The sequence below is a fragment of the Desulfosoma sp. genome (assembly GCA_037481875.1).
GTDB lineage: Bacteria > Desulfobacterota > Syntrophobacteria > Syntrophobacterales > DSM-9756 > Desulfosoma.
In genome coordinates this window covers 115344-172235 of sequence record JBBFKY010000007.1, presented here as the reverse complement: position 1 = coordinate 172235, position 56892 = coordinate 115344, and the positions used below count along the sequence as shown (strand labels likewise).

Here is a 56892-nt window from a genome sequence, read left to right as displayed (position 1 = left end):
CAATGACCCAATGACCCAATGACCCAATGACCCAATGACCCAATGACTCAATGACTCAATGACTCAATGACTCAATGACTTCTTTTTTACTTACTTTTGACATAGAAGATTGGTTCCAAGTAGAAAACCTCCGCCCTCTTTTCCCTTCCTCCTCCTGGAATCGTCAATGCTGGCGGGTGGATCGAAGTACAGCCACGCTTTTGGATGTGCTGGAGGAAGGGGAACGTTGTTTGGGTCGACCCGTGAAAGCCACCTTTTTCGTGTTGGGTTCTGTGGCGGAAAGGTTTCCTCAGCTGGTGCATGAAATACACCGTCGCGGGCATGAAGTGGCTTCTCACGGATACTGGCATCGCCTCTGTGTGCACGAAAAACCGTGCGATTTACAAGAGGACTTAATGCGCAGCAAAGCTTTATTGGAAGACATTCTCGGGAGTCCCGTTTTGGGCTATCGGGCTCCGGGCTTTTCCATTTCAGACAGAATCCTCGAACAGGTAGAAGAAGCTGGGTACCGATACGATTCCAGCTACAATTCTTTTGGATTGAACCCTCGCTACGGCACTCTGACCCTGAACGGAACGCGAAGGGGCATCGCCTACGAAGTGCAGCCCAAATTTTATGAGCTTCCGGTAAGCAATCTTAAAATTTTAGGGCGGACACTGCCGTGGGCTGGCGGCGGTTATTTTCGTCTGGTACCTTTTGATCTTTTTGCTGCGGGCGTTTCCAAAATCCTTCGATCTCAAGGGGCCTACGTTTTTTACATGCACCCGTGGGAATGCGACCCGATGCAGCCTCGAGTCTGCGGTGTCGATCCGGTGAGTCGTTTTCGTCACTACGTCAACCTGTCCCGCACCGCCGCACGCTTGCTTCGGCTCATCATGCGCTTTGGAAATTGCCGGTTCATGAGTTGCACCAGTTATTTGAACTTATGAAATCGGTGGTTCATGCGCCACAAAACGGGAGCTTAAACTTGTCCAGGCGTACATGGGGCATGGGATGCTGGAGGCTCTTTGTGAGATCCGGCAAGTGAACTTGTCCAGGCGTACATGGGGCATTGTTTTGATTGTTTACTTAGGGGTGCTCACTGTCCTTGCTTTGGCGCCGATGGATTCCCATGCCTGGACCCCAAGATTCCTGGTGAATATTTCGGCGAATGTCCAAAACCTCATGCATATTCCGTGTTTCGGCTTGTTGTCGTTGATCGCACTTCAGACCTTCATGGACGCCGGCAAGAGACGTCGCGTTTTGACATTTATCGCAGTGGGAATAAGCACCGTCCTTTACAGTGGTATTCTGGAAACAGCCCAAGCCTTTGTTCCAGGCCGTTACGGATCCCTGACGGACCTTCTTTTCAACGTGGTGGGTATTGTGGGGGGTCTTGCCCTCTGGCAGGGGCTTGAAGTCGTGAGGTCGTCAATTGAGAAATCGTCAATGGGGAAGTCGTGAATTGGGAAAAGGTATATGCGCAAGTTTTGAAAACGTGAAGTCGTGAAGCGAAAGGTCTTGAATCGGGAAATCGTGAATCGGGAGTTCGTGATCCGGAGATTGTCAATCCGGAAGGCGTGAGACGGGAAGTGGTGAATCGGGAGATGGTCAAAGGGGAAGCCTTGAACGGGGAGGGCGTAAAAGTGGGGAAGTTTAGTATGGAGGTTTTTGGGTCGTGAGGATCAGCATTATTGCCGGGGCCAGACCCAATTTCATGAAGGTGGCTCCCATCATGCACGCCATTCGGCGCTGGAACGAATCCGTATCCGGCAACGGGGTTTTGTCACCCATTCTGGTGCATACGGGCCAGCATTACGATGTGATGATGTCGGAAGTCTTTTTTCGTGAACTAGGAATTCCCGAACCCGACATCAACCTCGAAGTGGGGTCCGGATCGCATGCCAAGCAGACGGCGGCGATTATGGCCCGTTTTGAAGACGTGTGCCTGGAGCACAGGCCTGACTGGGTTGTGGTGGTGGGCGATGTGAATTCCACTATGGCCTGCACTCTGGTGGCCGCCAAGCTAGGGATTCGGGTGGCCCATGTGGAAGCCGGACTTCGAAGTTTCGATCGCACTATGCCGGAAGAAATCAATCGAGTTGTCACCGATGCCTTGGCGGATCTGCTGCTCACACCATCTCCGGATGCGGATAGCAATCTTCTTCGGGAAGGGGTGCCGGAAACACGAATTCATCGCGTAGGAAACATCATGATCGACACGCTGGTGGCCAACCTGGACAAGGCGCGTTCGTGTCGAACTTACGAACGCTTCGGTGTGGATCCCGGCCGTTATGTGTACGTGACGCTGCATCGGCCTTCCAACGTGGACCAGCCGGACATTTTACGGGGAATCCTGAACGATCTTATGGATCTCTCACGATCCTTTCCCGTGATCTTTCCCATGCATCCAAGAACGCGAAAGAACATGGAAGCCTTCGGCATCCGTTTGAATACCGGCCCGCACTTCCAAGTGGTGGATCCCGTCGGTTACCACGACAGCCTGTGTCTTGCGGAAAACGCTCGGTTCGTCCTGACGGATTCCGGAGGTCTTCAAGAAGAGACCACCTATTTCCGTACACCCTGCCTAACTTTGCGGCCCAACACGGAGCGGCCCGTTACGGTCACCGAAGGAAGCAATCGGCTCACGTCACCGGCGACCTTATGGGCGGACATCAAGGATCTTCTGGAAAAACCAAGCCGTTTCGGTCGGGTACCCGACTTGTGGGATGGCCGAACGGCTGAACGCGTCTTGAATGCTTTGACCCATTATGGCTCGGCAGAACCTTAAAACTTTCGGGTTGCCTTGAAAACCGCCTGACTTCGGTGCCGGGTATTTAACCGCAGAGGAAGAAAAGGGACTGGAATGGGCGCTGACACATCCTTCAGGGCTTTCAGGGGTTGCATCTTCTCTGAGTTTCCCCGGACCGTCCTTCATGTGCTGGACCACAGCCTACCGGTGCAGACGGGATACACATATCGCAGCCGTAATATCCTTCGATGTCTTCGGAATGTGGGATTTGAACCGATTGTGCTCACGTCTCCAAAGCATGAGGAGTCAGCGCCAAGTGCCTTAACATCCTCGGAAATTTACGATAGCGTCTGCTATTTTCGAAGCGGCAAGATCAAAAAGGTTTCACCCTTCCTATACGAATGGCGCATCATGGGCCGCATGAGACGTGAACTCGATCGGTTGGTGAAATCCAGGCGGCCCGCCATCCTTCACGTACACAGTCCTGTTCTGAACGCCTTTCCGGCTTTCGCAATCGGCCGTCGATACGGAATTCCGGTGGTTTACGAAATTCGTGCCTTTTGGGAAGATGCTGCAGTCGATCATGGCACACACCGAGAATGGGGCTTTCGATATCGATTAATTCGTGCTTTGGAAACGCTCGCGTGCCGAACGGCCGATGCCGTAGTCACCATCTGCGAGGGTCTTCGCTCTGATCTTTTGGCTCGAGGAATACCTTCCACGAAAATAACGGTGGTGCCCAACGCCATAGACCCCGCCGAGCTTCAGTCCCTTCCCCGAGATGAAGCTTTAAGAGCCCGTTGGGGATTCCGGCCGAACGACTTCGTCGTAGCTTTTATCGGTTCGTTTTATCACTACGAGGGTTTGGATTTGCTTTTTCGTGCCTTTACCCAATTCCCAATAAAAGGGAGTCAAATTCGTGCCTTACTCATTGGAGGCGGTCCGGAAGAAGATGCGCTTCGGTGCCTTGCTCGTGAATTGGATGTAGAAGGGGTCGTAAATTTTGCCGGAAGGATTCCGCACAATGAGGTTCCCGCTGCCTATGCCGCCTGTGATGCCTTGGTATTGCCGCGCAAATCCATGCGTCTGACTGAACTGGTGACGCCCCTAAAGCCCCTTGAAGCCATGGCCATGGGTGTTGCTGTCATTGCCAGTGATGTGGGAGGCCACAAAGAGCTGATTCGGGACGGTGAAACAGGCCTCCTTTTTAGAGCTGGAAGTTCTCAAGCCTTGGCGGAAAAAATCTTCACTCTTTTCTCAAAGCCGGATTTGTCAGCTTTCCTGACGCAAGAGGCCAAGCGCTGGGTTTATAGCAACAGAACCTGGCAACACAATGCTCATTTATATTTCAACTTATACCAAAAATTGCTCAGCGATGGAGCCTCGTTGAAAAGAAAGATGGCGGCGTTGTGACGGTTAACAACTCGCTTATGATCAAAAGCAGTCCTGCTTCACCAGATCCCATGAGCGTGGATATTCGCAATCTTTTGATTAACGGGGAGAATTTATTCTCAATTTAGTGCTTATGTTTTTTTCTCTCCGTTTGTCATTGCAACCTTGACGCAGCAAATTGCAGATTATCACCCCTGCTGATCGCCGTAACAGTTTGTATCTGAATGGTGAAATGGGGAAGGTGGAAAAGCGTCGATCTAGAGGGCAGTGGTTTTGCGTTTTAAGGTTTTTGCGTCGGACGATCTAAATTGTTGACGACGTTGGAGCCCTTTTATGAAGGCCGCCGTGATACCTGCCTTTGACTGCTAGAGAAAATCACGATTCCAAAATGGCATACTGCTATCCAAGTCAGGCCATAGGCTCCAGGGTTACGATCTGATAACGTTCGGAAGTCTTTTTTATGAACTTTTGAGACGAGAGAGAGAATTCAGGCATGATTCTCATTCGTCCTTACCAACCTTCAGATGCTGTTGCTTGGGACCTCTTTGTTCTCAACCATCCAGACGGCACCCTGTTTCATCTGACCGCATGGAAAAGAGTGGTCTCGGAATCCTTTGGACATAGGGACCACTATCTTGTCGCGGAAGAATCCAAAGGATCCGCAAGGCCGCGGCGTATTGTGGGGGTGCTTCCGCTGTTTTCCATTCGAAGCCCCCTCTTTGGAAACTACATGAGCTCCGTTCCTTTTGCAGAAAAAGGTGGTGCCTTGGCGGAAACTCCGGAAGTGGCCGAGCGGTTGATCTTCGAAGCCGCCCGTATGGTACGATTGCAAGGGCTGGATTATTTAGAGCTGCGTCATGAAAAACCTTTCGGGAACCTCCCGACAAAACATCGCTACGTGACCTTTCGAAAGCAAATGCATTCTGACCCAGAAAAAAATCTTCAGGCAATTCCTCGAAAATCGCGAAGGATGGTTCGAGTGGGTATCAAGGCGGGGCTGGTATCGCGCACCGGAAGGGATCTTCTCCCCACCTTCTACAGCCTTTTGGCGACCAACTTTCACCGCCTCGGCACGCCCATCTTTTCCTATCGCTACTTTCAAAAACTTGTGGATACTTTTAAAGACTCTTGCGAAATTCGAATTATTTACACCCCTGAAGGTCTGCCTATCGCAGGGGTTTTGAGCTTCTTTTACAAGGACGTGGTTATGCCTTACTATGCCGGATCCCTTGCCGAGTACAGGCACTTGGCTCCCAACGACTTCATGTACTTTGACCTCATGCGCTGGTCGTGCAGTCATGGATACCGTTGGTTCGATTTCGGTCGCAGCAAAATCGACACCGGTTCCTATGCATTCAAAATCCACTGGGGCTTTGAACCCAAACCTCTCGCGTACCAATATGTGCTCAGCCGTATCGAGGACATTCCCGATCTGAGTCCCGCCAACCCAAAGTACCAGCGAAAGATCGAGTTATGGCGGCGGCTTCCCCATTGGCTTACGCGGCTCGCCGGTCCGCCTATTGCTCGGTTTTTGGCGTGAAATCGTGGAATCGTAGAATATGAACTTGTAACGGGTGAAGGGGGAGGGCAAGGCCCTTTAAGGGAGTATGGCACAGGAGACCGGGAACTTTAGCTTGAGTCCAAAAGAATCGAGAGTAAAGGTCCATGATGACGACCTTACGCCTTCCCTTAGCCGGCAAGCCTGCGACTCAGCTTACAATTTCACGATTTCTCTTTATTCCCATTTACGATGCACGACTTCACCACTTGCCCTTTATACGATTCCACAACTTCACAACTTCATAACTTGACGATGAGAATCCTTTACCTTGCCCATCGCATCCCTTATCCACCCAATAAGGGCGATAAAATTCGATCGTACCATGAAGTGCGGTATCTGGCCCAATGCCATGAAGTGGACTTGGGCTGCCTCTGCGACGATCCACAGGACATGAAGCATGTGGAAACCTTGCGCACCTGGTGTCGTTCGGTACAGGCGGTCCCTCTCACGCCTTGGAAGGCGCGTTTAAAATGTCTTTTGCAGCTTCCAGGGTCTATGCCCTTGAGTGTTTCTTATTTTTATAGCCCGCGGCTTCAGAGGTGGGTAGATGAATGCCTAGAAAGTCGAACATATGACGCGGTGCTTTGTTTTTCGTCTCCCATGGCGGAATATGTTTTTTCCAGCCGCCACAAAAAAACGTTGTGGCAACCGGGCGGAAAAGTGCGAAAGATCATTGACTTTTGTGATCTAGACTCAGACAAATGGGCGCAGTACGCGAAGCGATCGCCCGTTCCGTTTCGTTGGGTTTACAAGGAGGAGTCCCGGCGCTTATGGGCCTATGAGCGAAAAGTCCATGAGTCTTTTGATGTTTCTATCTTTGTATCGGAAGCAGAACGGGAATTGTTCCTTCGAAAAAGCCCTGGTGCCCTTTGCCCTTGGGTTGTGGGAAACGGGGTGGATACGGATTTTTTTTGTCCCTTGGATGAAGGCGGACCGGAAACCACCTGGAAGAAAGGGGAGCCGACCATCGTTTTTGTGGGTGCCATGGATTACCATGCTAATGTGGATGGAGTGCTCTGGTTTGCGAAAACGGTTTGGCCCCGAATACGCCAACGCTTTCCCCGGGCGCGCTTTACTGTTGTGGGAAGCCGCCCGCACCCGAGAATTCGTCGGCTGAGCGGCTCCTACGGCATTCATGTGACGGGGTTTGTTCCTGATGTGAGGCCCTATTTGCGTAGCGCTGTGTGTGTGGTCGCTCCACTCCGGATGGCTCGGGGTGTCCAGAACAAGGTATTGGAAGCCATGGCAACGGGAAAGGCCGTGGTGGCCACATCGCAGGCTCTAGATGGCCTGAAAGCGGTTCCCGACCGAGACATCCTCTGCGCCGATGGAGCCGAAGCCTTTGCCCAAGCTGTGATCGACATTGTGGAAAATCCTGAAAAACGACGGCACCTTGAATACAATGCCAGAGACTACGTGCTGAAGCATCATTCGTGGAAACACGAAATGGCTAAACTGGAAGCTTTGGTTTCACGTGCGTCGCATCACACGATGTCTTCCAGGCCTAGTTGATCGTAAAGGCGTTTTCCACTTTAGAACTTTGGTTCAGGGCGTGAGTAGGGAAGTTTGAAATGGTTGATGCCGTTTTGCCTCTGATACGCTAACATGACGAAACTCAAAAGGAGCGTAAGACTGTGCCTGCACATGGTTGAGCAGCCTGTAGAGTGCACCAAAAACACCCACTTTCGTCGTAGGCGGGAATGACTTTTTTCTTGAAATCCTTTTGAGCCGGGAGCCTTCAAAATGAAGATTTTCTATCATCACCGGACTCAAGGTCGCTGGGCGGAGAGAAAACACATTCGAGGCATGGTTTCAGGTATGCCTAGGCTCGGCTGTGATGTTGATGTGTTAGACCCGCCTGGTGTCCATCTCGACACCCAACAAGGGCAGCATGCTTCAGCTCCGAGATCAAAGACTCTCGCTTTAATTGCGGAACGAGGTCCCCAGGCTTTCTTCGAAATCTTAGAATTAGCTTATAACATTTATGTTTTGTTAAGACTGGGTCTCAGACTGAAAAAGTCTGCACCCCACCTGATCTATGAGAGAGACGCATTGTTTTCCTTCGCTGGATCACTTGTGTCACGCATTTATGGTATCCCGTTGTTTTTGGAAGTCAATGACGCTACGGTCGCTAGGCGTTCACGACCCTTGGTAAACAAAGCCTTAGCAAATAAAATCGAACGATGAATAGTGCCTCGAGCCGCCATGATTTATACTGTTTCCGATCATTTTAAAAGGTTGTTGATGGAAGTTCATTCAATCCCGGCATCAAAGATTCGAGTCACACCGAACGCCATTGATCCTGAACGTTTCAAAATCAGGAACTGCGTCTTTTCGAGAAAAGCTCTTGGCATAAATCATGAGAAAGTAATCTGCACGACGGGTGCCTTCGTTCATTGGTATGGACTTGGTTTTCTCTTGGACAGCATTTCTGATTTGCTGAAAACGGAAGACCTCCACCTGCTGCTGGTCGGTGACGGTCCGGCCCGTTCGGAGATCGAATCGAAGGCAAAGGCTCAAGGTCTAATGCAACACATCACCTTCACGGGTTTTGTCACGTCTGAGATAGTTCCACATTACCTGTTTCTTGCCGACATTGTTGTGATTCCAGATTCCAATGCGCATGGCTCGCCCATGAAGCTTTTTGAATCCATGGCCATGGGCAAGCCCATCGTGGCCGTTGATGACGGTCCCATTCGGGCCGTACTGGAGCACGGCCGTGATGGGCTGCTGTTTCCACCCAAAAATCAAGAAGCGTTTCGCAAAGAGCTTCTCCGTGTCTTGAAGGACCGAGAATTAGGGCGAAGGTTGGGGGAAGCGGCGAGGTCTAAAGTCTTTGCGCGTTACACCTGGGTGGAGAATCCTCGTGCCGTTTTAAGCGACTTTCACCATGTACGTGCCTAAACGTAATGTTGCAATTCGGCTGGATAGTGCACATGCACAGGTTAAATCTTTTCATTTGGAGATCTTCGAGAGTGAGCTCTTTGAAGACGGGACTAAAACGACTGGCTTTTCGATGGCGTGGGTATCGCCTGGAGCACCTCCGGAACCGATGTCGTATTCTAGCCTACCATATGATCACTCCAAGCTTGAACGGGTTCTATCCTCAAACGCAAACGGATGTTTTTCGGCGCGAAATGGAACATCTTGCCGCCAATTACCGGGTTCTTCCATTGGAAGAACTTGGACGACGACTGCGGGAGGGGCGTTCGGTCAGGGGATGCATCGCCATCACCTTTGACGACGGTTTTCGGGATAACTACACCAATGCTTACCCGGTGTTAAAGGCATTGGGTCTTCCCGCAACGATTTTCCTCATTACGGAGTGCGTGGATACAGGCCGTCTCCCTTGGTTCATCGGCTTACGTCGGCTCTTTATGGAAACAACCCATGAGAGTCTGGATTTGGAGATGGAAGGGGGCCGAGTTTCACTGAACTTGAAGGATTCATTCCACAGGAAGCAAGCCTCGGATCGGGTCATGGCGTGGGTGCAACAAATGCCGGATGAGAAAAGGAAAAACATCTTAGAGGAGCTGCATGAAAGGCTGGGCGGGGCATTGATGGATCCGCTGGAAAATATCATGCTTACATGGGATCAAGTACGCGAAATGTCGAACAATGGAATAAGGTTCGGCGCCCATACCGTCAGCCACCCTGTGCTCCGAGCGACGGGAGCAGCGAAGCTACTGGAGGAAATCTCTCGTTCAAGAGATCGCATTTGGCAGGAAACGGGACTTCCCGTGAGTACCTTCGCTTATCCGTTTGGGAGAAGATCCCATTATCCACGGGAGACACCAGCGCTTCTTGAAAAACTTGGTTTTGTTTGTGCGGTGACCACGGAACCCGGAACAAACGATTTTCATACGCCCATCTATGAGCTCAAGCGTTCTCCACCATGGGAGTTCTCCTTGTTAAGCGATGGGACGTAAGGGGAGAGGCGGCGATGAAGCTTACAGTGCGACCGGCGGATGCGGTTTCTGATCGCGATGCTGTAATGTCGGTCTTCAATGAGACGCGGCAGGAACCCGCCGAGCCGGCACGTTTCGATTGGCTCTACAGCCGTAATCCAGCCGGACCGGCCTCTTTGTGGGTTCTGGTTGACGATGAGAGGGGGCAAATTGTAGGTGCGGCGGCATCCCTTCCTCGCTGGATGTGGGTTGAGGGCAAGCCAGAGCTGGCTCACGTTTTAGCCGATTTTTCAATCCTTGAAAGCTACCGAAGTTTGGGGCCGGCCATCAAACTCCATCGAGCGACCCTTGCACCCCTTTCCGACGGATCAGCGCTGTTTTCGTACGATTTTCCAAGTCGGTCCATGGCCGCCGTACATCGCTGGATGAAAGTGGCTCCGCTCGGCTGCCTCTTTCGGTTGGTGAGACCTCTAAGTCTTGCTCACATTGCCCGAGGCGCTCCTGACCGGATGCAAAGGCTTTTAGACCTCTGGAATACTCCTTTCAAAGCATTGCAAAAACTTTACCCGTTGAGGCTTCTCGGGCGCGATTTTGATTTCGAAACAGGCCCTGCCGTTCCCGAAGCCTTTGGCACCGATTTTACCGACTTGGACCGCCGGTTGGCTGGGCAGTACCGGATTCGAGGCGGTCGCGCCGCACCCTACCTTCAGTGGCGTTACGGGCGTAACCCTCTGCGGCGCTTTCACCTGATCAAACTATTCAAAAAAGCAAGATTATGCGGGTATGCAGTGGTTCACATCAAAACGGAATCTTCCGGGGTTTCAAGAATACAAATCTATGATCTTTTCTGCGAAAACGGACCTGGCATTCGGCGGAATATGCTGGCCGCCGTGCTGACTCACGCTGATCATGAAGGGGCGGCAGGCGTTGAGGCGACTCTGCTGGAATCGAATCCTTGGTGTGACTATTTAAAACGAGCGGGGTTTTTCCAAAGGCCGGATTTTTCTGAGGTCTTCGTGTTTACGAAACACGAGCCTTCGGGTCCCATAGTCCCGCTCTCCAAAGACGCCTGGTACTTCACGTTAGGTGATTCCGACACATGACGAAAGGAGCGCACCGTTTAACGGTGTGGTACCATGACCAAGTGGAAGAGAGGAGAAGCGATGAAAGAGGTGTTGATGCAAAATCTTTTGGATTTTATTGTGCGGCAGTTTCCTCAAGCCCGCCACAAGAAGATCACCGAAGAGGACTCGCTGCTTCGGACTGGAATCGTCGATTCGCTGGGCGTGCTGGAATTGGTCACCCATCTTGCGGAGACCTATGGCATCGAGATTACCGAAGAGGACTTGGTTCCTGAAAACTTTGATTCTGTGAAAGCCATTTGCCGGCTGGTGGAACGAAAACGAAACGGTCATTGATTGACGCTTAACCCAAGGGGATCCCATGGAATATTTGATTCACCATTGCCTGCGGCGAACTGCCGCTCAGTTTCCTGAGAAGACGGCGCTTAAGCAGCACAATATCAGCATGTGCTATAGAGATCTCGAGAGGAACAGTGACGCTTTAGCCTGGACCCTCGTGCACTCTGGGGCACAGCGAGGCGACCGTGTGGCGGTTTTCCTCGATCACAGTTTGGATCAGGTTCTGTCTTTTTGGAGCATTGTCAAGGCAGGGTGCGTTTTCGTACCCATCAATTCTCTATTGCTGGCACCACAAGCTGAGCACATTGCCAAAGACTGTGAGCCCTTCGCCCTGATCATCGACTCAAACCGCCTAGAAATGTTAAGGAATTCTTTGGGGGCTTGGCCGTTTCTGAAGCAGATCATCGTGGTGGGAGAAATTCCTCTGTGGGTCAAGAATCTTCCCATAAAGTGCGTTTCCTGGGATGCCGTTTTAGCAGAGTCCGGAAAAGCCGTCCCGTCGCCCGACCGCTGCATCGGTTTAGATCTTGCCGCGCTGCTTTACACTTCCGGATCCACGGGCCGTCCCAAGGGTGTGATGGTATCCCATGACAACCTTCTGGCCGGGGCCCGTATCGTCACATCCTACTTAAGAAATCGCCCGGATGACAGGCTCTTGGGAGTGCTTCCACTTAGTTTCGACTACGGCTTGAACCAGGTGACCTGCAGTGCCCTTTTGGGGATGACGTACGTTATGACCTCTTTTCGATTTCCTGGCGAATTGGTGGATGTGCTGATCCAAGAGCAAATAACCGGATTTGCGGGTATTCCCACCATTTGGCTTCTTCTTCTTCAGCGAGGATCGCCGGTTTTCAAGAAAAAGTTCCCGCATCTTCGCTATATCACCAATTCTGGCGGCTTTCTGCCGCCAAGCGCCATTGATCAACTTCGACACGTCTTTCCAGGAACGGAAATTTTTCTGATGTACGGGCTCACCGAAGCGTTTCGTTCCACATATCTGCCTCCTGAAGAAATCGATGCTCGGCCGACTTCCATCGGAAAAGCAATTCCAGGATGTGAGATCCTGGTGGTGAGCAAGGACGGCCGCCTGTGCGCCCCAGGCGAAGTGGGTGAATTGGTGCATCGAGGCCCTACCGTGTCTCTTGGCTATTGGGGGGATCGTGAGAAGACCGAAAAGGTGTTTCGCCCCCATCCTTTTCTGCCGGAGGGACTCGCGCAGATGGAACGAGTCGTCTATTCCGGGGACTTGGTGAAAAAAGATGACGAAGGTTATCTCTATTTTGTGGGACGAGACGACCACATGATCAAGTGTCATGGGCATCGTATCAGTCCGTCCGAGATTGAAGACGTGCTTTATGAAGGAGGACGGGTGAAACTGGCTGCAGCCATCGGGGTTCCCGACCCTATTCGTGGACAAAGCGTCAAGGTGTTCGTGGTGCCTCAGGACGGGGAATCCCTCAGCGAAGAAGAGGTTCGAGCCTATTGCGCCGAAAAGCTGCCTGTTTTCATGTTGCCGCGTTACGTGGAAATAAGACGGGAACTGCCGCGAACCCCGACAGGAAAGATCGATGTGGCGCGTCTTCGGGCTGAAGAATCCACCAAATCCTGAAAAGCCTACCGAAAGAATTCGCTGATGAAGCAAGAAAACGTATCATCCACTGTCGAGAGTATTCTGAATTATTTTGACGTAAGGGACGGCCGAATACTTATCGGCGGACGGCCTCTGGAATCATGGGCCACCGAATACGGGACACCGCTCTATGTCTATGACTTTCAGGTGGTTCGAAAGAAAATCAGTCGTTTCCGCAGTGCCTTTCCCAGCGATGTGAAGCTTTTCTATGCAGTGAAGGCCAATCCCAATCCTGCCCTCTTAAAGGCTATGGTGCCCATGGTGGACGGCTTTGACGTGGCTTCCTGCGGCGAACTAAAGGCCGTCATTCAAGCGGGGGCGAATCCGGGAGAGATCAGCTTCGCCGGACCGGGAAAACGCCGCGATGAACTGCTTCATGCCGTGGAACTCGGGATCGGTTCCATCAATGTGGAATCGTTAAGGGAACTGGAAATATTGGCCGAACTGTCATCACACGACCGTCCGCGTCCTCGAGTTTCTATACGAGTCAATCCGGACTTTGAACTCCATGGTTCGGGTATGAAAATGGGTGGAGGCCCAAAACCTTTCGGGATTGATGCAGAACTGATTCCCAAGGTTTTGGAGAAAATCAAGGGGCTGCCTTTGGATTTCCAAGGTTTTCATATCTACGCGGGCTCCCAAAATCTGCAACCCCACGTTCTAGCCGAAACAATTGAAAGATCTCTGGCTTTGTTAGCCAGGTTTTCACAACACGCACCCGAAATGGTGAAATGGTTGAATCTGGGTGGTGGGTTCGGAATTCCCTATTACGATGGAGATCGGGAGCTCGATTTAGAGTTATTGGGCAACCGAGTGAGTGAAATTATAAAAGCGTACCGGCATCGGTTTCCAGCGGCTCAGTTTATCTTCGAACTCGGCCGCTACCTGGTGGGCGAAAGCGGGATCTATCTCGTTCGCGTGCTTTACCGGAAGGTCTCCAGGGGCAAGACTTTCCTCGTCGTCGACGGGGGCATGAACCACCATTTGGCGGCTTCTGGAAATTTCGGACAAATCCTTCGAAAAAATTTTCCTATCGTGACACCCAAAGCTGCAGATCTACAACAACGGGAAAAGGTCGACGTTGTCGGTCCGCTTTGCACACCGTTGGATGTTCTAGGTTCCAATATAAGCCTCCCGCCGTTGTATGAAGGTGACCTTATCGGCATACTTTGTTCCGGTGCCTACGGCTATACAGCTAGTCCCCTTCAATTTCTAAGTCACCCGCTGCCGGCCGAAGTTGTCATAGAAAATTGAGACCTCATTCCATGATGCTATAAAGGGATGTCCCTCTTAAAGACAATTAAACAAAGTATCCATGATTATGGTTTTATCCCATACGTCCTGTATGGGTTAGACCGACTTCTGAAATATATATCTTCTCAGTGCGGCGTGGAATATTTTCACTTGTTTGTTCTGCCGGTCTCGGCCGTCGAACGACTTAAGATACCTCAGGCCTTAAGACATGGATTCCAGCTGGAAATCCTTCATGAACCGGCGCCGGATCTCTTGGTGTTCGAGACGCCCTTTACGACCATTCAATATCGTTTCTCTCAAAAGACCATGACTTTTATTTTGAAAAGGGACGGACTGCCCGTTGCAAAGCTCTGGCTGGCCTACGATCTCTATATTGAGGATGTTGTGTTCTGTGACATTCACCTCCCTTCGAATTCCGTGTGGGATTTCGACGTCGTGGTTTTACCCAAGCATCGGCTTACAATGGTCTTTGCTATTCTTTGGGAACAGGTGCTACGCCGGCTGGCGGATCGAAACGTCCAGTGGGTCTTCAGCCGAATCGCGGTGGTCAATCGGCGCTCGACTGAGGCCCACAAACGACTGGGAGGTAAGGTGATAGGGAACCTAGCTTTTATTAAATTGTGGAATAAACAGATTTGTGTGGATTTGATCCAAAAGAAAATGTCCCTTCACGACCAGAGCCGTCGCAAAAAGATTTATTTGGCCGATTTAATCGAGTTTTTTAACAAACCGGAGGGATGAAACAATGAACAGTAGGATGCGCTTGCTTGTCATTCTGGTTCTTATATTTGCGGTTTGCTCACCTGCTTTGGCGCGGGAAACCAACGAGAACAAGAAACGCCGAGTTCCCCATATCACGGCGCAGCAGGCTTATGCTCTTTTCCAGCAAGGGAAAATCATTCTTATCGACGTTCATCCAGGAGCGAGTAAAAAGCACGCTTCCATTCCTGGAGCTTTATATGTAAGTGCTGATCGAATTGACAAAGGACATGTCTCCCTGCCAAAAGACAAGCTGCTGGGACTTTATTGTGAGTGAGGGGAGATTGAAGGCTTCAGTGTGAATGCCGCGATCAAACTCATGGAAAGAGGCCATAGGAACATTGTCGTTATTAAAAATGGTTTTGAGGCAATGAAAGAGGTTGGGTTCACTTTTTATCATAAAGGGGAGCTTCGGCAAAAGGACCCGACGGGAAAGATAATTAGGTTTGGGGGTGGTTCATACCAAGACCCGTCGCACGAAATACGGCCGCGCTGATCCATGTGGGGATCTATATGGAATGAGCCCAATCAGGAAGTTGGATGGAGTCCTTAAAACATAGAGCTATTAATAGTATCATGTGGTTTGGCTCAAGCAGGTTGGTGAGCCTGATCATCACATGGGCGGTTTCCCTCCTTCTTGTACGGATTCTCTCTCCGCAGGATTTCGGCTTGGTGGCTATGGGAATGTCCTATGTAAGCATTATTGAAATTTTTTATGACTTCAATATTGGCTTTGCGATTCTTCAAAAAGCGGATCTTACGGAGGAAGAAACCCATTCGTGTTTTTGGTTCATGTTAGGAGGAATCACATTCTGGTATGCGATCTCGTGGTTTTTGGCGAAAGCGGTTGCAGCCTTTTATCAGAGTGAGCAGCTGACGTTTTTGGTGAGAATCATGATGTTAGGATTGGTTTTTCAAGGAGTTTCAGGCGTTCCCTTTTGGTTGCTGACAAAAAAGTTGGACTTCTCAAAAAGGGCGAAAGCAACCATGTGGGCGGCGATTCCTAGCACAATCATTACTCTTGTGCTTGCACTTAAAGGTTTAGGTGTTTTGGCTCTGGCTTTGCGATTCGTTTTTTTTAATTTCTTTTTCTGTGTTTTTCTTTATGGGTACTTTCCATGGCGCCCCAAGCTTATGTTTAGGCTGTCGGCACTGCGGTCCATTCTCACCTTTTCACTTTCGGTTACGGGTTTTCGATTCTTCCGGTATGCGGCAACGAAGTGTGACAACATCATTATTGGCAAATTCCTGGGTGCCGAATTGCTTGGATACTACAGGGTGGCTCTCGAGTTTTCGAGGATCCCTATTGATCGAGGTATCGTTTTACTGAACCAGGTTTCTTTTCCGGTGTATGCGGAGCTACAAAACGACTTGTTGCGCTTGAAAGATTACTTTCTAAAAATCAGCCGCTATATTTTATTTTTAGCTTTGCCTATTTTTCTTGGAGCTGCCGTCATGGCACACGAGGCTTTTCGAATGATTCTCGGGGAGAGATGGTTGGCGGTTGTTCCCATTTTCCAAATCATGTGTTTTGCTTCCATCCCGGAAGCACTTGTTGGGAACCTAGTATCACTTAACAATGCCGTGGGAAAACCGAACAGGAATCTAGCCTTCTCCTTGGTGGCCGCAGTGGCGCTGACAGGAGGATTTTTGGTCGCCGTGAGATTCGGTCTTGTGGGGGTTGCGGCTGTGTGGGTTACAATTTACCCACTGGTATTTGTCTTCTTCCTGCGGGGATCTTTGAACCTGATCCAATCAAGTCTACTGGAATTTTTCAAGACTGCTTCAATCTCGATTGTTGGATCTCTCGGCATGGCATTGGCTGTTCTCACCTTCCAAAATGTTGTTCCAATCCTTCGAAATAGCTTATCCGGCTCAAGTTTCCTCGTCTTGTTTGGTGGTTGTGTTTATGTCCTTTTTTTTCTGATTTTCGACCGGGAATTCATGAAAGATGTTCAAGGAATTTTCAGGGGATTTTTGTGGGCGAAGGTCTTAGGGCGTCAAAATACAAGAGAAAGTTGAACGCCTGAAATGGATCTTTGGGCTGACGCGTGGAGTCAAGGGCCTTTAAAAACGAGGGCAGAGCATGCGATCTAACGTGATGATTTTCACCTCAGGAGGCGGAGGAAGCTCGGTACTTGCGGGTCTTATTGCCAGAAAGGGCTTCTGGGTCGGCAATGCAACACGGAAACTTCATTTCGAAACATATGAAAATGAACGGTTGGTCGAATTAAACATGGAAATTTTAAGGTCAGCCGGGTTTCCCCTAAAGGATTGCATGGATTTACCTCCTCCTTCGATTACGCGCATCCGAGAACTGTCGTCAAAGATTGCCGTTGAACCGTACCGTCAGTTTGTGGAAACTTGCAATGCCCATCGTCCTTGGCTGTGGAAGGACCCTCGATTGTGTTACACGATTCATTTCTGGTCTCAGCTAGCCGATTTCAGTGACTGCAAATTTCTTTTTACAACCCGGGATCCGCTCCAGGAATTTGTCAGCATGATCAAACGTCGTGTTATTGTTTCTTTAAAAGAAATTATAGCGATCAATGAAAATTATAGGAAAAGTACCGAGGCGTTTTTGAAAGAGTGTGGCTTTAAATGTTTTTTTTGCACCTTTGAGGACCTCATGTTGGATCCTGACGGCTTTCTGGCGAGGTTGGGGGCATTTCTGGATCTCCATTTGAACAAAGATGATCTCAATGCAATCTATCGGGGTCCGTTGAGGAGAAAAAAGTACGGGACGAGCGAGATTCTCAAGAACCATATATTGTATTTGTACTTTCGATACGTTCGCAATGAATATGTGCGCTTTCCACAAGTCAAGCTATGAAGGGGCCGCCCCCTTGGGGTTGAAGGAGCTAGCATGTGGAAGAGAGCCTTCGTACAAAATAGCTCTATCTGTCAGAACAGGGAACGGCATGTTCTGAGAAATTCAGGATTGTGAAGGGCTGGACGGCAGGTGATCATATGATTGAGAGAATAGAGCATTTTTACTGATTAATATGCGTCGGCGGACTCACGTGTGTGGACAAGTTTTGTGTACGGCTGTCCTCTATGTGTGAATCGATAGCGTGATCGCATATGGAGATTGGACTAACCCCCTTATTCATTATGGCTGTTATTTTTAGCCTTTTGGTGATGGGTCTGGTGAAAGATCCCATTTGGAGTATTGCGGGGTATCTCATTGTTTACACACTTTATAACCCTGATGTCTGGTGGGCGCTTCGTATCGGCCAGTTTCTACCTCGGCCCTCTCTGATCGCCGCCGTTGTTGTGGCTGCCGCGACGTTTTCGCATCCTCATAAGCTTCAATGGAAAATTTCCTTAAGAGAGTTTGAATTGTACCTCTTTTTAGCTCTCTGTTGGTTCGTTTCATTCGTTTTCGGCGTTGGAGTCCACGATGAGGCGCGTCAATATTTGGAAAAGATGACTAAGGTATTTATTTTTGTTTTCTTTCTCCTTCGGGTTGTGAACACGCTGAGAAACTATCGAATCGTTCTGGCAACCCTTATTGCCTGCGGTATCTTACTGGCCTGGCAAAGCCGCTTTTATGGAGCGATGTTTGACGGCAGGTTGGACAATTTCGGAGGTGTTGATTTCAACGAGGCCAACGGATTTGCGGCCTTTCTTGCGCTCTGTATCTGCCACCTGGGATTTCGGTTCCTGAAAATGCCGTGGTGGGCGAAAGGGCTTGCCGCGATAGGTCTGGCTATACTGCTGAATGGTCTCATTCTTACACAGTCGAGGAGTATTTTTCTGGGAATGGTGTTGGCGGTGCCGGCGGTAGTGTACAGAACGGTTGGTTGGTCCAGAATTCGGATCATTGTCGCCGTTTTATTGGGAACCGTGCTTTTCTTCAGTTTGGCCCACAAGCAATTTTGGGAAAGGATGCAAACCATTCAATCCCAGGAAGATGCGGGACGAGTCGGTCGTCTCGCATTCTGGAGGGCCTCTGTTCTCATCTTCAAAGATCACCCGCTAGGGGTTGGAGTGAAAAATTTTCAGCATATGATCGGGATCTACGATCCGCAACATGCAGGAAGAGACGCTCATAATAGCTACGTTCTGTGCTATAGTGAACTGGGTGTTTTGGGAATCGGTCTGTTTCTCGTTATCATCACCAAGGCAGTGTTCCAAACGCAACGAATCATTCGACTCGTTAAAAAATGGGACACAAAAGGGGAGGATATTCTCTTTTGGGCTATTCCTTTGGAAGCAACATTTATTATCTACTTATTAGGATATATGATGACCCATAGCAATCTTTACACTGAAATGTTATGGATTCTTCTGGCTTTGCCAATATGCTTTGAAAACGCATGGAAACTTTACGGAAAAGAAGAAGGCCGTGACAGTATCGGACGGTAAGGATGGCCCATGAAATATCAAGACCTTTTCGGCGTCTTGCGAGGCATGATTCATTTTAGATGTCAAAGTGGTCTCAAAGAGACGGTATTGCTAGCTGGATTTCCTAGGGGCGGGACGACGTGGCTTTCAGAGATAATTAATTATTGGAACGATTATAGGTACATGTTCGAGCCCTTCTATTCGAGGTATGTGCCCTCTTTAAAAAAATTATCGTCAGAAACTTATTTAAGGCCTGGAGACAATGTGCCGTGGACGAATCTAGTAATGATCGATCGAATTATGACGGGTCGCATAAGAAACCCGTGGATTGACCGATTCAATAGGAAAATATGTTATGAAAACATACTGATTAAAGACATTCGCATACACCTGGCGTTAGGATGGCTCAAGGAAAGGTTTCCAGCATTGAAAGTCATTTTGCTGCTTCGACATCCGTTCGCGGTGGCTGTGTCGTTGCAGAAAATTGGTTGGAGGCCGGGCGTTAAGAAGTATTGCAGACATCAGAAACTGGTCGAGGATTACTTGAAACCCTATGTGGAACCGATGCTTGGGACGAGAAGCGATTTTGAAAGGTACGTTTTTTCATGGTGCGTGGAACACTACGTTCCTTTGAAACAGTTTGCCGGTCATCCGGATGTTTATGTGTGCTTCTATGAGTGGTTCTGTATGAATGTCCTGAAGGAGGCGGTTAAGCTTTTGAAGTGGTTGGGGAAACCGAGTCATGGCTTGATAGAATCGCGCCTTCGAAGACCTTCCAAAATGAGCAAGAAGCATAGCGCCGTCTACACGGGCGAAGACCTGGTGCGCAGCTGGACGAGAAGCCTTTCACAAGAGGAAGTCGGTCGTGGTGTGGAAATTCTTAGGCTTTTTAAGCTGGATTGCCTTTACGACGCAAATCCTTTCCCCCACATCCGGCCGGACACAACCCTTGCCGACTTGGCTTTAGGCTAAGAAGGGATACTGGAAATGTCTATGATGACCGGTGCTTGGGTCTATGGGCAGCCAGAGGCCTCGGCGGATATCTTTCGAAAGATGTTGGGGGGCGATGAAAGGGGCCTTGAAAATCACAAATGCTTGTCTTTTCAGGCGGGGCTGCACATGGGGTGCGTGCAACGATTCAAGGATTTGGCCTGCACCACATTGCAGACCCATAAGGCGACGTATATCCTCTTTGGCCATGTTTATTCAATCTCTGGAGTTGACACCTCCGCATCCAGCCAGAATGATGATCTGTGTCATATTTCCGATCTGTACGAAAAAGAGGGTGTAAACTTTATCCACAGATTGGATGGATCTTTCATTCTGGTCATTTTTGATCACCAAAGTCAAACTCTTTTTATTTTCAAAGATCGTCTTGGGACCAGGCCGTTGTATTATTGTGCGAAAAAAAGAGTATTTCTCTTTTCGACGAATATTCGATCTATATTAGAAACCAAAGTGTGCGCAAGGGATGTCAGTCTGCAGGGAGTGGACTTATTTCTCTCCTATGGATACCTCCCAGCGCCTGAGACTTGTTTTTTAGAGATTCGACAACTCCTTCCAGGGCGGGTTCTTATCGTCAAAGACCAGCGGGTAGAGGAGCGACGCTACTGGAGGTTTACGTATGCTCAACCTCACCAGCGGATGGTTAACAATCAAGAGACGGTGAAACTTTTCAGCGATCTGACCCGGCGTGCCGTGATGAGACGACTGAAAAAACATCCGCACGCGGGTGCCTTCTTAAGTGGTGGTTTGGACACCAGCGTTTTGACGGCGATCATGAAGGATTGTGTTGGGTCGTCGTTCCCGGTCTTTACGGCAGGATTTAAAGAGAAAGCCTACGACGAAACTGAAGATGCTCGCCTTGTGGCAGAGCACCTTCAGTTGTCAATGCATACCGTGCAGGTGGACTTCAACAAGGATTTTCCTGCGCTTCTTGAAAGGATTGTCTTGCATCATGAATCCCCTTTTGCAGACACATCCGCCGTTCCATCTTTTTTTGCTGCACAGTTGGCCCGGCAGCACGTTTCGACTGTGTTAACCGGGGATTTTCCGGACCAGTTGATTGGAGGTTCAGGGCATCAGGTTTTCGCGCTTCGCCGTGCCGCCCAGGAGGGAGCCTACAAACGTTTGTTTCGTGGCAAAGTGGCTCAGTCACTGGCGAGGAAGCTTCCCTTAAAGACAGAGGGACGTCGTTTTGCTGATCGCATTAAACGGCGTCTATATCGGGAATGCTTCCCGCTGGAAGAACAGAGAGTGCTGCTCTCAATGCCGGTGCCTCCTCTTCTCAAGAGGGCCTTGTATAGCAAAGACATGCTGGAGATGGAAAAAAGATTCGACCCGTTGGAACACGCGAGGACTCTGTTTGCCGAAGTCCGTGAGGAAAGCCTTCTGAACAAGATTCTATACTTTGACATGTTTTCGTATGCACCGTTTGATCTCATGGTCAAGGTGGATCGAATGTGCACGGCTAATGGCCTCAATGCTGTCAGCCCCTTCCATGATCGCGACCTTGTTGAGTTCGTCGCCGCTCTTCCAGAGGAACTGAAAATCAATGGCAATGAAAGAAAAGTGATTATGCGCCGTGCATTCGGATCTTTGCTTCCCGAAAGGACATTGATCAAGCCTAAGCAAGGTTTTGCCATGCCCATCGGGGAATGGTTAATGCATCGCCTTTCTTCCTATGTAAGGGACGTATTACTCGATCGGCGAACTCTGCAACGGGGGTATTTCAATCCTGGTTTTGTCCATAAGATGGTTGAGGCTTTCCTGGCGGGACAAACGGACTATGCCAGCGGTTCGGAAGCAACGATGATCTCTTTGCTCACCCTTGAACTGTGGCACCGTCAATTCGTAGATGAGTGACAGGCGTGCATGGCTCAAACCAAAGTGACATGCGGTTCCGCCGGTGAAAGGTATTTGTATGTGTGGAATTTGCGGGCTTTTTGACATCGATGGCGCACCGATCAAGCGTGAGCTTCTTGTGGCGATGAACGAGACGCTCGTGCATCGTGGACCGGACGAAGAAGGGTATTATCTGGAGGGTCCTCTAGGTCTTGCCCATCGGCGGTTGAGCATCATCGACTTACACACCGGCCGACAACCGATTGCCAATGAAGATGGCAGCAAAGTGATCGTTTTCAACGGGGAGGTTTACAACTTTAAAGAGCTGCGCCCCCATCTTGCCGCGAGAGGTCATGTTTTCAAAACGCTTACGGATACAGAGGTCATTCTTCATGCTTTTGAAGAGTGGGGAGAAGCCTGCCTTGAAAAACTCCGCGGCATGTTTGCGTTTGCCATATGGGATGCTCGAGAGCGCACACTTTTTCTCGCTCGAGATCGACTCGGTAAAAAGCCTTTATACTATGCCGTGATGGGGTCCACCTTTGCATTCGCCTCGGAAATCAAGGCTCTGATGGTTTTGCCTCATTTCCAAAAAGACATCGACCTACATGCATTTTCTGACTACCTTTCTCTTGGCTACGTGCCTGCCCCTAAGACTATTTTCCAAGCGGTCAATAAACTTCCCGCCGCCCATTATCTCATGTGTTCCCTTAAGGGCGTAGTGGTTCGAGAGTATTGGGACCTGGAATTTTCTCCAGAAGAGAATCTGTCAGAAAAGGAGTGGTCAAAGCTTCTCTATGAAAATTTATTGGAATCGGTGCGATTACGTCTTGTCAGCGAAGTTCCTTTGGGGGCTTTTTTGAGTGGAGGAATCGATTCGAGCCTGATTGTGGCATTGATGACGAAATGTTCGAGGTCATCGGTTATTACAAACAGCATCGGTTTTTCTGTTCGAAGCTACGACGAATTGGAATACGCGAGAGAGGTGGCTCAGCTCTATCACACCCAGCACCATGAATACGTTGTTTCCCCGAACATTTCCCACGTGACTGAAAAGTTGGCCTGGCATTTCGATGAGCCTTTTGCAGACGCCTCGGCTGTGCCGACTTTTTATGTGTGTCAGATGGCACGAAAGACTGTCACTGTATGTCTATCAGGAGACGGAGGGGACGAGAATTTCGCGGGATATCGACGCTATTTGTTCGAGTATCTGGAAGATTTGGTGCGTTTAGTGATTCCTGATCCCATACGTCGTTATTGTTTACGAGGTCTGGCAGAGATTTATCCAAAAGCCGATTGGCTTCCCCAACCTTTGAGGGCGAAAACCTTTTTGGGGAATGTGGCACGAGATCCGGTGGAAGGGTACTTTCGTTCTGTATCCTTCATGACGCCCGAAATGAAAAAGAAACTTATCAGCGGGGATGTGCATCGAGAATTGAAGGACTACGATACTTATGACATTTTTCGCTCCTTACTGGAGCGATGCCGTGGACTTGATGCCGTTTCGCGGGCTCAATATATTGATTTTAAAACCTATCTTCCAGAAGATATTCTCACTAAAGTGGATCGCGCGAGCATGGCCAACTCTCTAGAAGTGAGAGCTCCATTGCTCGACCATAAGCTTGTAGAACTGGCGGCCCATATTCCTCCCCGTTTCAAGCTGAGAAATCGAGCGGGGAAGTACATCTTAAAGAAGGTCGCAGCCCACCATCTTCCCCCTTCGGTGATCTTCAGACCAAAAATGGGGTTCTCCATGCCCGTGCGCGAATGGCTACGAGCGGAGCTTCGTCATCGGGTGCAGGAGACGCTTTGCGATGGGGACGCCCGCTCTCGTAACCTTCTCAACCAAAAGGTATTGAGACGCTTATGGAATGCCCATCGTGACGGGCTGGCAAACCACTCGCAGCCACTGTGGGCTTTATTCATGTTCGAGCTTTGGGCTCGCCGGCATCTCTAATAGCGAGACACTTGACCCTATGCGTGTCCTTGTCTACACGACACTTTTTCCGAATTCGGAACGTCCCAATGCGGCTATTTTTGTTAAGCAGAGGATGTGCCATTTTGCTCGACTTCCTGGACGGGAAATATGTGTCATCGCTCCAGTACCCTATTGCCCCTCCTGGTTTCGTCTGGAGCCTTGGCACACATATTCTCGAATCCCGCGGGTCGAGCACATGGAGGGCGTTTCAGTTCATCATCCCAAGTACCCTCTTATTCCCAAGTTGAGCATGCTCTTCCATGCTTATTTACTTTTTGCCGCAACGTTGCCCTTGGCTCGGAACATCCAAAAGGTTTTTCCTTTCGATCTTATTGACGGACACTACATCTATCCGGATGGTCTTGCGGCCGTTCTATTGGCAAAATACTTTCGGAAACCGGTTGTGCTTTCGGCAAGAGGTTCTGACATCAACCAGTTTGCTCGTTTTCCCCTTGTTCGTCCTCAGATTCGCTATGCCCTAAGGAATGCGGACGCCGTCATCTCGGTGTGTGAGGCCCTGAAAAGGGAGATGGTGGCCTTAGGTATTCCTTCTGAAAAAATCAACGTAATTCCAAACGGGGTTGATCCCTTGTGGTTTTCACCCGTCCCGAAAGAAGTCGCCCGCAGCCGACTGGGCGTCCCAGGCGATGCTATGATGATTCTCTCGGTTGGTAGCCTCATTCCGCGTAAAGGATTTCATTTACTGATGAAAGCTGTCGCTCAATGGGGGAATAGGCCGAGCCGGTTGCGACTCTACTTAGTTGGAGAAGGCCCAATGCGCGGGCCGCTGACTGATTTGGCGGAAGATCTAGGCATTTCAAAGCAAGTGGAGCTCGTAGGAGAAAGGCCAAACCAGGAGCTTGCCTACTGGTATAGTGCAGCAGATGTATTTTGCTTGGCGAGTGAGCGAGAGGGCTGGGCGAATGTGATCATGGAGGCCTTGGCCTGTGGGTGTCCGGTTGTCGCTACCAATGTGTATGGAGCCCCGGAGATTCTCACGAACCCGGCTGTTGGCATGCTTGTTGAGCGCACGACGGACGCCATCGCTCAGGCCCTTCGGGATGCTCTACGTACCGAATGGGACCACGTCAAGATTCGCAATCATGTAGTTCATCGGTCCTGGATGGAAGTAGCCAAAGATGTGGACCGCGTGTTTGTAGACGTTTTAACCCGAAAATCCTCACGAATATAATCTTCCGGATTGTCGAATGTCGGCGTAGAACTATAATAAAAAGGGTAATAAATGCGAGTTACCACACTAAGAATAGCTTTACTTTTCATGTGGGTGATTTTTCCCTGCGTTACGACTTCCGGGCATTCCACGGCTCTAGACATTCCACTGAATATTCGTGATGTCTCGGGGGTTCAACGGACGGGTTCCCCTGTTTCGTTTGGTATTCCATTCCCCCAAGGAGTGCTCGACCAACCTGTTGGAATCGTAGTTTACGACCCTTCTGGAAACCCTGTTCCATCTCAGTTTAAAATTTTAGAACGATGGGTCGACCACGGTCAGGATGGTTCTGTCAAATGGCTATTGGTTACATTCCTGGCCGACGTTCCACCTAATGAAAACGTGACGTACCGTCTAGGAAGGGGTGTCAATCCCTCGCCGGCCAGAGCAGCATCCTTGGAAGACGTTTATAAGCTCTGGGACGAAATCGATTTCGAAATGGTTTTGCCGGATGGTACCGTATTGCACAGAACCGAAGGGGTTCGCTCTATCATCGAAGACGGTCCTGTGCGTTGCTGTGTCAAGTTTGAAACCGATTCGAAGCCAGGACAAATCGGTTACATTGCCTGGCTCTATGCCTATGCCGGCGGCGATCGAATTGATGTGACCGTTGTCCTTAAGAACACACCGAGAACTCCTTCCGGACCTTTGTTTTTTAAAGATTTTTCTGTGCTCTGGCGCCGAAGTGGCAAAGAGTTCGAGATTGGTGGAGACAGGGGGAAAAGGTATCATGGCGTCATCGAAAAAGGAAAAAGCGTCTATCTTTACCAGGACTCAAGCGGGACGGATCGGTGGGACAAACAGGGTGAGTGGGGGGATAAAACAGGAGCTTATGTGCCATCGTATTCGCCTATATCAGATTTAGGCTACCCAGCCTTCAAGGGCTATATTGTGCAGTCCGGAAAGCGGGAGCTTGCTAGAGGAGAGCAGGCGATTGGATGGGTACGGTTGGGTGACCATGGAGTGGTTACTCGCGATTTTTGGCAGCAGTTTCCAAAGGCTGTGGAAGTTGAGGCAGACCGGATTCGTGTGCGCTTGTGGCCTCAGTACTGGAAGGCCCACGGCGGCGTCCATTGGTTGGACGACATGCAAAGGAAAGCTCATGATTTGGCCTTCTTTTACCGTCCCATCAAGGAAGCTGATGCGCTTGTCTTTAACTTTCCTTTAACTATCCATTGCGGTTTGGATTGGTATAGGCAGACAGGGGCCGTGGGGTATCTGAGTGAAAAAACGGAATTAAGAGATCAGCCGGACCCCCAAGCCCTGGGAAGACAGGAATATGGTTGGCATAAATGGGGGACATACTGGCTGGATCCCATCCGTCGACGATATCATCACTTTCCTATGGATAATTTTATAAAAACTGGAGATCCTTACGAGGCTAAAAAGATATGGCTTTTCATGCGTGGATCCGCCGGGCTTACTCCTGCATGGGTAGATCATTACAAGTTTCCGGAGGATGCCTATCTTCTTAGGCGAAACTGCTACTGCTGTCCTTTACGAGAGCCCGGATCCTATACGGAAAAAAGTGCGCATCATGGACTAATGCCTTGGAATATGGAACACTTGACCTGCCGTGAGCTTCACGATGGGTACCGGCTGTTTGGGGACCTTTTGGCTTATGACGCTGTTGATAAACTAGCCTCTTGGGTTCAGGCCTGGGTGCAGCGGCGCTCGGAAGGAAAAGTTCCAGAAACCAGGGTCGACGCTTTGCCCCAATCCGTCCTTGCCGATTCTTATCGACTTCTCGAACGGCCATTCATTCTCAACAGTATTCGAGATTATATAAACTTTATCTGGAACACCATTAATAAGGATAGAGGTTATTATATTCCAAACGTTTCTGAGAAGTATCCTGAGGGTTTTGAGAAGGTTTTCATGCTGGCCTATCTGGCCGAAGGTTTGGAGGAAAGCTACAAGCTCACTGGAGATCTTCGCTGCGTGGATATGATCTACGGCATAACGCGTTATGCCCTTCGAGAGCCCTTCATTAATTCTTGCTATGCTGTGCTCTACGAGTCGCCAATCAATCTCCAAAAGCTCCAGGAAGAGAGAGCCAAAGCGGCGAGATCCCCGACGGCGACTTGCGACTGTTCTATATACGAGGGGCAGGAGAAAACTGAATGTCGCGATTGGAGGGATTGGCGGATCAGCAGTCTTCTCTCTCTCTCTTATATTCACTACCGTGATCCGCTTTTTCTCGATACATTGAAAGCCATTGACCGCACAGTTCTACTCAAGGGTGGACGGTTGCACGCGAACACTGGGGATAGCCCAAGCCCCATTCTGGGGGTTTACGACTTTCTGCGAGAGAAAGCCCCTTTGGAAAGGGGACCATCGGTGATCAACGACTTGAAAGCGACCGTGGATAAAGATGGAAGGGTACGTCTTCAATGGACGAATCCCCCAAATGCTCATCGTTATTATATTAAATATTCTGATAAACCTATTAAAGAAAGTATTACTATTCCAGACGATATAGGAATATTTATGAACTTTTGGAGCGCTGAACCGGCGATTAACCGATATGATGCCTTGCCACGTGCAGGAAGTGCCGGGCACATGTACACTTACATTTTGCCTTATCCCGGCACGGCCCGACAGTATTGGTTTGCTGTAAAGTCTTTGGGATCCGATGGCGCTGTTTCGGGAATGTCCAACACAGTACAGGTGAGCCTCAAGAGTCTTGATGAATCCCGGAGTCCAGCCCCACCACAAAATCTAAAAATTCGAACAGAATGAACTCGGCGCTCCACATTGATGATGAGGGCAACGCAGCAGCTATCTATAAGAACATATCTTGTTCAAAAAGGAGAAAGTGAAGATTGTGGACCACGATGATATACCTCCGTAAAAATTTATCAGAAGATTTCTTGCTCAAAAAGGAGAAAATGAGCATGGCTGACGGAATACCGTTCGCTGATTTTCGCCTCGCAGAACTCGCCTTTTGAATTCCGGCTTAATATAAGTTGGTAGGTTTCTATGACAAAAGATGGGAAAAATAATTATAGATCGAAGGTCTTTCCAGAGACAGATTCCAAAGCTGGTTCAAAACAGGAGGAACACAAAGGGATTCAGTCAGCCGACAGCATTGGGGTTAACTCATGATCTGAGAAAAGACGCTCACGAGCGTCTCCTTGACTCGCGAAGTTTGCAAAGGGGGATATGGAATAAATATGATGTAAGCAATCTGTTGAGCCAACATGCCGGCAATAATATCAATCACGATCGATTGTTGTGGGGATTGATGACACTTGAATTATGGATGAGGGAGTATATTGATCGTACTTAAAATGGAAATCGTTAAACGGAATTTTTCCGATTTACGAGACAAATGTAGTGTTCTGTCGGACCTCTTCCCTAGTTGAAGGTTTTGAGTTGCCGCCTCTGGAAACTTGATCGGGAATCCTGCGAGACCAACCATGAGTTTCCAAAACACCAGAACGGTTTCTGTCGTCCACATTGTGCATTCCTTTGGAACGGGAGGTATGGAAAAGGGAATCGCTACGCTTATTGCACAGGGGAGACGCTTGTTTAAGCACCGAATTGTTTGCCTACAAGATTCAGGTGAAAGTGAACTTCTACTTCCGCAGGGAATCCCCGTCCTATCCCTGCACAAGCCGCCAGGAAATTCACTCGGATTTATCCTCAATCTCGCACGTTGCCTGAAAAGCTTGCAGCCGGATGTGGTTCACACCCGCAATTGGGGCGGGCTCGATGGTGTTGTCGCCGCGAGACTTGCGGGCATTCGCACAGTCGTTCACGGCGAACACGGATGGAGCTATGAAGATCCCTACGGTGTGAAAACCAGGCGGGTGTTTCTTCGCCGACTGTTTTCTCGTTGGGTACGCGAATACACCTGCGTTTCAAGGCAAATCAAGGAGTGGCTTCAAAATAAGGTAAAGGTTCATAGGCCTATCAATCAGATTTATAATGGAGTAGATACCCAAAAGTATAAGCCATCAGAGAATGTGAAAGATCAGCGTCGACGGCTCAACTTACCTATAGATCAATATATAATAGGAACTGTCGGGCGGTTGGACCCTATCAAAAATCATGCAACCCTTTTAAATGCTTTTTTGAAGATTCGATATGAGATTCCTGGCTCGATCTTGTTGGTTGTGGGTGAAGGGAGTGAGAGAATTCGACTAGAGAAAGCGGCCCCGGATGGAGTAGTCTTTCTTGGAAATAGACTGGATGTGCCGGAACTACTCCGGTGCTTAGATGTGTTCGTCCTTCCTTCATTGAACGAGGGTATTTCCAACACGATTCTCGAGGCTATGGCTACGGGCCTTGCTGTAGTTGCCACGAACGTCGGGGGGAATCCAGAGTTGGTTCAAGACGGTGTGAACGGAACTCTTTTTCTTCCAAGAGATGTGGACGGTCTTGCGAGGATCCTTGTGCGGTACTGGCGCGAGCCCCAGTTGAGAAGGGCTCACGGGGAAGCCGGCAGGCGGAGAGCAGTTGAGTCTTTTGGCGTTTATAAGATGGTGCATTCCTATGAAGAGGTTTATCTGAGAGTCGTTGGACTGAATACCGGGTGAGGATTGCGGTGCTGAGAAAACACCTGGTACATGAGGTAAGAAAGTAAGCTAACGGCCTTTTAACATCAATCACTGCGAAGATTTTCAAGCACCCTGAGATTTTTTGGGTGTTCCGGACGCGAATTGGAGGTTTCCTTTTGTTTTTCTGGAGTAGCTTTCGGTTGGATTCCGTGTGACCGGGTGGGTTTAAGGTAAAATCTTACGTTGTACTGAGACCAGTTCCATGCCCGGTCCCAGGCGATAGCTCTCAGGTAGTAGAAGCCTTCCTGAAAGTGATCAGCCTCTAGGAGCCAGGTAAAGGGCGGAGCAAAATCGATTTCTAAAATTTGTAGGTTTGTTCCCTCTGGAGCGATAAAGAACTCAACCATTTGAATACCAGAGGAATCTAAAGCTTGACATTCTATATTATAATTTCCTGAGATGACCTGGTCCTTGATTATGTTACATACAATGGACGGGTTCGTATATTCTAGGGCCTGTGATCCGAAAAAGAAACCAGCGGCCGTGTAGCGTTTTCTCCAGGCCCTGTTCATTGCTTCATAGCCGAGCGCGTCGAAATGAACGGTCTTACCGCCATCAGTAATATCTGCCGCCGAAGATCTCCACACACCTCTAGAACAGTATCTGCCTCCTTCTACAGGTTCAGGAGGCCAATGGGCCAGTAAAGACTGGGGAACATTCCACCCTTTAGTGTCCCTCCATTTGCGATGGCTTTTAATACCGTCCAGGTTAAGACAACGACTAGAACCAATGCATGGGGGCCCCTTAGTGTAGGTATCACAAAGCACGTCTTGATGGAACCAACCTTGATGAACGAATTCATGAGGCCCTTCGTAGCGATTGGCCGTCCTTCCAATGTAGAACCAGGCAGCACTTCTCTCACCGACTGAGTGGGTCGTGTTCCCACCGGTTATGGGGTCGCGGTCGATGATGCAATAAGGAAAGACCAGACATGCGAGAGCAGCAGCCCATGTTTTTTTGACCGGGATAAAATCGCATTTTTGAAGTCCCAGCTGGCTTATAACGTTGTTGATTAGTATAACGATTTCGTCTTTTGTTTTTACTTGTCTGTCCTTATCCCAAACAGGCACATCACATCTACCATTGTCATCTGTAAGAATGAAAACGTCAAAGTAATTCCTGTGATCTTGGAACCAGTTATTGCCTTCGGTGACTCCGCCGAGACCGAACATATCGTTTGTCTGCTGAACGGCTTTCTGAAGGAATAGACTTCGATGCGAAGGAGCAAATCCACTTGGGAACCAAATGATACTCATCTTGTGAGCTTCTGATCCTTGGTGGTACTTAGTGATTGTGTAGCGGCACTGACAGAAAACCAAATCTGGAAGAATCCCCACAATAAAAAGGCATAGAATCGCCGTCAAGGTCGGCGGGATGGAGGATGGGGAATGAGGCCGGTTTTTTTGTTTCTTTTGAGGGCTAAATTGGTGCATCCTCACTCTCCTCCTATGGAGGTCAAAACAAGAAATTATGGCGAGGGCTTGGAAATCGGGGTAGCGGTTAGTCGGTGTCGGAATTCCAGCCCTCCAGGGAAAGACCGTATTGCCTGCAGGCATTACACCTGCGAATCAAGTGCTTGTTGTCTATTGGAAACGAATGCTTTTCGCAATCACTGTCGGCGAAATTTTTGAAATGATCAAGTCTTTTTCGCATAAGTTTTTGCGTGTGAAACGTGTTCAACAGCGTAACGACCCTGAGTATTCGTTTTCCACAGCATGATCTTGTTGCAAGGAGCCGTGAACATTTTTTCTTCACGATGTGAAGAAAAGACAGAGAAACCTGTCAAAAGGGGACAGATGTTGGTCGCTATAGCCCTCTGGAGCATGCTGGGGGTACTTTATACAAAGACTGAGGTCGGATTCGCAGCAGACCCGTCATGCTTTGAATTATCGTCCCCGGTACCACACATTGTTCAGCACCCCGACTGGAGAAGATTTAAGATTCTGGTCTGGCCGTTCCAAACAGACGTACTGGATGACTTCCCTCTTTATCAAGAGCTAGGATTGGGCGGCTTTCAAATAGACCGCGGTGCCAAAGAGGAAAGAAAAGTCCAGCTCTCATTGGAACGGCAATTTCCTTACTACGTCGGTCACGTTGCCGGAAAAGGTTTCCTCTACCTCACTGGGAAAAATCGTGCGGAGGTCATCGGGAAAAAAGAACTCAGCGTGCGCCCGCACAGCCTTGCGGACCCGAAAACAATCCAGGCGATGCGGGAAGTGATGAGAGAGAACATCGAGGTTACGCGACATGGATTTGTCCTTGCCTATGCCTTGGACGACGAGATTTCTCTGGGTAGCTTCTCAAGCCCTTGCGATGTCGATCTTCATCCTCTTTCGCTCGCATGGTTTCGAGAGTGGCTCAAGACCAAGTACCCGAACATCGAAGCGCTAAACAATCAATGGGGGACCAACTATGCGAAATTTGACGATGTTCTTCCACGGAGCTTCGAACAGGTGCGCGCACAAGTGGCCCAGACGCCCATTTGGGCATGGAATTTGTCCGCATGGATGGATTTCCGGCAATTCATGGATGTTCAGTTCGCTTGCGTTTTGCGGGACTTAGTTGGCTACGCAAATGTTCTTGATCCCAAAACACCCACTGGTTTTGTTGGCGGGCAGGCTCCGAGCCCTTGGGGCGGGTACGACTATGCGTTGCTGAGCCGGGCGGTACAGTGGATGGAGGCTTACGACATCCACGGTGCCGACGAGTTGCTTCGATCATGGTGGAACGAACCTCGAAAGCTGAGAATGCATACCTTTTTTAGCACGGGAAATCTCAAATTGGACTCTTGGTTTTTATGGCGAACGCTTGTGCATGGAAATCAGGCGGTTGTGGCATGGCCGAAGGGATGGTTTCATGTTGAAGACAGTCAGATAGCCCCCTATGTCCGCCAGCTAAAAGATCTTTTCATGGAAATTCAGGGGCCCGTTAGCGAACCTTTCGTCTCGCCCAACTCCAGGTTTGAACCCGACCCCATCGGTATCTATTATTCACATCCAAGTGTCCAGGTCGGTTGGGCTATGGATGCCGAAACCCATGGGAAATCTTGGCCCCTTCGTAAAGGTTCCATAGACAATGAAAACCAAACTTTGGGCGTTCTCAGAAAAGTTTGGTGCAAAACTCTTGAGGACCTAGGTTACCAATATGATTTCGTCAGCTACATGGACGTGTTAGACGGCCGGATCAACTTATCCGAACGCTTCAAAGTGATCGTGCTTCCTCGTGTCATGAGTTTGTCGGAAAAAGAAGCGAAGGAGTTGCGGCAGTTCGTCGAGAGAGGAGGGGTTTTGATCGCTGATGCTCTTTGCGGAGTGCTGGACGAGCATGGGAAAGGGCGCTTCAGAGGACTTTTAGACGATCTTTTTGGTATCACCCGTGATTGGAATTTGGGGGTTTTAAACGGCAAGGGGGTGACAGAAATCGATGGGGAAAGATACAAAGAACCCTTTTTAAAAAGGCTCGGTAATTACGCTGGAGCTTTGCGTTACGAGGGAATAGTGGTCTACGAGAGGGGAATACATCATCTAAAAGAGCAGAAGGCGATCGTGGTGCACGACCCTGTCGATCCCCTACGAAAAGCTTCGGTGTTTGTTTCATCTCCGTATGGGCAAGGCAAGGCCTTTTACTTGAATCTTACTCCAGTGGAGTACTGGGCTCCTGAAAGACGTTTTGGAACCTTTGGGCGCACGTGGCGCGCACTTGTACGGGGAATTTTGCAAGAGGCCGGATTGGAACCTCGTGTTTCGGTATACGAAAACGGCTCATCGGTCCATATGATCGAAAGTCTTTTTTGGAAGAAAGGAAGTCGTATCTATTTAGCGCTCGTCAAAAATCCCACCGCTGAACCTGATAAGCCAAGGTTCAAAGTGTATGATCAGGCAGAAGGCGTGACCGGCAATCCCGTTACGGTTAGAATGAAGTTTGCGAACAAGGTGCACCTCCTTGATCTCCGTTCAAATCGGGACTTAGGTCTGGACTCTTGCTTTGATATCCAATTCAAACCGTGGGAGGCCTCCGTCTTTGAGATAACCCGTGAGGTTATTGAATAAGGATGAAAATTTTACCAGGCTCCAACGGCAAAATAACCTATTCCCACAGGGAATTCTGGTAGAGGCTCTTGCGCGTCTTCTTGTCCTTCTGCGTAAAGAGTGATGTGCCCATGACCAAAACTAGAATATTCTGCCATAATCATAGGATGAGGGCGACTGATAAACTGTTGAGGCATAATAAAAAAGATCAAGGGGCGTTGCATTCCTTCAGAATAAAAAGGTATGTCTTGAGTCGTCGAATATGAGGACATTGACGAATGATCGACCTCGAAAGGGACTCCACCGATGTTTGTGCTCACAGGCTCGATCGCCAAATAGCAGACGGCAACGGCGGTCCCTTCGGGTTGTTGTCCATGACCTTTCAAAGAATCCTCGAAAAGGAGCATAAACCCATCATTGCTGACGCTGAAGACTTGAATAAAAGATGAGCCGGTAGGGACTCCCTGATCACAAACCTGTGCAAAGACTACGGGAATGTTCTCAAAACTCTCTGAAAAGCTTACAGCAACAAGGGGTGGAGGCGTTTTGATACCAATCTTTGCTGCTTCTAAATGTAACCCTTCTTGAAAGTGGTGGTGTCCTGCTTCCACGGCGATATAAGCCACATCCTCATCATCATGCCATCCATCCTTGGAATCCCATTCAACGAGCCGGAGCCTAGCCTTATTGTCTTGTAGCATTTCAATACGCACCGAAAATGGGTCACTGTCGTTTCGGCTAATGGGGAAAGCTACCATTACAGGGTCTTGAAAGTCCCCATTCAAGAAAACGTCCACGCCGGCATCATTGACGGTCACAATACCGATTTCAAGAGATGATGACGTGATAGGAAGCCCGGTTTTCGACAGAAGGTCGAAGACAATCCAATTGTCAGAAAAATTGGATGTATGACTGCTGGCACCACCGTAAGCGGCTTCATTAACGTGCTTGCTGTCCTGTATGAAGTCGACGGAGGTCGTCGCAGATCCATCCTTTGCGTTTTGCTGTTCACTTCCACCAATACTTGAGAAATAGTGCAGTCTCTGTTTCTCCCTCGAAGTGACAAGTGAATCACCCAGTGTACGGTAGATAATTTGTTCGGAATAGGTACTTTCTTCTCCATGGGTATTATAGGCAGTAGCAGCAAAGTAGAGTGTGGAACCGTCAGGGAGATTGGATAACGTTACTGTTGTCGTTTTGCCGACGTCCACACGATATGCGTATTGGTGCGGTTCGTATCCCACATAAACTATATATCCTGCAACATCCTGGCTGGGACTTGGGTCCCAGCTTAGCGTCAGAGTGGCTGCATGTCCGTGGTACTGTGGCATGAATATCATAACAGAACATATCGTTATGCTAATAAGTATATATCTAAAAGGCCTCATAATATCTCCTTGTCGCATCAGTTTGCTTCGAAAAAGGCTAAGCCGTGGTTCTTTGTCAAATGGGCATAAAGCCGCCTAACGATACGATCCCTACTGTTCATCTTTTTTATCGGATTCGCAATCAAAAGTCTTGAGTCAAAAAGCGGATGTCCCCGTGTCGTTTTTGGATCGCGCTTTTAACGAGCGGGGCGATCGTAAAATGTCAGCTCACATTCGAGCCTTTTCACGGTTGAATCCATGCGGGTGGTGAAATGAAAGTCCTTATTGCGTTAAGCGTTTGGATAACAATGTGTACGCAGGCGCTTTGGGCGCTGGAATCGCGCGAGGTCCTGGTGATCGCTAATCGCAATGCGTCGGAAAGCGTGGGGCTTGCTCGCTATTACATGAACAGACGGGGGATTCCCGAGGAAAACCTGGTTTTGCTTTGGGTAACGGATCAGGAAACCTGTTCCCGAGATGATTATGATCGACGCATCGCCGCACCTGTTCGGCGCGCGGTGCAGGAGCATCGGCAACGGGGTGGAAGTGTGCGCTGTCTCCTGACCGTCCGTGGAATTCCCCTTCGTGTGGCACCCCCGGGATTTAGCGACGAGGAGAAGACCCGCAAGGCAAGCCTTGAAAAGGAACTGAAGAGTCTCAAAGAGACCTTGGCCCACGTGGATAAGGATTCCCCTGAGGCTGCTCGCATTCGAAAAGAAATGGAGTCGCGACAGGAATCGATCAGGAAGCTTTCCAAGGAAAACCAAAGCGCCGCGGTGGATTCGGAATTAACCCTCGTTTTGGAACCCGAGTATCCCCTGGAAGGCTGGATTCCCAACCCCATGTTTGTGGGTTTTCGAGACCGTTCAAAGATCGGTTTTCCCAAGACGGTTTTTATGGTTGCCCGTTTGGATGGGCCCAGTGCCGACATTGTGAAACGGCTGGTAGATGATGCCATGGCTGCCGAAGAAAGGGGCCTTTCAGGAACGGCTTATTTCGATGCCCGTTGGCCAAGACCGCAAGCTGAAAAAATGCAAAAGCTGGACGGAGGCTATGGGTTTTACGACGCGTCCATTCATTTGGCGGCGGAAGTCGTCCATAAGCGTGGGCGACTTCGCGTCGTGGTGGATGATCGTCAAGAACTTTTTCAGCCGGGGCAAGCCCCGCAAGCGGCGCTCTATTGCGGCTGGTACAGCCTGGGGCGTTATGTGCCGGCTTTTTCCTGGGTACGGGGCGCCGTGGGTTACCACATAGCCAGCAGTGAATGCTCGACGCTTCGAGCCGGATCCAGCCAGGTGTGGTGTAAGCGCATGCTGGAAGAAGGGGTGGCCGCGGTCGTGGGACCTGTGGAAGAACCCTATGTGCAGGCTTTTCCCGTTCCACACCTTTTCTTTCACTTTCTGACGGATGGGCGCTACAGCCTGGCGGAAGCCGTTTTTCTTTCGCTTCCCAACGTGTCGTGGCGCATGATCCTTGTCGGGGACCCTCTTTACCGACCCTTCGGCACATCGGATGGATGAAAGACCGCGATGGCCGAAGAGAGAGTTTCTTTCTTAGGGGCGAAGGTCCATTTCCTTGAGTTTGTAAAGGAGGGTTCGGTAGCTGATTTTGAGGATTTTGGCGGCTTCGCGTCGGTTCCAGTTCACTTCTCGAAGGACGTATTCCAAAATGGCCCTTTCCACCCGTTCGACGGCTCGATCCCGAATTTCCTTCAAGGAAGGAAAACTTTGGCCTCTTTCGATGATGGCCCGAATCTCTTGGGTGGCCTTAAGGACGATGGCGTCTTCCGGAGGACGCGGGCCGTTACCCTTGGTGTCTCCAGGGATAGGCTCTTCCAAGGATCGCTGAATCTCGTTTTCGATTTCAGCCTCATTGCGCAGCACGTAAAGCCTTTTGAGATAGTTTTCCAGCTCCCTGACGTTTCCCGGCCAGTGATAGGCTCGAAAAAGTTTCATGAGACGGTCGGAAACGGGGTAGGGTTCAAGGCCGTGTTCCTTTTTGAAAACCTTCGTAAAGAAGTGGATCAGTGGTTCCAGGTCTTCCTTGCGTTCTCTTAAAGGCGGCACCGGAATGCTGATGGTGTTGATACGAAAATAAAGATCTTCTCGAAAACGGCCCCGCTGAACCTCCGTTTCCAGATTGATGTTCGTCGCCGTGATGACCCTGGCTCTGGTGTGGATTTCCTGGTTTCCCCCGATACGGGGAAATTTCATGTCCTGAAGCACCTGCAGGAGTTTCGACTGCATGGGTAAAGGGATTTCCCCGATTTCATCCAAAAAAATCGTTCCTTCCCCCGCCGCCTCAAACTTGCCTTTCTTGAGGCGATCCGCCCCCGTAAAAGCCCCCTTTTCGTAGCCGAAAAGTTCCGATTCCATCAGTTCGCCGGGCAAAGCCGCACAGTTGACTTTGAGAAAAGGCTGTTCGCGCCTGCGCGAATGATAATGCAGCGCGCGGGCGACCAGTTCTTTACCGACGCCGCTTTCCCCGGTGATGAGCACCGTCAGGTTGACGTCCGCCACCCGACGTACCAGCTGCCGTATTTTTTCGATGGACGGGCTGATTCCGATGATCTGCGGTTCCGTCACGGCCCGAATGTGTCCTCTCTTTGACGGGTGAGAGTCAGCTTCTTGCCCCCATTTTGCCGGAACAGATCACACATGCGGGGCTGATTTTCAGCCACGTTCCAGCAGGGTTTCCACGGCTGCAGCCAAATCTTTCAAGTCAAAAGGTTTGGAAAGCACCCGATCGGCATGCTCCTGTTGAGCCAGTTTTTCCGGGGAATTTCCGTAGCCGGTGATGCATACCACAGGCACTTCCGGAGAACGTTCTTTACTCAGCTTGACCAGGCCGATCCCGCTCACATAAGGAAGCATCACGTCGACGATGATCAGGTCAAAGGGTTCCCGGTCCATGCATTCCATACCTTCCAGGCCGTCGGAAGCGAGCACCACGTCATGCCCCACTTCCTGCAGGAACGCGCCGAGCAGTTCCCTCAACCCGTCGTCGTCTTCAATCACCAAGATTTTCGCCATGAGCGGATGGTCCCCTCCATGAAAGGGGTTGCGCCGTGGTTGACCACGAATTCGATCGCCGATCGGTCCACATTGGACCGGTGCAGCCATGATTTAAACGGGACTTTACAGGCACCGGCCGATGCGTGTCAACGGAAAAGCATCCAGGAGTATGCAAAAAATTGCATACGGCCAAGCTAAAGGAGAGGGAGTAGATGGACGGATGTGAAGGGGAGGTTGGTCTATAACACGTCGAGATGATTGTTTTTTTGTTTTGGTATGGAACAAGGGGTCGAGTGGGAAAAAGGCTGGGGCGCACGGCTTTTAGAAGAAAAGAAAAGCGGAAGGATCAGGATTGAGGAAGAGGGTTGCACATGAGTGTGCAAAAAGGTGATCTATGGGTAGGGGTTTTAGGCACCTTATTGCCAGGGTTGACCCAGGTGCCCTCAAAGGAACGCCACCTTCCTAGGGGCGGACCGATGGAGCGACCGGGAACGGGCTCATGTAGCGGCGGACCGTAGCGTTTGCCCACCAGCGGCGTCTTTGCTTGGACGGACTGATGTATCCGCTCCGGAGGGCCGCTCGCAAATGGGGTGATTGGAACGACATGGCGGGATGACGCCAAAGCTGGGGTTGTCGAGATGACCATGGAGTTTGCCATGCCGTCGGGGTGGGTTGGATGGGGCGGACACGTCGGTGCGCCCCTACAGGTGGTTATGGCGAAAAGGTTTGTATTCCTCGAAGGCTGATTGGGCGGGATCGAACCAAATATCGGCCCGTCAGGGCCCTGTTTGTCGGGCCGGACCGATGTGTCCACCCCGGAAAGACGCCATTTGTAGGAGCCTATCGACGTATCCCCCCAGGAATGGCACCAAATTAGGGACGGACCGACGTGTCCGCCTTGGTGGTCTGCCTCGATGCGTCGGTGGGGTGGGATTGGGTTCTGGTTTTAACATGGCCTACGAGCGTCTCTGAGAACGAAGTTATCCCTGGAATCTCGGGCGTTCCGGCTGCACATATGGCGGGCTGCAGACCCGCACTCCCGGAAAACAGCACGGTTCCAGCTTTGTAGGGGCGAGGCGCTGCCTTGCCCCTACCTTCAAAGGGCCTTACAGACCTTGGTACGACGAGTTCTCGCACCAGATCGTGCAGATGCTGAAATCAGGGGGAGCGGTGGGGTTGGTGCAGCAAGGGCCTTCGGGCAAGGGTCGAAGTGAGGATCCAGCGGGATCCATTCCAGATGGCGTGCAGGGCGCCGTGCAGGTCTGTTCGTAGCACTGGAAGCCCTTTTTCCTGTAGCCGCTGCATCACCGACGACGAAGGAAAGCCGAAGGGATTCAAAAACCCACAGGAAATGAACACAGCTTGCGGTGCCAGCGCGTTTAGAAGCCCTTCCGTGGTGGATGTGGCGCTGCCGTGATGAGGAGCGACCAAAAGCCACTGGTATGGTGCGAAGTTCCAGCGATCCACCAGTAATTGTTCCGCTCTGGATCCAATGTCTCCGGGAAGAAGTACGGCCGCTTCGTCACAGATGACGGCCAGCACCAGGGACACTTCGTTTAGGTCTTTGGCATTCCAGACTTTCTGAACGAACGATCTGGATGGATGCAGAGCCCTTAATCGGCAGGATCCCAAGCTTCCCAGATCCATGATGCCGTCAAGGTCCCTATCGTCCTGCATGAGGGTGTGCGTGACGGGGATGCGGCGTCGGGCGGCTGAAGCGGTGAGGATGGATCCCGTAAGTCCCTGAGCACTGAGACCCGTTTCCACATATCGACCCACGGGAAAATTTTCCAGAACATAGCGCAGCCCGTTTCGATGATCTGGGTGATCGTGGCTCAATACGACCACATCCAGCTTTCGAATCCCTAGAGACCACAGAGCCGGTGCCACCACAAAGCGGCCCAGGTCAAAGGAATCGTCATAAAAGCCGCCTCCATCCACCAGCATGGCGGCGTTGGGCGGGCATCGAACCAGGGTGGCCGAACCTTGCCCCACGTCCAAGACCGTGACTTGAAACGGGTGTGCTTGAGGTGCCTTCAAAGCCCAAGGACCAACAAAGGCAAACAAAATCCAGGCTGCAGCCAGGGCCGTGGCACCGAAAAGTTTTTTTAAAAAAGGGATGGAAAAAGCCCAAAGGATCAGCACGGCATAGCCGGTGATCACAGCGGAAAGAGGGATGGGACCCACGCGGGCAAAGGCGTAAGGTAGGGCGGCAAAGGTGTCGATGAGCCAGAGGAGAGCCTTCAGAGCCCAGCCGATGGGCACGAAGGCTAGGGACGCCGACGACGGTAGAAGCGCCGCAATGCCGAGGGCGGCCAAGCCCGGAGGCAGCACGGCCAGAGCCAAAAAAGGAACGATGATGGTGTTGGCGGCAAGCCCGGCTAAAGAGATACCGTAAAAATGGTAAGCCGTAAGCGGTGCCACGGCGAGAGTGGCTGCTAAAGATACCAAAAAGGCGTCCAGAAAAAGGCGTACCACGGGTTTCACTTTTTTTGGCAGCAAGGCCGGAATCTTTTGAGCTCGATCATGCCAGGAAGGATACAGAAGCCCCAAGCCTGCAACGGCGGCAAAAGACAGTTGAAAAGAAGGGCGAAAGAGATGGTTGGGATCGGCCCAAAGAATCAGCACAGCGGCGAGACTTAGAAGCGACAAAGGATCCGGCCTGCGATACAGCGCCAAAGCCACGGCCGCAGTCGCCAGCATGATAAGGGCTCTTTGTGTGGGCACGGCAAAGCCGGCCAGAAGAGCATAACCAGCGGCAGAGACGCACCCGGCCCACCAGGCGAGAGGCACATCGGGGATGCTCAGAAGCACTCGGGGCCAAACGAGCCTTAGACAAAATTGCATCAGACGAAAGGCGGCCCAGGCCGCCAGCCCTACATGCAAGCCTGAAATAGCCAATAGATGCAAGACGCCCGCTTTTTGAAAGGGATCCTGAAGAGAGCGAGGCACAGCACCACGGTAGCCGAGAAAAAGGGCCTGAGCCACGGCCCCTTCAGGCCCGGAAAGGTTCCTTGCCAGAAGGCTACGAAGATGGTTTCGCAGTGCATCCACCCGACCCCAAAGGGCGGTTGCCACGCTGGAAGCGGCTTCGCTGTCTAAGGCACGCACCCAGAGAATGTCACTTTTTGTGGAAGCCCGGGCGAAAATGCCGCGACGTGCCTGTTCCGCCACGTAGTCGTATCGGCCGGGGTTTTCGAAATTGGTCAAAGGGCGAAGCACAAGAGGCATATCCACCACATCGCCTGCCTTCCAGGAACTTACCAATGTGCGTGTGGACACTTGAACCCCGATAGAAGGCGTGCCCGGGAAAAGAGGTCGGTACGAATCCAGGCGCTCCGAGGCTGAGCGCTGACTGTCATGATCAGAGAATGTGGCTGGCGAGCGGGTTGAAGCTGTCTCTTCCGATACGCCTAAAAGAATTACGGGGAACACGGTCTTTTCTGGATAAACTTCAGGAAAAGGTTGCAAGAGGACGCGATAGCGCCGTTCTGTTCCATCCAGAAACGCCGACAAGGACGGGGGTGGAACGGCTTTTTTTTCGGCTCGAACCCACAGGAAAGATCCAAGACTTGCCGCCGCCAGGCATAGGCACACGGCGGCCAAGGGACGATGAAACCGTGTGGTGCTCTTGGCGCCTAAAGCGAGCACCAGTCCAAGAGCCGTCAAGAGAGCCGATGCGGCAAGAGGCGCCTTCAAAGCATGGAGGTTTTGCATGCGGGCGCAGGCGATCCCGACGGCCAAGGAAACAGCCAGCGGAACCAGAGGCCGAGATCCCAAGATCTTGAGTGAAGACATGGGCGCCCTCATTGTGAAGTCGTAAATCGTCAGTCGTGGATCGTGAAGTCGTGAGATCGTGAATCGTTAAGTTGTGAGAACGGGAATGATGGACCGAGAACGATGCATTATAGATCGTGAACAGTAAATGATGAAATCGTCAAGTGTAGACCGTGAGTGGAAGGCATCGATGCCATGATTGGACGACTTCACGATGCGGCGCTTCGCGCCGTCGTTTCACGTGGGGGTGAAGAAGTGGGGCGGGGCGGCGACCCGCCGATAAAGCGGGCGAGACGCTTTCGTTCCCTGGGAAAAGGGTTGGCTAAAATAAGAGCCTTTGCGGCTTGGTGAGGGGCGGACACATCGGTCCGTCCCTACTCTTTTTCCCTCCAGATGCGGGCTCCAACGGCCTGCAGCTTGCCGTCAAGATTTTCATAGCCTCGTTCCAGATGGTAGATGCGGCTCACATCGGTTCGGCCTCGTGCAGCTAATCCCGCCAGAACCAGGGATGCCGAAGCTCGAAGATCGGTGGCCATCACCGGAGCTCCGGACAAAAAGCGGACGCCCCGCACTACGGCACTTCGGCCGTCCAGCACGATATCAGCTCCCAATCTTCTTAGTTCACTCACGTGCATAAACCGATTCTCAAAGATCTGTTCCTTGATAACACTCACCGCATGGCCCAAAGTCATCAGGGCCATAAATTGGGCTTGCATGTCCGTGGGAAAACCGGGATACGGCCATGTGGTGGCGTTGACGCTTTGAATGGGGCCTTTAGGGGCTTCGGCCAGGAGGGATTCCCCATCGGCGGTGATAGTCATTCCGGCATCTCGAAGCTTACGAACCACAGCATCCACATGATCCGGGCGGCAGTGTTTCACGCGCAAACGACCTCCCGTAATGCCTGCAGCCACCAAGTAGGTGCCTGTTTCAATGCGATCCGGAATGACTTTATGGGAACCTGCCTGCAAGGATTCCACTCCTTGAATGCGCACGACGGCTGTGCCCACCCCACTGATGCGAGCTCCCATGGCCGTCAGGTAATCCGCCAGATCCACCACTTCCGGTTCTCGAGCCGCATTTTCCAAAACGGTTTCACCGTCGGCGAGGCAGGCGGCCATCATGAGGTTTTCCGTGCCGGTGACTGTTACCTGGTCAAAGGTGAAGTCGGTGCCTCGAAGTCGATCACACCGTACATGAACATAGCCGCCTTCCAGTTCCACTTGAGCCCCCATGGCCTGCAGACCTCGCAGATGCAGGTCGATAGGTCGAGCTCCAATGGCACAGCCCCCGGGCAAGGACACTCGAGCCCGCCCGTAACGGGCGGCCAGAGGCCCCAACACCAGCACCGAAGCCCGCATGGTCTTCACCAGTTCGTAGGGGGCTTCCGGGCGCGTGATGTTTGACGTGTCAAGGATCAATGTTTCCTGATGGTCGGTCTGAGCCCCCATGTGTTGCAGAAGACGTTCCATGGTGCGAATGTCTCGAAGTCGAGGCACATTGGTAAAGACATGGCGGCCCGGAGCCAAAAGAGATGCGGCCATGAGCGGCAAGGCCGCGTTTTTAGCCCCGCTGATGGAAATTTCCCCTTCAAGCGGCACACCACCTTCAATGACCAGTTTGTCCATAACAACCCCTTTTTGGAACGTGAAGTCGTCAATCGTGACATGGAGGGTGGAAATCGTGGATCGGATGGAGCTATGCCTTACGACCACCCCCATGCGCCATGCACGAGTTCACGACTTACAACTCACGAGTTCACGATTGACGATTTTGCGACTTCACGATTCTGAGGACTCTCAGTTTGCCTCCGTAGTCCTTGTGGATGGAAACCTGGGTGTTCGATCCCAAGGAATGCGCTAAATGCTGGAGTTTTTGGGCCTGGGAGGGAGCGATTTCCATGAGCAGAACTCCTTTGGGACAAAGGAGCGGGATGGCTTCGCGAAGAAGACGTGCTGGAAGAAGCGTGCCGTCGGGACCACCTCCCAAAAGAGCCTGACGTGGTTCAAAACCAGTGATTTCCGGAGCCAGCTCGGACCACTCCGCATCCCCGATGTAGGGAGGGTTGGCACAGATGACGTGAAAGGCCGGCGGGGACGGCCGAAGTGGTGCCGTGAGATCGCCCCGAAAGAAATGAATACGCCCATCAACCCCGTGGCGCTGTGCGTTTCGCCGTGCCAACTGCAGCGCTTCGTGGGAAACGTCACCGGCCAGAACATGCCACTGAGGTCGTTCCGTAGCCAAAGCGATAGCGATGGCTCCCGATCCCGTACCGATATCCAGAGCGCGAAGCGGAGTGTCGGGAAAGGCTTCCAGGGCCAGTTCCACAAGAAGTTCCGTTTCCGGGCGAGGGATCAGAACCGCCGGGGAAACTTCCAAGGTAAGGGACCAGAATTCTTGGCGCCCTGTGATGTACTGCGTGGGTTCTCGAGCGGCACGGCGTTGAATCAGAGCCCGGTAACGGGCCAGTTCTTCAGGACGAAGGGGTTGGTCATAACGCAGATAAAGATCCACACGGCGAAGATTCAGGGCGTGAGCCAGAAGCACTTCCGCATCGGAACGGGGCTGTTCCAAACCTTTACGGCGGAAATAGTCCGTGGTCCATTGAAGCACCTTGAGAATGGTCCAGATCTCATCGGCCATGGCGTGGACCTGGGGGGCGCCTCAGGGATTTCCTTCTTGAAGCGCTTCCGCTTGGGCCGCGGCGATCAGAGGGTCGATGATGTCGTCCAGAGCACCCATCATGACCTCTTCCAGTTTATAGAGCGTGAGGTTAATGCGGTGGTCGGTGACACGATTCTGAGGAAAATTGTAGGTGCGAATCCGCTCGCTGCGATCTCCGGTTCCCACTTGGCTTTTGCGTTCCTGGGCGATTTTGGCTTCCTGTTCCGAACGCATCCTGTCCAGCAGGCGCGCTCGAAGCACCTTCATGGCCTTGGCCTTGTTTTTGTGCTGAGATTTTTCATCCTGGCACACCACCACCAGACCCGTGGGAAGATGCGTGATGCGCACGGCCGAATCCGTGGTGTTCACACTCTGACCGCCCGGCCCCGAAGACCGAAACACATCCACACGCAGATCGTTGGGATCGATTTCCACATCCACTTCTTCGGCTTCCGGAAGCACCGCCACCGTGACGGCCGACGTGTGGATTCGACCTTGACTTTCCGTTTCCGGTACGCGCTGGACTCGGTGCACTCCCCGTTCAAATTTCAACCGGCTGAAGGCTCCAGATCCGTTAATGGCTGCAATGACTTCCTTGAATCCCCCGATTCCTGTGGAATGCGCATCCAGCAACTCCACCTTCCAGCCTCGATTTTCTGCATAACGTGAATACATGCGAAAAAGATCCGCCGCAAACAAAGCGGCTTCTTCCCCCCCGGTTCCCGCTCGAATTTCCAGGATCACGTTCTTTTCGTCGTTGGGATCCTTGGGGACCAGCATGCGCTTAAGAGCCTGCTCCGTGTCTTCCAGTTCCTTTCGAAGTCGGTTCAGGTCTTCACGAATGAGTTCACGCATTTCAGGATCGTTTTCCTGGCGAAGAAGATCCTGATTGGATTCTATTTCTTCCTGAGCTTTTCGATAGCGCCGAAGCGCTTCCACCAAGGGGGAAAGATCCGCATGTTCCTTGGCGATCTTTTGGTATTCCCTGGGTTGGTTGATCACCTCAGGGTCGCTCAAAAGCTTTTCCAGTTCTATGTAACGTTCTTCCAGTCCGGCCAGTCGATCAAACATGGAAAGTTCCGGTCATCGGCAAAAGACGCAAAAAAACCCGGACACTCTTCGCAACCCCTCACGGGCTTTCGCTGCGTGAAGGGGAGGTTCCGGGTCGTGGGTTCTAACGGTTTTCCTGGGCTTTTTCCTGATTCTTTTGGTAATGCTCATACTTTTTCATAAACCGTTCGATACGCCCACCCGTGTCCACCAGTTTCTGTTTACCCGTAAAAAACGGATGGCACTTGGAACAGATTTCCACACGAATATCTTTTTTTGTGGAACCCGTCTGAATCTCGTTGCCGCAGGCGCAGCGAATCACCGTTTGAAAGTATTGCGGATGAATGTCCTTTTTCATGATCGCCTCCGTGTGGGTTCAATCTTTGAAAGCCCCACATTATAACCACAGGAACGCCGGATGCAAGCCCTTTCCTTATCGGTTCATGGATGCAAGGAAGTCTTCATTGTCCTTGGTGCCTTGCATTTTGTCCAGAAGAAATTCCATGGCGTCCACAGGGTTAAGGGGAGAGAGGAGCTTGCGCAAGATCCAGATACGGTTGAGATCTTCCGGAGGAAGCAGCAGTTCTTCCTTACGGGTGCCGGATCGGTTGATGTCGATGGCCGGGAAGATACGCCGATCGGCCAGCTTACGATCCAGATGGATTTCCATGTTGCCCGTGCCCTTGAATTCTTCAAAGATCACTTCGTCCATGCGGCTTCCCGTATCGATAAGGGCCGTGGCGATAATGGTGAGGCTGCCGCCTTGTTCGATGTTTCGTGCGGCGCCGAAAAAGCGCTTGGGACGATGCAGGGCGTTGGAATCCAAACCTCCGGAAAGAATCTTGCCGCTAGGCGGCACCACCGTGTTGTAGGCTCGAGCCAACCGTGTGATGCTGTCCAGCAGAATGACCACGTCGCGGCGATGTTCCACGAGCCGCTTCGCTTTTTCGATGACCATTTCGGCCACCTGCACATGGCGCTGCGCGGGTTCGTCAAAGGTGGAACTCACCACTTCCGCCCGCACGTTACGTTCCATGTCTGTGACTTCTTCCGGACGTTCATCGATGAGAAGCACGATAAGGTAGGCGTCACGATGATTTTTGGCGATGGCGTTGGCGATGCTTTGCAAAAGCATGGTCTTACCGGTGCGGGGAGGGGCCACGATGAGGCCACGCTGCCCGAATCCCACGGGCGTGAGGAGATCCATGACGCGGGTGGAATAGTTGTCCGAAGTGGTTTCCAGCTTGATCCGTCGGTCGGGATAAATGGGGGTCAGGTTGTCAAAGAGGATCTTGTCTTTGGCCACTTCGGGTTCTTCGAAGTTGACCGCTTCCACCTTGAGCAGCGCGAAGTAGCGTTCATTGTCCTTAGGAGGCCGGATTTGGCCCGAGATGGTGTCTCCGGTGCGCAGATTGAACCGGCGAATCTGGGACGGGCTGACGTAGATGTCGTCCGGACCGGGCAGGTAATTATAGTCCTGAGTCCGAAGAAACCCGAATCCGTCGGGAAGGATTTCCAGAACACCTTCGCCGTAGATAAGACCGCTCATTTCTGCTTGAGCCTGCAGAATGGCGAAGATGAGATCCTGTTTGCGCATGGAAGTGGCGCCTTCGATCTGAAGCGCTCGCGCCAGGGAGACTAGTTCCTTGATATTGCGCCGCTTGAGTTCCACCAGGTTCATTTCACGATGGGCGACGGAAGCGTCCTTCTTGGACGTCGTGGCGGTGGAAACCGTGGAGTTGTTGTTCTCGATCATTCCTTTTTCCTTTTCACCATTAAAATCCCAGGCGAGTCCAGACACTCTTGCCGTCCCCTTGGCGTTCCAACTTTTTTCCGCTCTCGGCAAGAATCTTTTCAATGTCCTTTCCGTAGCCCAGCTTCTCTACTGCTTTGGGATAATCTTCCAGCAGGCGTGTCAGACGTTGCTGAGCCGCTCGGTATTTGCCCATGTTGTAGTACATGCGCGCAATACGATATTCATGGGCGGCGATACGCTTTTCGCATTCAAAGAGCTGAGCCTGGGCTTTGGCGGCATATTCCGTGTTGGGATAAAGTTCCATGAGCCTCTGAAAGGTTTCCATGGCCTTGCGTGTCTGATCCTGATCCCGGTCCATGGACGGTGAGATGAGGTACTGACTCATGCCCAACTGATACAACACATAAGGGACGGCCTCGTTTCTCGGATGCAGCCGCACAAATTCTTCGTAGGCGAGAGCGGCTTCTTCGTAGTCTTTCTTGTAATAATGGGCGTCTCCCACTTTAAGTTCCGCCAAAATGGCATACTTGCTGTATGGGTATCGTTCCTTAAGTTTTTGGAAAGACTCCAGAGCCTTACCGTATTTTTTGGCCCGCATGGCTTCCATTCCGTCCCAGGCCAATTGTTCCGGCGTGCGTTCGGCGGTGTCTCCTGAGTCAAACAGATCGTCGAAGTAGTAACTGAGAAGATTTGTCCCGCATCCGGTCAAAAGCGCCATGCAGAGGCTCGAGACTGCGAGGCACCGTAGCACACCGCCAAGGTTCCACCGTTGAAACAGAATAGTCATGGTGAGACGCTCCCTGGAATCGTGAAGTCGTCAGGTCATGGCACCTTTCCCTTTCAGTCACCATTGACGCTTCACCATGAACGACTTACGATTCACACCTTACGATTTCACGCTTTACGATTCTCGATATAGCGTCCGGCGCAAAAAGCCGCTGTTGCGCCGTCGCCTACGGCGGTAACGATCTGGCGAAGGCTTTTCGATCGCACATCGCCGGCTGCGAAAATGCCTGGAACCGACGTGGCCATCTCTTCGTTGGTGATGAGAAACCCCGAATCATCTCGCCGGACAATTTCGGGCACCCACTGGCTATTGGGAAGAAGCCCAACAAAGACGAAGACACCGGAGACGTCCAATCGAGAACTTTCGCAGGTGGTGGTGTCTTGCAGTTCAAGGCCGGTCACACCTTGAGGGCCGCCGTGAATTTCCGAAACGATACGGTTCCAATGGACCGTAATCTTGGGGTTGGACAGGGCTTCTTCCTGAAGGACTTTGATGGCTCGAAGCTCGCTCCGACGATGAATGATGTGCACATGGGACGCGAATTTAGTCAGGTACACGGCTTCTTCCACAGCCGTGTCCCCGCCGCCGACCACGGCCACCTGTTCATTGCGGTAAAACGGGCCGTCACAGATCGCACAGTAAGAAACACCTCGACCCGTAAATTCCACTTCTCCCTTGACCTGGAGCTTCTTGGGAGCGCATCCCGTGGCGATGATCACCGATTTTGCTTCAATAGGGCCTTCGGTGGTGTGCAGCACCTTGACCGGGCCGGTCACTTCCAAAGATGTCACTTCAGCACTGCGATGTTCCATGCCGAATCGCAAAGCCTGCGCTTTGAAGAGTTCGATCAATTCAAAGGTAGTGATCCCTTCGGGAAATCCAGGGTAATTGTCCACTTTTTCGTAGGTGAGCAACTGGCCGCCCAAGCCGATGCGTTCCACCAGAAGGGTCTTGTAGCGGGCTCGACATGCATAGAGTGCCGCTGTGAGTCCCGCAGGGCCTCCACCTACGATCACCATGTCGTACAGTTCAGGGGTTATCATGTGGATTTGGCACGCGCTCGAGACGTGAGTTCATGGACCCATAGAGGGTCCATGGTGATTGGCGTTGTGGGAAGGGTGAGGGATCAGGAGACCACCTTGTCCACTGCCGCAGCAATCTGGGACTTGGCGACCGCGCCCGTAATCTGTTCCGTCACGTTTCCGTTCTTGAAAAGGATCAGGGTCGGGATGGCTCGAATGCCGAACCGGGCCGGCGTGTTAGGATTTTCATCCACATTGCATTTGGCCACTTTGAGTTTTCCCGCGTATTCGGCCGACAGTTCGTCGATCACCGGAGCGATGGCACGGCACGGTCCGCACCAAGGCGCCCAGAAATCCACCAGAACCGGAATACTGGATTGCAAAACTTCCTGTTCAAAACTGCCGTCCGTGATTTCAATGATGTTCTTTCCAGCCATGTGAGCACGCCTCCCTGGACATTGTGCTTGGGTTCGAAGGACCCTGTCCCAAATGTTCCCTTCCATCATCAAAAAAACTTGATGTGCGACTATAAACCAGCCCGTTTTTTTTTGTCAACGCCTGCGAAAGAGGCTCATCGAGTTTCGGTCGCCATCTGGGTTCCATGGAAGCGAACGAGACGCCCTTTCTGCGCCCTTTTGCCCTTCTGCCTGCCGAGACAGGCCTTCCCCAGTTTCTCGATCCGGTGCTTAATACCTGGGAGCCTGTCCGAGAACCAGCAATGCCGAGGTGCTTCATGGCATTTCAGGGTAGGACCGAGCCGCCGACTCGCCCCTACCTTCAAACGGCAAGAGACCTTGCTATTGCGAGGACTCGGACAGCATCCCCAAAGGCTCCTCAAGGTTTTCATGTATCGGCGGAATGCATTGTCTCTCACAATATGCTTTTGGAAAAGTTTCGGTTTTCAAGGCCAAGACGGTCGGACGTCCTTGAAGACCTTGAAGAGTCCCTGCGCATTACAGAGCAATCTGTGGTAAAGAGGGCTGCAAAGGCTCCCGATGGTGCTCGTGACCTGGTGGAAAAAGGCATCCATGGGCGGAAAGGATGCCGGGGAGTTTTTCATGAGCAAAGACAAGACTGTTTTTCAATGCGTGGAGTGCGGTTACGAAACTTCCAAATGGCTGGGGAGATGTCCCGGTTGTCAGGCATGGAACACGTTTCAGGAAGCCGTGAAAGTTTCCAAAAGCGGTCGAACAATCGGAGGCAAACCAACCTCTGCGCAACCTGTACTCCTTTTCGATGTGCCGATCCTGGAAGAAATGCGCCTCAAGTCAGGTTTGCAAGAATGGGACCGTGTGCTGGGCGGTGGACTGGTTCCCGGATCGGTCATTCTCCTTGCCGGGGATCCGGGTATCGGCAAATCCACGCTGCTCTTACAGGCTTTAGGACACATGGCACGGCTGGGTTCCGTGCTTTACGTTTCCGGGGAAGAAAGCCTGGCCCAAATTAAATTGCGGGCGCAACGTCTCGGGCTCGCTCCGACCGACTCCCTGTGGGTTCTTGCCGAAACAAGCTTGGACACTCTGGAACCCCTTCTGTCAAGCCGCCCTCCTTTAGTCTTGGCTGTAGATTCCATTCAAACCATGCGGTTGGATCTTTTGGAAAGCGCTCCGGGGTCTGTGTCTCAGGTGAGGGAATCGGCGGCATGGTTACAGCGTCTGGCCAAAGAAAAAAACATGGGTGTTTTTCTTGTGGGCCATGTCACGAAGGAAGGTGTTGTGGCCGGGCCTCGAGTCCTGGAGCATCTGGTGGATGCCGTGCTCTACCTGGAAGGAGACCGCAGCCATACCTTTCGCCTTCTTCGAGCCGTGAAAAACCGCTTCGGGTCCACCAATGAAATCGGGGTTTTTGAAATGAAGGAATCGGGTTTGGAACAGGTGCCGAATCCGTCTCGATTCCTACTCGCTGAGCGACCCAAGGGTGTTGCAGGATCGGTTGTCGTGTGTGCCATGGAAGGCACCCGGCCCATTCTGGTGGAGGTGCAGGCTTTGGTGTCTTCCAGCGGCTGGGCGCAGCCAAGGCGCACCTTTATGGGCGTGGACCCCAATCGCGTGTCCCTGCTGTTGGCCGTGCTGGAAAAGAAATTGGGGTTTCATTTTCTGCAGCAGGACGTTTTCGTCAATGTGGCGGGAGGGGTCAAGCTGAGCGAAACGGCGGCGGATCTGGCGGTGGTTTTGGCCTTGGTAAGCAGTTCCATGGAAGTGGCTTTGCCTGAGGATTTGGTGGCCTGGGGAGAAGTGGGGCTGGCCGGAGAAGTCCGAGGGGTAGGGCATGCAGGGCGTCGGTTGGCTGAAGCTGTGTCTTTGGGATTTCGCACCATCGTTTGCCCTCGCGGGAATCAGGAACAGTTGGCTTCATGTGGCATCGAAGGGCATTGTATCGGGGTGCGCTCCGTGGAAGAAGCCGTCAAAACCCTTTTCGGCTAACCAGCCGCCATTCTCCGATTCCAATCCGGGCCCATATTGCGGTCGATGCACCCATGTCCATCGGGACCTCCACGTCCTCGTCCTTGAGAAAAACCCTTGTCGGGGTGTACCGGCGTATGTGTCCGCAGACCCACCCCGTAAAACAATCTCTGGTGAGGCGGACCTAAGGGACTGCCCAAAAACGCACATCTGCACAGGAACATGGAGGCGAGACCATTTCATCTGCCCTGACCTTCAATCCCTGTAGGGGCGGACCCATGGGACCGCCCGCGTAGGCCCCTCGCTGGGGTTACGAGACGGGTGCAAAAGGGGCTTCCAAGGCTCGGCGAATCCCTTGTGTAAAGGGTTTTTTGATGACGCCCACTTCCGTGATGATTCCCGTAATGTATCGATGGGGTGTCACATCAAAGGCCGGATTCAGAGCCGCCATGCCTCGAGGAGCCACTTGACGCCCGTAAAAATGGGTCACTTCCTTGGGATCCCGCACTTCTATGGGGATTCCAGACCCATTGGGCAACAGAGGATCGATGGTGGATCTCGGTGCCGCCACGTAAAAGGGCACACCGTTTGCCTGGGCCAGCACGGCCAGCGAGTAGGTTCCGATCTTGTTGGCCGTGTCACCGTTTGCTGCAATCCGGTCCGCCCCTACGATCACTAGATCGATCTTTTTTTGCTGCATCAAGCTTCCGGCGGCATTGTCCGTGATCAGGGTGCACGGTATTTTTTCCACCATGAGTTCATAAGCGGTCAGGCGGCTTCCTTGAAGAAACGGTCGAGTTTCACAGCAGGTAACGTGAATGGAGGGGTCGGCGGCGAACGCTGCACGAATGACCCCCAAAGCGGTGCCGTAGTCTCCGGTAGCCAAAGCACCCGCGTTGCAGTAGGTGAGGATGCGGGCGCCGCGAGGAACCACTTGCCGTCCCCACTGCCCGATGGCTTCATTGGTGCGGATGTCTTCCTCAAGAATCGCCTGGGATTTTTCTCGAATAAGCTTTTGCAATGTGGGCACATCCGCTCCAGGATTTTCCACCACCACGGCAAAGACGGCATCCACAGCCCAGCTCAGATTGTTTCCCGTTGGTCGAGCCGCTCGAATACGTTGGCATGCACGAGAAAACTTCCGGAAAAAGGTGCGCACATCCGCCGCCGTGATAGCTCGAGCAGCCAAGGCCGCGGCCATAGCTCCGGCTATCCCTACGGCGGGCGCCCCTCGGATGGCCATGGTCTTAATCGCTCGAATGACTTCATCCACCGTGGTACAGCGCAAGACCTTGTGCTTGTGGGGCAAAAGCCTTTGATCCAAGATCATGACAGCGTCGCCGTCCCACCAAATCGGCCTAAGCGGCGAAGGGGGCATAAACAGTCTCCTTTGTGCATGTATGGAAATGAGTGTCCTTGAAACTTAGTTGACCGAAGACTGCCTCGGTTTCCAACCGATCAGCCCGAAAGTTTTTCCTTAAGCATGCGGTTGACCAGCTGGGGGTTGGCTTTGCCCCGTGTTTTCTGCATCACCTGCCCGACAAAAAAGCCCATGAGCTTTTCCTTGCCCTGTCGGTAAGCTTCCACTTCCTTGGGATTTTCTTGGAGCACCTGTTCAACGACGGCCATGAGCGCCCCTTCGTCGGTGACCTGCCGCAATCCTTTTTCTTCCACAATTCGTGACGGCGAGGCTCCGGTTTCGTACATTTCCTTGAAAACGGTCTTGGCGATCTTTCCGCTGATCACATTTTTGTCCACCAAGTGCAGCAGTTCCGCCAGGTGTTTGGGGGGTACGGGACATTGGTCGATTTCCCGCTCGTCCCGTTTCAATTCCCGCAGAAGTTCACTCATGATCCAGTTGCTGACGGTTTTGGGTTGAGGAAAATCTGCCGCAACCGATTCAAAATAATCGGCCACATCCTTGGAAGCCGTCAGGACCGTTGCGTCATAGGCCGGAAGTCCGTATTGAGCCATAAAGCGCTCCCTCTTGGCGTCGGGCAATTCGGGAAGGCTGCGCCGCACGGCTTCAATCCAATCATCATCGATGGCCAAGGGCACCAGGTCAGGGTCTGGAAAATAGCGGTAATCGTGAGCTTCCTCTTTGCCGCGCATGCTCACTGTAACGCCGCGGCCGGCATCCCATAATCGAGTTTCCTGCACGACGGGTTCGCCTTTGTCCAGAAGGGCTCGCTGACGGCGTACTTCAAATTCCAGGGCGCGCTGCACGTTACGAAAAGAGTTCATGTTTTTCAGTTCCGTCTTGACGCCGAAGTCCGTGGCACCGACGGGTCGTAAACTGATGTTGGCGTCGCACCGAAAACTGCCTTCTTCCATGTTGCCGTCGCAGATTTCCAGGTAACGGAGAATATCTCGAAGCGTGCGCAAGTATGCGGCGGCTTCCTCGGGCGTGCGTATGTCGGGTTCGCTCACGATTTCAATGAGAGGCACCCCCGTACGGTTGAAGTCCACATAACTTACCGGTTGGCCTTCATCGTGGACAAGTTTTCCTGCATCTTCTTCCATGTGAATCCGTGTGATACCGATACGCCGTGTGCCGTTTTCCGTAGTAATATCCAGCCATCCGCCCGTGGCCAAGGGTTCTTCGTACTGAGAAATCTGGTAGTTTTTGGGAAGGTCCGGATAGAAGTAGTTCTTACGGGCGAAGCGGCACCGAGGAGCGATACGGCAGTGGGTGGCCAAAGCCATCTTCATGGCGTATTCAACGACGGTCCGGTTTAACACCGGAAGCACCCCAGGCATGCCCAGACAAACAGGGCATGTGTGGATGTTGGGGGGAGCTCCAAAGGCCGTGGAACATCCACAAAAGATTTTGCTTTGTGTCAGCAATTGCGCATGCACTTCCAACCCAATGACCGTTTCCCATTCCATAAACGCGCCTTTCTGAACCATCGGTTGCACGGAGCGGAGCCTTTCCGTCCGCAAAGATTTTTACCCGCCCCTTTTAGCACTGATCGAGGGATTCGTGAAGTCGTCAAATCGATTTGACGATTTTGACTTCGCGAAACTTTTCTTCTACAAAGGGCGAAGCGGAAAGGGCCAAGTGGAGCTTTTCGCATGGCGATTCCAACGGTGTTTCTTGGGGCAACGGTTTGGAGTGCGACGGATGATCAACGAGAGAGGGTGGCCATGAAGATCCACGAATACCAAGCGAAGGAGCTGTTTCAAAAGTATGGAGTGCCCATTCCACGGGGCCGAGTGGCTTTTACGGTGGAAGAAGCCCAAGCGGCGGCTCAGGAGCTGGGGACTTTTCCTGTAGTGATCAAGGCCCAGATCCATGCGGGAGGTCGCGGTAAAGGAGGCGGCGTCAAACTGGCCAAGACGCCGGATGAAGTGACTTCTGTGGCCGGCAGCATTCTTGGAATGACCTTGGTGACGCATCAGACCGGGCCTGAAGGCCGTCTGGTACGTAAAGTTTTGGTGGAAGAAGGACTTGATATTGCTAAGGAGCTCTACCTCAGCCTTTTGCCTGATCGATCTACGGCCAAGATCGTTTTTATGGCCAGTGAAGCCGGCGGTATGGACATTGAGGAAGTCGCCGCCAAGACCCCGGAAAAAATCGTCAAGGTCTATGTGGATCCTCTCGTGGGTCTGCAACCTTTTATGGCCCGTAAACTGGCCTACGGTCTTCACCTGGAACCTGACATCGTCAAGCTTTTTCTCCCCATGGTGCAGGCCCTTTACCGATTGTGCCTAGACTACGATGCGTCCCTTGTAGAAATCAATCCCTTGGTCATCACCAAGGATCGACGCCTGCTGGCCTTGGATGCCAAAATGAATTTCGACGACAACGCCCTCTTTCGCCACAAGGACCTTCTGGCTTATCGCGACCTGGACGAAGAGGATCCTCTGGAAGTGGAAGCTTCCAAGTACAACCTCAACTACATCAAGATGGACGGCAACATCGGCAACATGGTCAACGGTGCCGGTTTGGCCATGGCCACCATGGACATTATTAAACTGGCAGGAGCCGAACCGGCCAACTTCCTGGATGTGGGCGGCGGTGCCAGCGCGGAGATGGTGGAAAATGGGTTTCGCATCATTCTGAGCGACCCCAACGTCAAGGGAGTGCTCATCAACATTTTTGGAGGCATTTTGCGCTGTGACGTGCTGGCCCAGGGGGTGGTGGAAGCCAGCAAAAAGGTGGGGGTCAAGGTCCCCGTGGTGATTCGCATGGAAGGCACCAACGTGGAACAAGGACGAAAGATTTTGCAGGAATCGGGATTGAATCTCATCGTGGCACAGGACCTCAAAGACGCGGCCCAAAAAGTGGCGGCCATTGCTAAGGCCTAGGAGGAAACACCATGAGCATCTGGGTGAATGCGCAAACACGAGTCCTTGTTCAGGGTATTACAGGCCGGGAAGGACAGTTTCATACGAGGCAATGCGTGGCCTATGGGACGCGCGTGGTGGCCGGCGTCACGCCGGGAAAAGGCGGTCAGACCATGGACGATATTCCCGTGTTCAACACCGTGGAAGAGGCCGTGCGTCAGACAGGGGCGGACTGTTCCATGATTTTCGTGCCGCCGCCTTTTGCCGCCGACGCCATTTTGGAAGCCATGGATGCCGGCGTGCGCCTGATTGTGACCATTACGGAAGGGATTCCCGTGATGGACATGCTCAAAGTGAAAAACGCCCTCAAAGGATCCGCTTCTCGTCTCATCGGCCCCAATTGTCCCGGCATCATCACACCGGGTCAGTGCAAGGTCGGCATCATGCCCGGCCCCATCCACAAGCCGGGATCCGTGGGCGTGGTGTCCCGGTCAGGCACCTTAACCTACGAAGTGGTGCATCAGCTTACGTTGCAGGGTATCGGCCAAAGCACCTGCGTGGGTATCGGAGGGGATCCCGTGAACGGGACCAATTTTATCGATTGCCTGAAAGCTTTTCAGGAAGATCCTGAAACCAAGGCTGTGGTTATGGTGGGAGAAATCGGAGGGTCCGCCGAAGAAGAAGCGGCGGATTTTATCGCCCGTAACATGACCAAGCCTGTGGTGGGCTTCGTGGCGGGCCTTACGGCTCCTCCAGGACGTCGCATGGGGCACGCTGGAGCCATCATCAGTGGATCCAGCGGCACGGCTCAGGGGAAGATTCAGGCCATGAAACAGGCGGGAATCACAGTGGTGGAAAACCTGGGTGAGTTGGGAGCTGTCTGCAAGGAAGCCTTCGCCTCCGTCTTGTAAGGCCTGGGAAGTTAAGGCCGAAAGCCTTCCTCTTTGTAGGGGCGGACCGATGTGGCCGCCCCAAAACCTTCTCGAGCGAGCCCATGTATCCACCGAGCCCTATGAATCTTTGCCCGAATTCTGGGCGAAAACATCCTCAAAGATCCGTTCGGCGGCTTCTTGAGTGCGCCCTTCCAGGGTTCGAAACCGTTCCAAAATAT

45 protein-coding genes (1 of these 45 cut by a window edge) are annotated in these 56892 nt (G+C 51.7%); 29 read left to right on the top strand and 16 right to left on the bottom strand.

Features of this window, described 5'->3' with window-relative positions:
* Window positions 1-176: 176 nt before the first annotated feature.
* From WHS46_10940 to WHS46_10825, 24 genes are all read left to right on the top strand, one after another.
* Window positions 177-929, top strand: a complete 753-nt coding sequence (locus WHS46_10940) for a polysaccharide deacetylase family protein (protein ID MEJ5349188.1) — start codon at window positions 177-179, stop codon at window positions 927-929.
* 64 nt (window positions 930-993) lie between these two features.
* Window positions 994-1443 (top strand): VanZ family protein, encoded by a 450-nt coding sequence (locus WHS46_10935; GenBank protein MEJ5349187.1) that lies wholly within the window; start codon window positions 994-996, stop codon window positions 1441-1443.
* 214 nt (window positions 1444-1657) lie between these two features.
* On the top strand, window positions 1658-2770 hold the full coding sequence (gene wecB, locus WHS46_10930; GenBank protein ID MEJ5349186.1) for a UDP-N-acetylglucosamine 2-epimerase (non-hydrolyzing): 1113 nt from the start codon (window positions 1658-1660) through the stop codon (window positions 2768-2770).
* 75 nt (window positions 2771-2845) lie between these two features.
* Window positions 2846-4144 carry a TIGR04063 family PEP-CTERM/XrtA system glycosyltransferase gene (locus WHS46_10925; protein ID MEJ5349185.1) on the top strand — a complete coding sequence of 433 codons (1299 nt, stop codon included), beginning with the start codon at window positions 2846-2848 and terminating at the stop codon, window positions 4142-4144.
* A gap of 472 nt (window positions 4145-4616) precedes the next feature.
* Complete coding sequence (locus WHS46_10920; protein ID MEJ5349184.1) at window positions 4617-5663, top strand: FemAB family XrtA/PEP-CTERM system-associated protein; 1047 nt, start codon at window positions 4617-4619, stop codon at window positions 5661-5663.
* A gap of 273 nt (window positions 5664-5936) precedes the next feature.
* Window positions 5937-7196 (top strand): TIGR03087 family PEP-CTERM/XrtA system glycosyltransferase, encoded by a 1260-nt coding sequence (locus tag WHS46_10915; GenBank protein MEJ5349183.1) that lies wholly within the window; start codon window positions 5937-5939, stop codon window positions 7194-7196.
* 231 nt (window positions 7197-7427) lie between these two features.
* The gene (locus tag WHS46_10910) at window positions 7428-7871 is read left to right on the top strand and encodes a hypothetical protein (GenBank protein ID MEJ5349182.1); all 444 of its coding nucleotides are present in this window, start codon (window positions 7428-7430) and stop codon (window positions 7869-7871) included.
* Between the two features lie 18 nt (window positions 7872-7889).
* Entirely contained in the window at window positions 7890-8588 is a 699-nt protein-coding gene (locus WHS46_10905) for a glycosyltransferase family 4 protein (protein ID MEJ5349181.1), read from the top strand.
* A gap of 71 nt (window positions 8589-8659) precedes the next feature.
* Window positions 8660-9613: a polysaccharide deacetylase family protein gene (locus WHS46_10900; protein ID MEJ5349180.1), complete on the top strand. Its 954-nt coding sequence runs from the start codon at window positions 8660-8662 to the stop codon at window positions 9611-9613.
* 14 nt (window positions 9614-9627) lie between these two features.
* Window positions 9628-10695: a hypothetical protein gene (locus WHS46_10895; GenBank protein ID MEJ5349179.1), complete on the top strand. Its 1068-nt coding sequence runs from the start codon at window positions 9628-9630 to the stop codon at window positions 10693-10695.
* Window positions 10696-10755: 60 nt separating this feature from the next.
* Entirely contained in the window at window positions 10756-11010 is a 255-nt protein-coding gene (locus tag WHS46_10890; protein MEJ5349178.1) for an acyl carrier protein, read from the top strand.
* Window positions 11011-11035: 25 nt separating this feature from the next.
* Window positions 11036-12622, top strand: a complete 1587-nt coding sequence (locus tag WHS46_10885) for an acyl-CoA ligase (AMP-forming), exosortase A system-associated (GenBank protein ID MEJ5349177.1) — start codon at window positions 11036-11038, stop codon at window positions 12620-12622.
* A 24-nt stretch (window positions 12623-12646) separates the two neighbouring features.
* Entirely contained in the window at window positions 12647-13897 is a 1251-nt protein-coding gene (locus WHS46_10880; GenBank protein MEJ5349176.1) for a pyridoxal-dependent decarboxylase, exosortase A system-associated, read from the top strand.
* 150 nt (window positions 13898-14047) lie between these two features.
* Entirely contained in the window at window positions 14048-14638 is a 591-nt protein-coding gene (locus WHS46_10875; protein MEJ5349175.1) for a hypothetical protein, read from the top strand.
* A gap of 16 nt (window positions 14639-14654) precedes the next feature.
* Window positions 14655-14933, top strand: a complete 279-nt coding sequence (locus WHS46_10870) for a hypothetical protein (GenBank protein MEJ5349174.1) — start codon at window positions 14655-14657, stop codon at window positions 14931-14933.
* 263 nt (window positions 14934-15196) lie between these two features.
* On the top strand, window positions 15197-16678 hold the full coding sequence (locus WHS46_10865) for a lipopolysaccharide biosynthesis protein (GenBank protein ID MEJ5349173.1): 1482 nt from the start codon (window positions 15197-15199) through the stop codon (window positions 16676-16678).
* Window positions 16679-16742: 64 nt separating this feature from the next.
* Window positions 16743-17489: a hypothetical protein gene (locus WHS46_10860; GenBank protein ID MEJ5349172.1), complete on the top strand. Its 747-nt coding sequence runs from the start codon at window positions 16743-16745 to the stop codon at window positions 17487-17489.
* 251 nt (window positions 17490-17740) lie between these two features.
* Entirely contained in the window at window positions 17741-19027 is a 1287-nt protein-coding gene (locus WHS46_10855; GenBank protein ID MEJ5349171.1) for an O-antigen ligase family protein, read from the top strand.
* Between the two features lie 9 nt (window positions 19028-19036).
* Window positions 19037-19978, top strand: coding sequence for a sulfotransferase domain-containing protein (locus WHS46_10850; GenBank protein MEJ5349170.1), 942 nt, complete (start codon window positions 19037-19039; stop codon window positions 19976-19978).
* A 21-nt stretch (window positions 19979-19999) separates the two neighbouring features.
* The gene (locus WHS46_10845) at window positions 20000-21871 is read left to right on the top strand and encodes an asparagine synthase-related protein (protein MEJ5349169.1); all 1872 of its coding nucleotides are present in this window, start codon (window positions 20000-20002) and stop codon (window positions 21869-21871) included.
* 58 nt (window positions 21872-21929) lie between these two features.
* A complete protein-coding gene (asnB, locus tag WHS46_10840) occupies window positions 21930-23807 on the top strand; it encodes an asparagine synthase (glutamine-hydrolyzing) (protein ID MEJ5349168.1) in 1878 nt (625 codons plus the stop codon).
* Window positions 23722-25020 carry a glycosyltransferase family 4 protein gene (locus WHS46_10835; protein ID MEJ5349167.1) on the top strand — a complete coding sequence of 433 codons (1299 nt, stop codon included), beginning with the start codon at window positions 23722-23724 and terminating at the stop codon, window positions 25018-25020. The genes asnB and WHS46_10835 overlap by 86 nt, the downstream gene beginning before the upstream one ends.
* A 51-nt stretch (window positions 25021-25071) precedes the next feature.
* Window positions 25072-27801, top strand: coding sequence for a hypothetical protein (locus WHS46_10830; GenBank protein ID MEJ5349166.1), 2730 nt, complete (start codon window positions 25072-25074; stop codon window positions 27799-27801).
* Window positions 27802-28547: 746 nt separating this feature from the next.
* Window positions 28548-29603, top strand: a complete 1056-nt coding sequence (locus WHS46_10825; protein MEJ5349165.1) for a glycosyltransferase — start codon at window positions 28548-28550, stop codon at window positions 29601-29603.
* A gap of 65 nt (window positions 29604-29668) precedes the next feature.
* On the opposite strand, the gene WHS46_10820 is transcribed toward WHS46_10825, so the two are convergent.
* Window positions 29669-31057, bottom strand: coding sequence for a hypothetical protein (locus WHS46_10820; GenBank protein ID MEJ5349164.1), 1389 nt, complete (start codon window positions 31055-31057; stop codon window positions 29669-29671).
* A 303-nt stretch (window positions 31058-31360) separates the two neighbouring features.
* Here WHS46_10820 and WHS46_10815 point away from each other — a divergent pair, with 303 nt between their 5' ends.
* Window positions 31361-33673: an alpha-amylase family protein gene (locus tag WHS46_10815; GenBank protein MEJ5349163.1), complete on the top strand. Its 2313-nt coding sequence runs from the start codon at window positions 31361-31363 to the stop codon at window positions 33671-33673.
* Window positions 33674-33684: 11 nt separating this feature from the next.
* Here WHS46_10815 and WHS46_10810 read toward each other — a convergent pair whose 3' ends face one another.
* Window positions 33685-34896: a hypothetical protein gene (locus tag WHS46_10810; GenBank protein ID MEJ5349162.1), complete on the bottom strand. Its 1212-nt coding sequence runs from the start codon at window positions 34894-34896 to the stop codon at window positions 33685-33687.
* Window positions 34897-35291: 395 nt separating this feature from the next.
* Between WHS46_10810 and WHS46_10805 the strand changes: the two genes are divergently transcribed.
* Window positions 35292-36539 (top strand): TIGR03790 family protein, encoded by a 1248-nt coding sequence (locus WHS46_10805; GenBank protein ID MEJ5349161.1) that lies wholly within the window; start codon window positions 35292-35294, stop codon window positions 36537-36539.
* Window positions 36540-36572: 33 nt separating this feature from the next.
* On the opposite strand, the gene WHS46_10800 is transcribed toward WHS46_10805, so the two are convergent.
* The 11 genes from WHS46_10800 to trxA form a co-directional block, all read right to left on the bottom strand.
* Entirely contained in the window at window positions 36573-37604 is a 1032-nt protein-coding gene (locus tag WHS46_10800) for a sigma-54 dependent transcriptional regulator (protein MEJ5349160.1), read from the bottom strand.
* 87 nt (window positions 37605-37691) lie between these two features.
* Window positions 37692-38051 (bottom strand): response regulator, encoded by a 360-nt coding sequence (locus WHS46_10795; protein ID MEJ5349159.1) that lies wholly within the window; start codon window positions 38049-38051, stop codon window positions 37692-37694.
* Window positions 38052-39191: 1140 nt separating this feature from the next.
* Window positions 39192-41831 (bottom strand): DNA internalization-related competence protein ComEC/Rec2, encoded by a 2640-nt coding sequence (locus tag WHS46_10790; protein ID MEJ5349158.1) that lies wholly within the window; start codon window positions 41829-41831, stop codon window positions 39192-39194.
* 353 nt (window positions 41832-42184) lie between these two features.
* Window positions 42185-43438: a UDP-N-acetylglucosamine 1-carboxyvinyltransferase gene (murA, locus tag WHS46_10785; GenBank protein ID MEJ5349157.1), complete on the bottom strand. Its 1254-nt coding sequence runs from the start codon at window positions 43436-43438 to the stop codon at window positions 42185-42187.
* A gap of 130 nt (window positions 43439-43568) precedes the next feature.
* Window positions 43569-44453 carry a peptide chain release factor N(5)-glutamine methyltransferase gene (prmC, locus tag WHS46_10780; protein MEJ5349156.1) on the bottom strand — a complete coding sequence of 295 codons (885 nt, stop codon included), beginning with the start codon at window positions 44451-44453 and terminating at the stop codon, window positions 43569-43571.
* Between the two features lie 21 nt (window positions 44454-44474).
* Window positions 44475-45545, bottom strand: coding sequence for a peptide chain release factor 1 (prfA, locus tag WHS46_10775; GenBank protein ID MEJ5349155.1), 1071 nt, complete (start codon window positions 45543-45545; stop codon window positions 44475-44477).
* A 103-nt stretch (window positions 45546-45648) separates the two neighbouring features.
* A complete protein-coding gene (rpmE, locus tag WHS46_10770) occupies window positions 45649-45882 on the bottom strand; it encodes a 50S ribosomal protein L31 (GenBank protein ID MEJ5349154.1) in 234 nt (77 codons plus the stop codon).
* A gap of 75 nt (window positions 45883-45957) precedes the next feature.
* On the bottom strand, window positions 45958-47205 hold the full coding sequence (rho, locus tag WHS46_10765) for a transcription termination factor Rho (GenBank protein MEJ5349153.1): 1248 nt from the start codon (window positions 47203-47205) through the stop codon (window positions 45958-45960).
* 94 nt (window positions 47206-47299) lie between these two features.
* Window positions 47300-48067: an outer membrane protein assembly factor BamD gene (locus tag WHS46_10760; protein MEJ5349152.1), complete on the bottom strand. Its 768-nt coding sequence runs from the start codon at window positions 48065-48067 to the stop codon at window positions 47300-47302.
* 107 nt (window positions 48068-48174) lie between these two features.
* Window positions 48175-49110 (bottom strand): thioredoxin-disulfide reductase, encoded by a 936-nt coding sequence (gene trxB / locus WHS46_10755; GenBank protein ID MEJ5349151.1) that lies wholly within the window; start codon window positions 49108-49110, stop codon window positions 48175-48177.
* 83 nt (window positions 49111-49193) lie between these two features.
* Window positions 49194-49526 carry a thioredoxin gene (gene trxA / locus WHS46_10750; protein MEJ5349150.1) on the bottom strand — a complete coding sequence of 111 codons (333 nt, stop codon included), beginning with the start codon at window positions 49524-49526 and terminating at the stop codon, window positions 49194-49196.
* A gap of 621 nt (window positions 49527-50147) precedes the next feature.
* Between trxA and radA the strand changes: the two genes are divergently transcribed.
* Window positions 50148-51512: a DNA repair protein RadA gene (gene radA / locus WHS46_10745; GenBank protein ID MEJ5349149.1), complete on the top strand. Its 1365-nt coding sequence runs from the start codon at window positions 50148-50150 to the stop codon at window positions 51510-51512.
* A 289-nt stretch (window positions 51513-51801) separates the two neighbouring features.
* Here the strand turns inward: radA and mtnA are convergent, their stop codons facing one another.
* Both mtnA and gatB read right to left on the bottom strand, forming a co-directional pair.
* Window positions 51802-52869, bottom strand: a complete 1068-nt coding sequence (gene mtnA / locus WHS46_10740) for an S-methyl-5-thioribose-1-phosphate isomerase (protein MEJ5349148.1) — start codon at window positions 52867-52869, stop codon at window positions 51802-51804.
* An 80-nt stretch (window positions 52870-52949) separates the two neighbouring features.
* Window positions 52950-54401 (bottom strand): Asp-tRNA(Asn)/Glu-tRNA(Gln) amidotransferase subunit GatB, encoded by a 1452-nt coding sequence (gene gatB, locus WHS46_10735; protein MEJ5349147.1) that lies wholly within the window; start codon window positions 54399-54401, stop codon window positions 52950-52952.
* A gap of 165 nt (window positions 54402-54566) precedes the next feature.
* Here gatB and sucC point away from each other — a divergent pair, with 165 nt between their 5' ends.
* Both sucC and sucD read left to right on the top strand, forming a co-directional pair.
* A complete protein-coding gene (gene sucC, locus WHS46_10730; protein ID MEJ5349146.1) occupies window positions 54567-55802 on the top strand; it encodes an ADP-forming succinate--CoA ligase subunit beta in 1236 nt (411 codons plus the stop codon).
* 11 nt (window positions 55803-55813) lie between these two features.
* Window positions 55814-56692, top strand: coding sequence for a succinate--CoA ligase subunit alpha (sucD, locus tag WHS46_10725; GenBank protein MEJ5349145.1), 879 nt, complete (start codon window positions 55814-55816; stop codon window positions 56690-56692).
* 99 nt (window positions 56693-56791) lie between these two features.
* Here sucD and WHS46_10720 read toward each other — a convergent pair whose 3' ends face one another.
* A protein-coding gene (locus WHS46_10720; protein MEJ5349144.1) for a LysR family transcriptional regulator crosses the window boundary here: on the bottom strand, window positions 56792-56892 show its final stretch. 271 nt of this gene lie beyond the right edge of the window; the window shows 101 of its 372 coding nt (coding positions 272-372); its start codon lies beyond the right edge, outside the window; the stop codon is at window positions 56792-56794.

What these genes read in the sequence shown, in the direction of transcription:
- asnB (MEJ5349168.1), top strand. Translation starts at nt 21,930, where the DNA reads ATGTGTGGAATTTGCGGGCTTTTTGACATCGATGGCGCACCGATCAAG.
- WHS46_10880 (MEJ5349176.1), top strand. Translation starts at nt 12,647, where the DNA reads ATGAAGCAAGAAAACGTATCATCCACTGTCGAGAGTATTCTGAATTAT.
- rho (MEJ5349153.1), bottom strand. Translation starts at nt 47,205, where the DNA reads ATGAACCTGGTGGAACTCAAGCGGCGCAATATCAAGGAACTAGTCTCC.
- prmC (MEJ5349156.1), bottom strand. Translation starts at nt 44,453, where the DNA reads ATGGCCGATGAGATCTGGACCATTCTCAAGGTGCTTCAATGGACCACG.
- WHS46_10860 (MEJ5349172.1), top strand. Translation starts at nt 16,743, where the DNA reads ATGCGATCTAACGTGATGATTTTCACCTCAGGAGGCGGAGGAAGCTCG.
- WHS46_10885 (MEJ5349177.1), top strand. Translation starts at nt 11,036, where the DNA reads ATGGAATATTTGATTCACCATTGCCTGCGGCGAACTGCCGCTCAGTTT.
- sucD (MEJ5349145.1), top strand. Translation starts at nt 55,814, where the DNA reads ATGAGCATCTGGGTGAATGCGCAAACACGAGTCCTTGTTCAGGGTATT.
- WHS46_10905 (MEJ5349181.1), top strand. Translation starts at nt 7,890, where the DNA reads ATGATTTATACTGTTTCCGATCATTTTAAAAGGTTGTTGATGGAAGTT.
- WHS46_10935 (MEJ5349187.1), top strand. Translation starts at nt 994, where the DNA reads ATGCTGGAGGCTCTTTGTGAGATCCGGCAAGTGAACTTGTCCAGGCGT.
- murA (MEJ5349157.1), bottom strand. Translation starts at nt 43,438, where the DNA reads ATGGACAAACTGGTCATTGAAGGTGGTGTGCCGCTTGAAGGGGAAATT.
- WHS46_10830 (MEJ5349166.1), top strand. Translation starts at nt 25,072, where the DNA reads ATGCGAGTTACCACACTAAGAATAGCTTTACTTTTCATGTGGGTGATT.
- WHS46_10870 (MEJ5349174.1), top strand. Translation starts at nt 14,655, where the DNA reads ATGCGCTTGCTTGTCATTCTGGTTCTTATATTTGCGGTTTGCTCACCT.
- WHS46_10890 (MEJ5349178.1), top strand. Translation starts at nt 10,756, where the DNA reads ATGAAAGAGGTGTTGATGCAAAATCTTTTGGATTTTATTGTGCGGCAG.
- trxA (MEJ5349150.1), bottom strand. Translation starts at nt 49,526, where the DNA reads ATGGCTGGAAAGAACATCATTGAAATCACGGACGGCAGTTTTGAACAG.
- WHS46_10805 (MEJ5349161.1), top strand. Translation starts at nt 35,292, where the DNA reads ATGAAAGTCCTTATTGCGTTAAGCGTTTGGATAACAATGTGTACGCAG.
- WHS46_10825 (MEJ5349165.1), top strand. Translation starts at nt 28,548, where the DNA reads ATGGAAAAGGGAATCGCTACGCTTATTGCACAGGGGAGACGCTTGTTT.
- WHS46_10915 (MEJ5349183.1), top strand. Translation starts at nt 5,937, where the DNA reads ATGAGAATCCTTTACCTTGCCCATCGCATCCCTTATCCACCCAATAAG.
- WHS46_10760 (MEJ5349152.1), bottom strand. Translation starts at nt 48,067, where the DNA reads ATGACTATTCTGTTTCAACGGTGGAACCTTGGCGGTGTGCTACGGTGC.
- rpmE (MEJ5349154.1), bottom strand. Translation starts at nt 45,882, where the DNA reads ATGAAAAAGGACATTCATCCGCAATACTTTCAAACGGTGATTCGCTGC.
- sucC (MEJ5349146.1), top strand. Translation starts at nt 54,567, where the DNA reads ATGGCGATTCCAACGGTGTTTCTTGGGGCAACGGTTTGGAGTGCGACG.
- WHS46_10910 (MEJ5349182.1), top strand. Translation starts at nt 7,428, where the DNA reads ATGAAGATTTTCTATCATCACCGGACTCAAGGTCGCTGGGCGGAGAGA.
- WHS46_10845 (MEJ5349169.1), top strand. Translation starts at nt 20,000, where the DNA reads ATGATGACCGGTGCTTGGGTCTATGGGCAGCCAGAGGCCTCGGCGGAT.
- WHS46_10925 (MEJ5349185.1), top strand. Translation starts at nt 2,846, where the DNA reads ATGGGCGCTGACACATCCTTCAGGGCTTTCAGGGGTTGCATCTTCTCT.
- WHS46_10850 (MEJ5349170.1), top strand. Translation starts at nt 19,037, where the DNA reads ATGAAATATCAAGACCTTTTCGGCGTCTTGCGAGGCATGATTCATTTT.
- WHS46_10895 (MEJ5349179.1), top strand. Translation starts at nt 9,628, where the DNA reads ATGAAGCTTACAGTGCGACCGGCGGATGCGGTTTCTGATCGCGATGCT.
- prfA (MEJ5349155.1), bottom strand. Translation starts at nt 45,545, where the DNA reads ATGTTTGATCGACTGGCCGGACTGGAAGAACGTTACATAGAACTGGAA.
- WHS46_10920 (MEJ5349184.1), top strand. Translation starts at nt 4,617, where the DNA reads ATGATTCTCATTCGTCCTTACCAACCTTCAGATGCTGTTGCTTGGGAC.
- WHS46_10865 (MEJ5349173.1), top strand. Translation starts at nt 15,197, where the DNA reads ATGGAGTCCTTAAAACATAGAGCTATTAATAGTATCATGTGGTTTGGC.
- mtnA (MEJ5349148.1), bottom strand. Translation starts at nt 52,869, where the DNA reads ATGCCCCCTTCGCCGCTTAGGCCGATTTGGTGGGACGGCGACGCTGTC.
- gatB (MEJ5349147.1), bottom strand. Translation starts at nt 54,401, where the DNA reads ATGGTTCAGAAAGGCGCGTTTATGGAATGGGAAACGGTCATTGGGTTG.
- WHS46_10855 (MEJ5349171.1), top strand. Translation starts at nt 17,741, where the DNA reads ATGGAGATTGGACTAACCCCCTTATTCATTATGGCTGTTATTTTTAGC.
- trxB (MEJ5349151.1), bottom strand. Translation starts at nt 49,110, where the DNA reads ATGATAACCCCTGAACTGTACGACATGGTGATCGTAGGTGGAGGCCCT.
- radA (MEJ5349149.1), top strand. Translation starts at nt 50,148, where the DNA reads ATGAGCAAAGACAAGACTGTTTTTCAATGCGTGGAGTGCGGTTACGAA.
- WHS46_10795 (MEJ5349159.1), bottom strand. Translation starts at nt 38,051, where the DNA reads ATGGCGAAAATCTTGGTGATTGAAGACGACGACGGGTTGAGGGAACTG.
- WHS46_10820 (MEJ5349164.1), bottom strand. Translation starts at nt 31,057, where the DNA reads ATGCACCAATTTAGCCCTCAAAAGAAACAAAAAAACCGGCCTCATTCC.
- WHS46_10835 (MEJ5349167.1), top strand. Translation starts at nt 23,722, where the DNA reads ATGCCCATCGTGACGGGCTGGCAAACCACTCGCAGCCACTGTGGGCTT.
- WHS46_10790 (MEJ5349158.1), bottom strand. Translation starts at nt 41,831, where the DNA reads ATGTCTTCACTCAAGATCTTGGGATCTCGGCCTCTGGTTCCGCTGGCT.